Origin of the sequence: Synechococcus sp. PCC 7502 (assembly GCF_000317085.1) — a bacterium.
Taxonomy (GTDB): domain Bacteria; phylum Cyanobacteriota; class Cyanobacteriia; order Pseudanabaenales; family Pseudanabaenaceae; genus PCC-7502.
Genome location: NC_019702.1, coordinates 1,268,775 through 1,326,445 on the forward strand (window position 1 = coordinate 1,268,775; position 57,671 = coordinate 1,326,445).

The window sequence follows — 57,671 nt, forward strand, 5'->3', positions numbered from 1 at the left end:
AAGCGCTGCAGAAAACCCACCATATCCACCAAAAAAGAGTGGGTTGGTGAAACCTGAATCAGAGTAAAAGGCACTAGCGAAGGTAACATTACCCCCTGCATCTACGGTAAAACCAGATCCTGCATTAAAATTATTAAAAACAGTACCTTCAAGCAGACCAGTGGGTGTATTAGTCACCGTAGCCGTAATACCTGGACCTGGGTTACTCCCAATTACTAGTCCACTAATCGTCCCTTTTACCACGTATGGATTGGCACCCGCTGGTCCAAATGTAGGTGTAAACGACCAATTAAACGCCAGAGCATGGACAGGGGCAGCAACAAAAACAGTACCAACGGTTAAAGCAGAAGCAGTCAAAAAAGATTTGAGCATAGAGTTTAATCCAAAGTCTAACTAACTCTACTCCTCCCCATTTATTCCTGTCAAGTGCTTACTACATCTGAGTTTTAGATGTTTTTAAGGTCAAATTTTATGATTTCAAAACCGTTTTGGATTTAGCAGAAATAGAAAGATAGCCTTAATTAATACCGAGCTTTAATTCCATAAGGCTTACAATCATCTACAGTGGAGAGTTAATAAATCTACAAACTATGGACTTCGCATATCAATACGCTTGGCTAGTACCTGTACTGCCTCTGACCGCCGCTTTTATTATTGGCACTGGGCTAATTACCTTCAACAAAAAAACCAACAAACTCCGTCAGTCTTCATCAATTCTGAGTGTTTCAGCGATCGGTGCAGCGATGGTGATTGCCTTTGGCATTTTGTGGAGTCAAATTCAGGGACATGAACCTTATCTGTGGACATTTGAATGGGCAAGTGCTGGCAGTTTTCACCTGAGTATGGGCATCATTATCGACCAGTTAACCGCCCTAATGCTGGTAATCGTGACTACGGTATCTTTTCTGGTACAAATTTATACCGATGGCTACATGGCACATGATCCAAGCTATCCCAGATTTTATGCCTACCTGAGCTTGTTTAGTTTTTCCATGCTAGGGCTAGTGATCAGTCCAAACATAGTCCAAATTTATATCTTCTGGGAATTAGTGGGGATGTGTTCCTACCTGCTAATTGGCTTTTGGTACGATCGCAAAGGGGCAGCCGATGCTTGTCAAAAGGCATTTGTCGTTAACCGTGTCGGTGACTTTGGCTTGCTTTTAGGAATTTTAGGTTTATATTGGGCAACAGGTTCCTTTGGCTTTGAAGAAATTGGGGCGCAATTAAAGGCTTTAGTAGAATCAGGTGCTATTAGTAGCTTCTTGGCAGGACTATTGGCAATTTTAGTATTTCTTGGACCTGCGGCAAAATCAGCCCAGTTTCCTCTGCATGTGTGGCTACCCGATGCGATGGAAGGACCGACCCCAATATCCGCTCTGATTCATGCGGCGACGATGGTGGCTGCTGGGGTATTTTTAGTAGCACGGATGTTCCCTGTATTTGAGCATTTACCCTTTGTCATGAATGCGATCGCATGGACTGGAGCATTTACGGCATTTTTAGGGGCAACGATCGCTATTACCCAAAACGATATTAAAAAGGGATTAGCTTACTCAACTATTTCCCAACTGGGCTACATGGTAATGGCAATGGGCGTAGGAGCATACAGTGCAGGGATTTTTCACCTCATGACCCATGCTTACTTTAAGGCAATGATGTTCTTAGGCTCTGGCTCCGTAATTCATGGCATGGAAGAAGTGGTAGGACATAACCCCTTTGTTGCCCAAGATATGCGGTTGATGGGTGGTTTACGCAAGTATATGCCGATTACCTCTGTCACTTTTTTAATTGGGACTTTAGCGATTTCGGGTGTACCTCCGTTTGCAGGGTTTTGGTCAAAGGATGAAATTCTCGCTTCAGCGTTCACTGCGAATCCAGCTCTATGGTTCATTGGTTGGCTCACGGCGGGGATCACTGCATTTTATATGTTTCGGATGTATTTCAGTACCTTTGAAGGGGAATTTAAAGGCACAAATGCTGCCCTAATTGCTCAAGTTAAAGCTGAGAATACGCCTAAGGGAATTGTGGTGGAGGGAGACTTTGGACACCATGCCCATAAACCCCATGAATCTCCTCTATCAATGACTTTTCCGTTGATGGCATTGGCAGTGCCTTCAATTTTAGTCGGGCTTGTTGGTACTCCCTTTGCCAATTACTTTGAAGCTTTTATCCATGCACCGGGTGAAGTTGTGAAAGCGGTAGAAGGTTTTGAGGCTTTACCTAAAGAGGAAATGACAGAGTTTTTGATTATGGGTGGTTCTAGCGTTGGTATTGGCTTAATCGGCATTAGTTTGGCAATCTTGATGTACTTACAAGGTAAAATTTCGGCGGCGGCGATCGCTAAGTCAATTCAGCCTTTATACCTGTTTTCTAAAAATAAATGGTACATCGATGAAATCTATGATGCGGTATTTGTGCAGGGTTCCCGCCGCCTTGCCCGTCAGGTCTTAGAAGTAGATTCCAAGGTTGTGGATGGGGCTGTAAACCTTGCTGGGTTTGTGACGCTATTAACAGGTGAATCTTTAAAATACTTTGAGAACGGTAAAACTCAGTTCTATGCTCTAGTTATTTTTATTGGCGTGCTGGGGCTGGTAATTGCCTCTAGTGTTTAGAATTAATTTCTAGGCTGGATGTGAAAAATAGAATCGGGAGGGCAATGCTCTCCTTTTTATTTTTTTACTTGTTTATTAATTTAAATCAAAAATCATGGCATTTACCATTGCTCAAATTACAGATACCCATCTTGTGCCGTATTCTGGTTCACATTTGTATGGATTTCCTACCGATCGCTCCTTAGCAGCAGTTTTAGCAGAGGTTAAACGGTTAGCTCCCGATTATTTATTATTTACAGGTGATCTGGCAGATGCGGGAGAATATTCGGCATACGAAAAGTTAGTTGAATTAGTCACTCCTCTAAATATTCCTAGTGTGTGGATCGGTGGCAACCATGACCTAATCGATCGCTTGGAAGTAACGCTTAGTCAACCACCTTTTGATCCCCGTAAATCATTAGAACTAGGAGGATGGCGGATCATTTTACTTAGTTCTGTAATTACTGATAAATGCACAGCCCAAGGAGAATTAGGCACCCAAGCCCTCGAATGGTTAAAATCTGAATTGCAAACCTATTCCGATCAACCCACATTAATTGCTTTGCATCATCATCCTGTTCCTTCTGGACTGGAAAAAATGGATGCTTTGGGATTACAGTCTCCCGAAAATTTCTTTAAGGCGATCGCCCCGTTTGATCAAGTTCGATTAGTTGTATTTGGGCATATTCACCACGATCTACATCACATTCAAGATCAAGTTAATTACTATGGTTGTCCTTCTACCTGTGTACAGTTTATAAACCCAAATTTAGAAACTGCTGAGAACCCAGAACTTAAATTGCCCGGCTTTCGTTTACTTTCACTATTCCTAGATGGAACTTTTGAAACCCAGATTCATCGGATAAAATTCACAAGTTAAACTGCTCTTAAATTAATCAGGAAACTTGACAGGTATGATGATGTTGCAACAAAAAGGATAAATTACAGCTTAAACAGCAATGACTAAATCTATCCAACGACATTACTGGATTATTGGCTTAAGTTTTTTACTGGCGTTGCTTGTATTTTTGGGCATTCAATTTTTCCAGCCCCGATCCACTCTCACTAATGCTACTGGGATTCCGCCTTTACCCCAACATCCCTATATCAAAGCTTACTTTAACCATAATCAATCTAATAGTTATACCGATCCCTATCGCAAAATTACCCGCCCTGGTGATGATATTGAGCAACTGATTATCGATAATATTAACGCCGCAAAATCGACTATTGACATGGCGGTACAGGAGTTAAGGCTGCCTAAAATTGTGGAGGCTCTGAGCGATCGCCAAAAAGCAGGGGTTAAAGTCCGACTAGTCATAGAAAATACCTACAATCGGGGTTATAGCGAATTCACAGAAGCAGAACGGGAAAAATTTAACGAACGGGAAAAAGGTAAATATGCTGATTTTCTTGCCTTTGCTGATTTAAATAAAGATGGCAAATTATCTCAGGATGAAATAAACCAAAGGGATACAATTCCCATGCTCAAAAATGCCAAAATTCGTTACATTGACGATACTGCTGATGGTTCTACGGGATCAGGCTTAATGCACCATAAATTTTTTGTGGTTGATCAGAAAGCGGTATTTACAACTTCAGCTAACTTTACGATGAGTGATGTTCATGGTGATTTTATTGCGCCATTGACTACGGGTAATAAAAATAATGCCCTGCGAATTGAGGATCCCGAAGTTGCTCGATTGTTTACTGAAGAATTTGAATTAATGTGGAACGATAAGCTCTTTGGCAGTAAAAAACCCCATCGTCCCGTGCGATCGCTCATGGTTGGAGATACACAAGTTGAAGTTAAATTTTCTCCCGATAAAAGCGATATTGAATGGGAAGAGACCAGTAATGGGCTAATAGGTAAAAGCTTAAGCAAATCGCAAAAATCGGCAAATATGGCACTATTTGTCTTTGCTGAGCCTAAACTAGGAAACCTGCTTGAAGAAGTCCATGATCATAATGTCGAGGTAAAAGTTTTAATCGATCCTGGCTTTGCCTACAGAGACTATTCCGCCGCCCTAGATATGTGGGGGTATGTCTCTACCCAAGATTGTCGGGATGGTAATGCTCGTCCTTGGGCAAAACCGATTGATACTGTGGGCGTTCCCAATTTAGTCAAGGGTGATTTACTCCATCATAAATTTGGTGTTGTTGATTCTAATGTGGTTATAACTGGCTCCCATAACTGGTCAAATACCGCTAACCGCACTAATGATGAGACTCTCATGGTCATTCATACTCCCATTGTCGGTGCCCACTATCAACGAGAATTTGATCGTCTTTTTGATGATGCCCGACTAGGACCTACGGAAAAAGTTAAACTCAAAGCTAAAACTACTTGTCCCACCAAAACTGCTAAGGCTCCTAAGAAAAGAAGAGTGCGGAAAAAGCGTAAATCAGAAACCACAACTGAGTTAACTCCAACCATAACAAACCCACCTGCTATTTCCACTGAAGAAGAACCTAATACAACACAGCCTATTGAGGAATAGGATAGTACAAGATAAGATAGGAGACTAGATTAGAAAAAGAGGGTAAAAATGGCACCCTATTCATTAGACCTAAGAGAAAAGATTGTATCCACATACAACGCAGGAAACACATCTATCCGCAAAGTGGCAAAGCAATTTCAAGTAGCAACAAGAACAGTACAACAGTTACTAAACCAATACCGAGCAACAGGAGATTTAAGTCATAAGCCCTTGGGAAGCAAAGCTCAAAGTCCATTAGAAGCACATAAAGAAACAATCTTAGAGATAGTATCAAAACATCCAGATTGGACACTGTGGCAGTATTGTGAAGAAGTGGCAGAGAAAACAGGGGTATCGGTGACCACAGGCAGTATGTGCCGATTCTTGCAAAGACATAAGATCACTCAAAAAAAAGACCTATCGCAGTGAACAGGTAAAGAGTGAAGTAAGGAAGTACAGCAGGAGAGACAAGAGTTTTGGCAGTTGTTAAAATTTGTTGTTAGAAAAATCTTCCTTCAAAAATTGGTTTACTAAATGTTGCTACCGTGCTATTTAATCCCTCATCAGAGTGTAATACGCCAAAATTTAGGGGCATTGTTTCCATAGGGCTGTCTTCTATAAATACCTACCTTTATTTTCGAGCTTATAATCTTAATTTGGAAGTGCTGCCTGCTTAAAAGCAAAAATCAAAGGGGCTTGATATATTATTTAGTATGATGTCGATCGCTCTAATTCAAAGTCCCGAACAACTACAGTCAAGATTAAAAGAAATCCCCCAAGAAGCGGGAGTATATTTATTGCGCGATCGCCAAGATCAGATTTTGTACATTGGCAAGTCTAAAAGCCTCAGAAATAGAGTTAGATCATATTTTCGGAATAGCAAAGACCTATCGCCACGCATTGCCATGATGGTGCAGTTGGTCTATGAAATTGAGTTTATTGTCACCGATACCGAGTCGGAAGCATTGGCATTAGAGGCAAATTTAATCAAAAGGCATCAGCCCTACTATAACGTTTTGCTTAAGGATGATAAGAAGTATCCCTACGTCTGTATTACATGGTCGGAGCAGTACCCACGGATTTTTATTACAAGGCGGCGGCGCAGTGGTGAACTAAAGGATAAATATTATGGTCCCTATGTGGATAGTCATAATCTCAACCGCACCCTGTGGATTGTAAAACGCTTGTTTCCGTTAAGGCAACGACCTAAACCTTTATTTAAAGATCGTCCTTGCCTAAATTACAATATGGGGCTTTGTCCGGGGGTATGTCAGCAGTTAATTACGCCAGAGGAATATCACAAAACCATGCAAAAGGTGGCAATGATCTTCCAAGGACGCAGCCGAGAGCTAATTGAGTCCCTGACAGAAAAAATGAATAGGTTGGCTGAATCTTTAGAATTTGAAAAAGCGGGCTATATTCGGGATCAAATTAATACGATTAAAAACCTCGGAGCCGATCAAAAAGTCTCGTTACCCGATGATACAGTCTCCCGTGATGCGATCGCCTTGGCACAGGATCAAAATCATACCTGCATTCAACTATTTCAAATTCGGGCGGGGCGGCTTGTGGGCAGATTAGCATTTACGGCTGATAGTCAAAGTGAATCTCCAGAGATGATTCTCCAACGCACCCTAGAGGCACATTATCAAAGTTGTGATCCCATTGAAATTCCCGCAGAAATCCATACCCAGCTAGAGTTACCCGAAGTGGATATTTTGGCAGCATGGCTAAGTCAAAAGCGCAACCGTAAAGTCACGATTTCTACTCCACAACGTCAGCAAAAAGCTGAACTAATTGAAATGGTGGAACGCAATGCCCAGTATGAACTAAATCGGATTCAACAACAGAGCGATCGCAACAATCACGCACTAGAAGCATTAGCCGAAATTCTCAACTTACCCCATCCGCCCCATCGCATTGAAGGCTATGATATTTCCCATATTCAAGGTTCAGACCCTGTTGCTAGTCAAGTGGTTTTTATGGATGGACTGCCCGCGAAACAGCACTATCGCCATTACAACATTAAAAATCCAGAGGTCAAAACTGGGCATTCCGATGACTTTGCCAGCCTTGCGGAGGTAATTGGCAGAAGATTTAGAAAAGGCAAAACGGGCGAGAATTTCCCCGATCTAGTCATGATTGATGGCGGAAAGGGACAACTCTCAGCTGTAATGGCAGTGATTACGGAACTAGGCTTAGCCAATGACTTAAATGTGATTAGTCTTGCTAAAAAGCGAGAAGAAATCTTTTTACCCAATGAATCTGAACCGATCGACGCTGACGCTGAGCATCCTGGCGTACAGTTATTGCGAAGATTACGAGATGAAGCACACCGCTTTGCCATCACTTTCCATCGCCAAAAACGCAGCCAAAGAATGCAGCGATCGCACCTTGATCAAATCCCAGGATTAGGACATTATCGCCAAAAGCAGTTAATCGCTAAGTTTCACTCTGTGGAATATGTGCGCCAAGCCACGGCGGAGCAAATTGCCGCTACTCCGGGCATCGGTGCTAAACTGGCTGAACAAATTTATCAACACTTTCACCCTTCCTATTAAATTCAACTTAAATTCAATCACTTAAATTCAATAAGATTAAACTTAATTTTGAAACTTAGGACTGCAAGTATATTGAACAACTATATTTAAACTGTATCTAAACTGTTTTAAACTAGATCAACTTATGTTCAGCATGATTTCATGATCGTAGTATTTGTTAATCCTGTGGGGACATTGGGCGGCTCGGAAAAAATGTTGCTGACTATGATGTCGGCACTCCAGTATGAAGACCCAGATATAGATATTCATTTAATTGTAGGCAATGAGGGGAATTTAGTTGATGCAGCCCAGAAATTGGGAGTAAAAGTTAGTATTCTGCCAATTCCCGATCAAGTTTATGAGTTGGGCGATCGCTGTACTAGAGAAAATTTAAGTGGATTAAAGCTATTATTTGCCCTATTCGGTGCTTGGGGAGCGATCGGGAAATATTTAAACCAATTTCGGGCATTAGTTAGGGAGATTAAGCCCGATATTCTGCACTGTAATGGTATCCATTCCCATGTGCTTACGGCGATGGCAAATCTGAACCTTCCGATCATTTGGCATATACAAAATTTTTATAGCCGCAGTGGATTTATTGCCTCAGCTTTAAGGTGGTACAGTCCCCGTGTCAAAATTGCGATCGCCTGTTCCGAAGCAGTTGGTAATGATGCCCGCCGCATTTTTCCTAAACTCACTACTAAGGTGATTTTTAACTCTGTGGATACGGATTATTTTTACCCTAGAGCCTATCGACCTCTGGCACTAGCAGGTATTGATACTTCCGTTAAATCCATTAAAGTGGGATTGGTGGCAAATTTTGCCCGAGGGAAGGGACATGATATTTTCCTAGAATCTGCGGCAATTATTGCCCGCGATCGCCCTAGTTTAGATATTCACTTTTATATTATTGGTACAAGTGTTAGTGGTGGGTATTCTCTACAGGAATTGCAAAATCTGGCGGCGGACTTAGGCATTACCAGTAAGGTGAGTTTTATCGGATTTCAACCCAATATGGCAGATATTTATCTATGGTTGGATATAGTAGTTAATGCCAGTACCAAGCCCGAACCCTTTGGTTATGCGATCGCTGAAGCTATGGCATGTGGTAAACCTGTAATCGTTGCTAGGGCAGGGGGAGCCGCCGAACTATTTATGAATGATCTAGAGGCTGTAGCCTTCAATCCCGGAGATGCTGCTACCTTAGCCGCCACTATTCAGTATTTAATCTGTAATCCCCACCAATGCAAAGTTTTAGGTGAAAATGCCCGCAAAAAGATACTGAGGTTATATAGTCAAAACCAACTGGGTGGGCAGATTATTTCTCTTTACAAAATCTTGACACAAACTTATTAAATAAAGCTATAAAGCTATGGCGATTATTTCCTCTAGGCAGAACAACTCTGGTACCCCTGAAAAGCCTCCTAAGATTAAAAAGACAGAAGCTAATCCTAGTCCCAAAGCCAGTGAACTACCATCTTTACTTACTGCCGAGGCAACTACAGCTGAAAAAATTAGCGAATCTAGTGAATCGACGGCATCTCCCGAAGCAAAAGTGGAGCAGACCATTCGTCCCCAAACTTTAGCTGATTACATTGGGCAAAAGGCACTAAAAGAATTATTGAATATTGCGATCGCCGCCGCAAAATCTCGCAACGCTCCCTTAGATCATCTCCTATTTTATGGTTCGGCGGGTTTAGGGAAAACATCCCTCGCTTTAATTGTGGCAGCAGAAATGGGGGTGCAATGTAAGATTACCTCTGCTCCAGCCTTAGAACGTCCAAGGGATGTGGCGGGCTTATTAGTAGCTTTGCAACCGGGCGACATTCTATTTATAGATGAAATTCATCGTTTGCCCAAGGTGACAGAAGAAATTCTCTATTCTGCCATGGAGGATTTTAGACTAGATGTCACGATTGGGAAGGGAACTTCAGCTCGGATTCGGAGTGTGAGCTTAAATAAATTTACTTTGATTGGGGCAACTACGAGGATTGGTGCATTATCGGCTCCCCTGCGCGATCGCTTTGGTTTTATTCAGCATCTTAGATTTTATGAAGTCGATGAACTCACGGAAATTGTGACCCGCACTGCCAAATTACTAGAAACCGTAATCGATCCTGAAGGTGCCACGGAAATTGCCCGCCGCTCTAGGGGAACTCCCAGAATTGCTAATCGACTGCTCAAGCGAGTCCGAGACTATACCCAAGTTAAAGCCACTGGTGAAATTACTGGTGCGATCGCCAATGATGCCCTAGAACTATTTAATGTCGATCCCCGTGGACTAGACTGGATTGACCGCAAGCTTTTAACTATGATCATTGAAAACTTTAACGGTGGACCCGTAGGATTAGAAACTATGGCAGCATCAACGGGGGAAGATACTCAAACCATCGAAGAAGTTTATGAACCCTATCTTTTACAAATTGGCTATCTCAACCGTACCAACCGAGGGAGGATGGTCACGCCTGCTGCCTATCGTCATTTGGGCTTCCCCGCTCAAACCGAACTGCTTTAAGAATACTTACTCCCTTCCCACTCTAGGAATCAACCTAATTAAATGGGTCAAGGGGCGTAGCCTCAACGCTGAAAGTCTTATTTGATCCAAATATTTTAATCGCATAGCATTTGCAAGTAATACAGAAGGATTGTTTGGTAATCGCATAGTATTTGCAAGCACTACAGAAGGATTGTTTGACAATCATTAAGCATTTACGAATTATCCAAAAACATTATTTGCTAATCTAGTATTACTGTTATTAAAAATAATACCAATATGCCTGTACCAGATACTTCTCGTCGCATTTTACCTAACACAATTAAGCAAGACATCGACTCATTCAATGGACTCAAAACCGTTGTAGGCTATGTTACTACTCGTCCCGAAGCCACACCTGAAGCTTTGCAAAAGGCATATAATGAAATGCTGGCAAGCCAAAGTGAAGAAACCGAAAAACAAGCATTATTCAAAGCTGCCGCCGATAAGAGTAAGCAAGCCGAATGGAACTTTCACAATGCCGTTTTAGCTATGAAAGAATCGGTAAAAGGACAATTTGGTTCGGATAGTGATGCTGCTCAAGCGATCGGTTTTAAGAAGAAATCGGAACGCAAACGCCCCAGCAAGAAGAAAGTGGAAGGTGCGCCGAACTAGTTGCAGATTATTTATGATTCCGATCGGGGGCGTAGCCCTCAAGCACCCCTCTGTCAATATTTTGTAAATTTGAGGGCAGAATTTCTAACTTTGATGAAAACTAAATTTTACTAAACCTTAAAGGCACCTTAATTTATGGGCAAGATTGTTCATTTACAATTCTTTTTGTCATTCAATATAAAGCTCTTAATAATTACGTCAATTTTAAGCAGATTTTATAGTACTTGCGTTCTGCTCTTGACAGAAAACCTACCAACGGACACTTACAAATCTACCCATGGCAACTACTCTCTCTTCTGGCGATATTGCGTTTCTCAGTCTCATTGCAGATAACCCCGACACCTTCTCCTTCGTTCTCCTTAAAGATATTGACGCTGGAACTATTATTAATGTCACAGACAATGGCTTTCTGTCTTCTGGCTCTTTGCGGACAGGCGAAGGGGTTTTGCAATATGTAGCAGCTTCAGCCTTAACTGTTGGAACGGTTATTACATATATTGACGGAACCTCAAACACTAACTGGACGAATGTTAGTGGTGGTACAAGCTTTGCATTATCAACATCTGGGGACTCGCTGATTGCATTTCAGGGTACCTTAACTGGTTCGGGCAGTTCAACAACCAGTACTAACCCCACTTTTTTAGCTGCTGTTACTATCAATCGTTCAACCTTTGATGCCAACGCAGCAGATTCTAATACCACTGCTTTACCAACGGGTTTGACAGATGGAGTTAATGCAGTAGCAGTAGGTAATACGTCGGCTGAGTTTGACAATGCCCGTTACACGGGACCAACATCCTTTGCATCAGTGGCAGAAGCTAGAACTGCAATTAATACCACAAGTAACTGGACTAAGAGCAATTCTGACACCACCAATTTCAGTGGTACTTTCACTATTGGGGCAGTAACTCCCACTGTTAACCTATCGGTAAGTTCTAACGCTGGTACTGAAGCAGGTACAACTCAAATCACGGTCACCGCCACTGCCTCTGGTGCAGTTACAGGCGCTCAAACTGTTAACTTAGGTGTTACTGGAACTGGGATCAGTACGGGCGATTACAACCTCAGCAATACCACAATTACCATTCCCGATGGTCAAACCCAAGGCTCTGTAACCTTTACCATTGTTGATGACGCAGCGATCGAAGGCACGGAAACTGCCATATTAACGATCAGCAATCCTTCTGGTGGCATCACTTTAGGCAATACAACTACTCAGAATATTGCGATCGCCGATAACGAGTCTGCCATTCAAATCACTGAGTATATGTACAACCCATCCAGTACTGGCGGGGAATTTGTCGAATTTACGAACCTTGGCACTAGCACCGTAGACTTTGCAGGTTGGAGCTTTGATGATAACTCACGCACAGCTGGTTCCTTTTCGCTGAGCGCTTTTGGGATTGTGCAAGCTGGAGAGTCTGTAATCCTGACTGAGAGCGATGCCGCCGCTTTTCGTACCGCTTGGAATTTACCCAATACCGTGAAGGTGATTGGCGGACTTAACCAAAACTTAGGGCGTGCAGACGAGATCAACGTTTACGATGCTAGCAACAACCTTGTTGATCGCCTCACCTACGGCGATCAGACCTATGCAGGTACGATCCGCACCCAAGGTTTCAGTGGTTGGACACCCATCACAAATCTTGAACCCACAACCATTAATACCAGTTGGCAACTTTCGGCTGTCAATGATGCTCAAAATTCTCAAACCTCAGCCAATGGGGATGTTGGCAACCCCGGTGTTTATAACCTGAGTGCTGGTGTCAATATCTTCCAATCTGGCGGAATCACGAACATTACTGAGGGCGGGGCTACAGATACTTACAATGTCGTTTTAAGAACCCAGCCTGCCAGTAATGTCACCATCGCTATTAATGGTGGGACGCAAACAACTAACAATCCAAGTACTCTGACATTTACTTCTGCCAATTGGTTTACACCCCAAACCGTCACCGTATCTGCTGTGGATGACAGCGTATTTGAAGGAAACCACACTGGCACAATTACTTTCAGTACTACCAGTAGCGATGCTAATTACAACAACATCACCATCAACTCGGTTACGGCGAATATTACGGATAACGATCAACCTGGTGCCGCCCCAACCATTCAGGTAAACACGACAACAACGACTAACTTCCTTGATGGTGGTAGTTTGAACTCATTACCAGTTTCTGGCTCAGGGTTAGTTAGCGGTGTCATTAACGATCCCACTGATCCAGCTAAAAACTTCGGCATTGATTTTGCGATCGCCGATACCGATACTCCCGTTGGCAACCTCACCGTTACTGTAACTAGCAATAATCAAAGTGTTGTCACCGATGCAAGCTTGACTTCAAACTTGACTGGCACTGGCGCAACTCGCAACCTTAAAATTAATCCCGTTGGTGTAGGACTTGCTAATATTACTGTCACCGTAAGCGATGGAGCCCAAACCAGCACCTACATTATTAACTACGCTGCATCGGCTGCCTCTGTTAATCCATCCACAACCCGCTTTTTAACTGGTGCTGCAAATGCTTCGACGGCGATCGCCATTGATGCTAACTATATGTTGGTTGCAGACGATGAAAATCAAGGACTACGCCTCTACGATCGCCAGAATTCTGGATTGCCCCTCAATAGTTTTGACTTTACTTCTTCCTTGGGCTTAACTGACCTTTCTGGTGGAATTCCCCGTGAAGTAGATATTGAAGCATCGGCTAAATTAGGTAATCGCATTTTCTGGCTCGGTTCTGAAAGTAATAGTGACTCTGGCAACTCCCGCCCCAATCGCGATCGCATTTTTGGCACGGATATATCAGGTTCAGGAGCGAACACGACCCTTAGCTTTGCTGGTAGGTACGACTATCTCCGCGAAGACATCATCAATTGGGATAAAAACAACGTTCATGGTTTAGGGGCAAACTTCTTCGGTCTTGATGCAAGTGCCGCCTCTGGCGTAGGTTCTAAGCAGTCTGATGGTTACAATATCGAAGGATTGGTCTTTGCTCCAGACAATATCACAGCCTACGTTTCCTTCCGCGCTCCGCAAGAACCAACCTCTGGACGCACCAAAGCCTTAATTGTTCCTGTAACCAACTTTACCTCTCTTTTAAGTTCTAATAATGGCGGTACCCTAGGTTCTGCCACCTTTGGCGCACCCATCCAACTGGATTTAGGCGGACGGGGTATTCGCGAAATTGCTAAAAATGCTAACAACCAATATGTAATCATTGCTGGACCAGCAGGTGATGCTACGGGAGTCCCACCCTTCGACTTCCGCCTCTATACTTGGACAGGTAATGCTGCCGATACTCCTGTTTTGAGAAGTGCAAACCTAACTGCCCTTAATTCTGGTGGAAGCTTTGAATCCATTGTTTCCGTTCCAGATAACCTAGACAGTAATTCTCAAATTCAACTGTTGGTTGATAACGGTACTACTGATTTTTACAATACTGGATTAGCTGGCAGCGATATACCCGATAAGCCTAACTTCCAAAAGTCTCGCAGCGAAATCGTTACTATCGGGGCTCCTCAGGTTGCCATTCACGATATCCAAGGTGCTGCTCACATCTCTCCCCTGGTCGGTCAAAACGTTACAGGCGTGGCGGGAATTGTTACGGCACTTAGAAGTAATGGCTTCTACTTCCAAGACCCCAACCCTGACAATAACGATGCTACCTCTGAAGCTATTTTTGTCTTCACTTCCTCTGCTCCTACAGTAGCAATAGGTGACTCTATATTAGTAAACGGTAAAGTATCCGAGTTTCGTCCCGGTAACAATGCCAATAACCTCACAACCACAGAAATTACTAGCCCATCCATAACCAAACTCTCTAGCGGCAATGCCTTACCCACGGCAACAATTTTAGGCAATGGCGGTCGCACAATTCCCACATCGGTAATTGAAAACGATGCCACCAATGTCGAAACCTCTGGCATATTCGATCCCGCCCAAGACGGTATCGACTTCTATGAGAGTCTTGAAGGTATGCGGGTACAGATCAATAATGCCGTATCCGTTAGCCCAACTAATAATTTTGGGGAAATCTGGGTATTGTCTGACAATGGAGCAAATGCGACAGGAAAAACCGCTCGAGGAGGTATAGGTTTAAGTGCCAATGACTTTAATCCCGAGCGCATTCAAATTGATCCTGCTCTTTTAACCTCTGGTAGCACGGCAAATCTTAACCTAGGAACCACCTTCAATACGATTACGGGAGTAGTTGACTATAGCTTTAGTAACTTTGAGGTATTGCCAACATCCCTATCTGTGGCTACCCCCAGCACATTACAAAAGGAAGTAACCAACCTCGCTCCCACTGCCAATCAACTGACAGTAGCTACATTCAACGTCGAGAATCTCGACATAGGCGACGGTGCAGCTAAATTCAATGCTTTGGCATCTCAGATTGTTAACAATCTCAAATCCCCTGACATTATTAATTTGCAGGAGATTCAAGATAATAATGGGGCTACCAACAACGGCGTTGTCGATGCGAGTACAACTCTACAAACTCTAATCAATGCGATCGCTGCTGCTGGCGGACCTACTTACCAATTCAGACAAGTCAATCCAGTTGATGGTACCAATGGCGGCGAACCAGGTGGAAATATTCGCCCAGCTTTCCTGTTTAATCCCAATCGAGTCTCTTTCGTGGATATTGCTGGCGGTACATCAACCTCTAACACCACTGTAACCAACGTATCTGGAGTTCCCACCCTCTCTGCATCCTCTGGATTGATCGATCCTACCAACTCTGCTTTTGATTCCAGTCGCAAACCTCTAGTCGGTCAATTCACCTTTAATGGTCAAAGTGTTTATGTCATTGACAACCACTTTAATTCCAAAGGTGGTGACCAACCTTTATACGGACCCAATCAGCCGCCAGTACTAAGCAGCGAAGTCCAGCGCAATCAACAGGCAACTATCGTCAAAAACTTTGTCAGAGATATTTTGAATGTCAATCCCAATGCCAATGTCATAGTTGCAGGAGACTTGAATGATTTCAGTTTCTCCAACCCCTTAAACATACTTAAGAGTGCTGGACTGACCGATCTAGTTTCAACTCTACCCGCTAACGAACAGTACGATTACGTTTTTGAAGGTAATTCTCAAGATTTGGATCACATTCTTGCAAGCGGCAATCTTGTCAATAACTTAGATGGAGTTGATGTGGTTCACGTCAATTCTGAATTTGCCAGTCAGACTAGCGACCACGACCCCATCTTGGCTCGGTTTAACATAGCCTCAAACCTAATTAACGGAACGCCAGGACGTGACACCCTTATCGGTACTTCTGGCAACGATATTATTACGGGCTATCAAGGGGCAGATACGCTTACGGGTGGTCTTGGCAGCGATAAGTTTGTGTTTACAAGTACTAAAGATGGTAAAGATACGATTACCGACTTTACTTCTGGAGCCGATCAGATTGTTCTCACTTCACTATTCCAAAGTGCAGGATTAAGCGGATTGAACTATACAAATGCTATAAGCCAAGGCTATTTAAGCTTTGGAACTTCAGGTAATGATACTAATGTATTGATTGACCTAGATGGTTTTGCAGGTTCAGCGTTCCGCTCTGCCCCACTGGTTACCGTTCAAAAAGTTAACTCGACTACATTAGCCAGTTCCAGCAATTTTGTATTCTAGTTCGCCACCAGTAATTTAACTTTATTTTTAACTATCCATGAAAACTTCAACAATGCCGAAAACCTCAGTCTTGATGTCTGCTGCCCTGGGTTTTATAAACTTAGCGATCGCTGCTAATCCTTCCTATGCTGTGGGAATTAACTTTTCAACTTGGTCGTCATCTGGCGATGTAACTACGCCAAGCGTAGGAAGTGCTAACCTATCCACGGATGGTTTAAATTCTGACGACTTTCCCGCTAATAATGGCACATTTAGCTTTACTGGAACCGTCCCAGCCACCGATGCCTTTTTTAGCACAACTTTGCAAGATTTTTTAGGTCTTAGTGCTACATCCCTAGATACATCTGATTTTGCCTATGAAGGTTCGGCACTAAAATTCACCTTTAATGCCAATGGTGGGGATAAATTAACCTTTGACTATAACTTCCTCACCAATGATTTATTGAACATCGACTATTCTTTCTTACTTGTCAATGGCTCGGTAATCACATTGGCTGATGTGTCTAATGCGCTTAATTCCTCTAGTTTCTTTGCCAATGAAACGGGGACTACCCCCTTCAGCTATACCTTTACTAAATCTGGTACCTATACCGTGGGACTAGGAGTAGTCGATATTGGTGATAATAACGTTACTTCTGCACTTAAGATCAGCAACGCCGAATTGGTAACTACAACGGCTGTCCCTTTTGAGTTTGATCCTGCTTTAGGTTTAGGTGCTATGGGAGCAGTTTGGGCATTTAAGCAAGCTAAGAAAAAAATGGCAAAAAGATAGTTCTTATTAAAGAAAGAAAATTTGGGAGGTAGGTTTCAACTTACCTCCGTTTTATGGCAGTTGATATAATACATCTGGCTATACGCCCAGCGAACTGGCTAAATTTAGGTTTCACCACTCAAACCAAGTTTTTACTTTAGATTCCCGCCCCATCTAGAAAACTTTGAATCTGGGTATTAGAGATGGCTCTTTCCTTCTGATCTTCTGCTATTCTGCCATCACCATGAATATCATTAAGAACTAGGGTCACAGGAACTCTAGCAGCCTCTCCTTCTAAAACTTTGATCCGCTCGAAGAGAATTTTAATAATTTCCGCTTCAGGATCAGGCATCTTATTAATATTCACATCATCCAACTTGCGATCGCGCACAATCCTCCCTGGTACCCCCACCACCGTGCAGTCGGGAGGAATGCTTTGCAACACCACAGAACCTGCCCCAATACAAGAGCGATCGCCAATTTCAATATTTCCTAATATCTTTGCCCCTGCTCCTAATATGACATTTTCGCCAATACTAGGATGCCGCTTACCCACCTCTTTACCTGTGCCACCCAAGGTTACACCCTGATAAATTAAGGCATAGCCGCCAATTATGGCAGTTTCACCAATTACCACCCCAACCCCATGATCGATAAATACACCCTTGCCAATTTTTGCCCCCGGATGAATTTCTACTCCCGTGAAAAAACGCACAATGTAGGCGATAAATCTTGGTAGTACAGGAATATTAATCAGGTAAAGCCAATGACAAAGACGATGAACCGCAAGGACATGAAAGCCGGGGTAACATAGCAATACTTCTAAGCTAGATCGAGCCGCAGGATCACGCTCAAATATCACCCGAAAATCCGCAATAAGGTTATCTAGCATGGGTTATTGGGATGAATTAAGAGTGAGTGGAAACGGCAATATATCTGGGGTCTTCAAATAAGGCAGTACTTAAATATCTTTCGCCAAAGCTAGGTTGCACTACAACTATTAACTTGCCAGCATTTTGTGGACGTTTCCCTACTTTAATTGCTGCTGCTAACGCTGCCCCCGAAGAAATCCCTGACAGTAAACCTTCCTCACTTACCAATCTGCGTCCATAGACGATCGCCTCATCATCGGAAATCGCAATAACCTCATCAATTAAATTCTGCTGCAATACTTCAGGCACAAATCCCGCCCCGATGCCTTGAATCTTATGACTACCGGGATTACCACCTACTAAGACTTGACTATTGACTGGTTCCACAGCGATCGCTTGAAAACTCGGCTTAAGGGGTTTGATACCCTGTGCTACTCCAGTAATTGTGCCACCAGTACCAACTCCAGCAATTAAAATGTCAACATTACCATCTGTCATCATCCCAGATTTCGACCGCCGTAGTCAGACGATGAATTTCAGGATTGGCAGGATTACGAAACTGTTGCAACATATAGGCATTGGGAAAGGTGCGGGCTATTTCTTCAGCACGGGCGATCGCTCCTCTCATTCCTTCTATACCCGGAGTTAGTTCCAGCTTTGCCCCATAACCTCGTAACATTGCCCTCCGTTCAAGGCTCATAGTCTCAGGCATAGTCAATATTAGTTCATAACCCTTAGCGGCGGCTGCCATAGCTAAAGCGATTCCCGTATTACCTGAGGTGGGTTCAACTAAAGTTGTTCTTGTGGGGATAATTAAGCCCTTTTCTTCGGCGGCATTAATCATGGCTACACCAATCCGATCTTTCACAGAGGCAGAGGGATTCATACTTTCCAACTTCAACACGATTTGGGCAACACATCCTTCCGATTGGGGTATGCGATTTAGCTGCACAAGGGGCGTATGTCCTACCAATTCGGTAATGTTGTGGGCTATGGGCATAGTTAAATTACGGGCTAAATATATAAATCATTATAGTACTTAAATAACTAGTGTTTATCGTAGTTTTATTTAAACTCTGGGACTGGAATTGTAATTTGAATTTCTGGCAATGGAGCAAGTTATACACTAGGGAGTTTTACAGAGTTATTGATACAGTAAACTGGACTTGACCAAAACCAAACTTCGTTCATACCAGACTTGACAATTTTTATGCCACAAACAATATGCTAAAAACAAAACTAGGTGGACGGTATAGCATCATTAGCCGCCTTGGCTCAGGTGGATTTGGAGAAACATATTTAGCAGAAGATTTACAGTTACCCGATCACCACTGCTGTGTGGTCAAGCATCTTAAACCTCAATCAACCGATCCTGAAATTTTAGACATAGCCCGTCGCCTATTTGACAGCGAGGCAAAGGTTCTTCATCGCCTAGGTAATAACGACCAAATTCCTCGCCTACTCGCCAATTTTGAAGAAGATCAACAGTTTTACTTAGTTCAAGAATTTATTGAAGGGCATGGACTGGATCAAGAGCTAGTTAATGGTAAGCCGTGGAGCCAAGCACAGGTGATTAATTTACTCCAAGATATATTGGGTATCCTTGAATTTGTGCATGAGCAAAAGGTAATTCACCGAGACCTCAAACCTGAGAACTTAATTCGGCGTAATCAAGATGGAAAAATTGTTTTAATTGATTTTGGCGCAGTTAAGCAAATTTACACCCAAGTCATTACTAATTCTAAACGGGCTAAATCCACGATTACGATTGGGACATCTGGCTATATGCCCAGTGAGCAAGCTAATGGACACCCTCAGGTTAATAGCGATATTTATGCCGTTGGGGTAATTGCCATTCAAGCTCTGACTGGTTTAGACCCAGAGTTTATCCCAAAAAATCCCCAAACCCTAGAACTGGAGTGGTCTAACTTGGTGGAAATTTCCCCCGATTTAGCTAACATTTTAGATAAGATGGTGCGCTATGATTTTCGGCAACGTTATCCCTCTGCTACAGCAGTATTAAAGGATTTAGAATCTGTAGCGATCGCTTCTCAAAACAATTCCAGTAACTATTCCGCCAACCATGAGAAAGCTTTAAGCAATCAATCCACAGCCATACTGTTAAATAATCAAAATCAAAACTTAACCACTGATATAGAAATATCTGCTTCAACTCAACCTACGCAACTAGAAATATCTAACTCTTCACAGCCAACTATAGCTGAATCTAGTTCCACAACTGCGCTCACAGAAACATTGACAACCACAAAAGCCCAGACATTTATTAATCAAGTTACTAATAGGAGATTAATTGGGGGAGCGATCACTATACTCGCAATAATTAGTGGGATTGCCGTGCATAAGTTATATCAGGTTAATGATAGTGTGTCGGCTCCCTCTCCATCTGGACTTTCTGAATATAAATCTGAGAATAAAGCTAAGGATCAACAGGCAGAGGCATTACTCCAACAGGTACAGGTTTTAGATCAAGTCCAAGCAAAAATTGCCAGTGGCGAAGACCCCAATGATATTGCCACCTTAGCCACCCAAATACCTGAAAGTAGCCCTCTGCGGAACAAAGTTAATACAGTATTGGTCAAGTATCAAAAGCAATGGGAGCAGGATAAACTAGCTTTTAATGAGGCAAACTCTGCTTACAAATCTAAAAACTGGAAAAATGCCCTCAATGCTTCTAAAAAAATTGCCACTCCCTATTGGCAAAGAAAAACTCAGTGGATCGCTGATAAAGCCAATACTGAAATTGCTTCTGCTACTGCACCAAAACCCATAGTGCCACCAAAAGCGATTGTGGATAGTGAATATACTGCCCCACCCACCAATTCCTATACACCTGCTCCTCAGCCTGTTAGAGAGCCTACTCCCCCCTCTAAGTTTTCAATCCCTGAAGCTCAATAAGTCAATTCAATAAATTAATGAACTCCAAACTATTCAAACTAGCGATCGCAGGAATTTTATTAACAGTTTCTGAACTATACATACCTCCAATTGCACATAGTCAATCGGTTATTGCGTGTAACATTGGCTCTTTACCACCCCAAGCTGCCAATTATAAGCTCAGAGGGAGTCGGCTACTGCGTTTGAATAATAATGAAGAGGCTCTTGATTGCTTTAGACAAGCTCTTAGGGATGACCGTGCAACAAAAGACCCACAGGTATGGAATGGATTGGGAGTAGCATTGGCAAGATTGAGAAGGTTTGATGATGCGATCGCTGCCTATGACCGAGCTATTGGAATCCGAGATGGCGTGGTAGTTGATCGGATTAATCGTTTAGGCAATAGTAATCGCTTACAACCACAGGATTATTATATTTTTTGGTTCAATAAAGGTACCGCTTTAGGCGACTTGGGTAAAACTGAGGATGCCCTAGTGAGTATTAATAAAGCTATTAGCCTCAATGGTAGCTATGGACCAGCGTGGTTTTATCGTGGCGTATATCTCCGTCGTTTAGGTCGTAATAGTGAAGCGTCCAATGCCTATACCAAAGCTACAGCCTTTGCCCCTCAGCTATCCTATAACTTGCTATACAGAGAACAAATCGCCCAAGATGATTTTCTGTTTTGGCAGGGGCAGGGTATCGGCTATACTCGCATCGGCAGATATAAAGACGCTAGAGTCGCATTTAATCGTTCTAACCAGATTATTCAAGCTAATCCCAATATTGCCGTAGCTAATCAAGAAAGTTATGCCTTTTATTATGAAGGGGTGAGGTTTTTGGATGAGGGGAATCCTGAGATGGCTCTGAATGCCTTTGATAAATCCATACAGGTTAAGCCCGATTTTGCTGAAGGTTGGCATGCTAAGGGAAATGTCTATTCTAGTTTAGGTAAGTATAGAGAGGCGATCGCTGCCTACGATCAAGCATTAAAGTATGACTCTAATCTGCATAACTCATGGTTTGAACGAGGCATTGCCTATACTCGACTAAAGCAGCCGCAAATGGCTTTAAGTTCCTATCGAAAAGCTACAGATATTGCTAGTGATTTTGCCGAAGCTTGGCACAACTCAGGTAGAATTCTCTATGATTTGAATCGTTATCCCGAAGCACTCGAGGCATTTAATATGGCGATCGCTGGAGAAGCATTGCGGGGTGGAGTCGAACCCTATGAATCTTTATTTGGTAAAAGTGTGACTCTATACGCCATGAAGCGTTACCCTGAAGCTCGTACTGCAGTTAATGAAACCCTAAAACTTAATCCTAATTTCAAAAGTGCGATCGCTCTCCGTAATCAACTAAGATAATCAACTGCCGATAAAGTTTACAATACAATTTACTAGGCACTCTCATAATTATCTAAAGTAATAGCAGAACTAAATGCTGACAAAGCTCTTGCAACTGATTAGTAGCGATCGCAGTTTTCTTCAAGCTATTAAATTTGTTGAGAACCTAGTTTCTAAGATATTAGCAATTGCAATGGTAATTGTTACCCTAGTTGCAGTAATTGAATTGTGCGTAGTTTTATCCACACAAATACTAAGTCCACCTTTTGGATTCTTGAATGTCAGTCTAATTCAGGTTTTTGGGTTGTTCTTAAATATTCTTGTTGCCTTAGAAATTTTAGAGAACATTACTGCCTACCTTCGCAATCACTCCATTCAACTAGAGCTAGTAATTATTACTTCTTTAACAGCCGTTGCCCGTAAGATTATTATTTTTGATACTAAAACCCAAGGTGCTGATTTAACCTCCTTAGCCTTAGCCATATTTGCCCTATCGATTAGCTACTGGATTGTGAAACAAGTTAACTCCAAAAAAGAATCATAGATAACAGAGAATTTAATAGGGCAGTCCCTAGGAATTACCATAGCCAAGATTAGCAATTACTTCTTCCAAAGCGATCGCCAGATGAGTCCAATGGGTACCACCTTGAATAAATATAGTATAGGGTTCTCTTAGCGGAGCATCGGCTGAAAGCTCAGAGGTGCTACCGTCAATGAATGTCCCACCCGCCATTACTAATTCACTTACATAGCCGGGCATATTACCAGGGACTGGATCGACATAGGAATCTATGGGTGAATATCTTTGAATTGCCCGACATACTTGAATAATTTTTTCAGCACTACCTAATTGAATCGCTTGAATTACATCACGGCGGGGCGTAAAAGGCGAAGGATTAACCTTATATCCCAAAGCATCAAAAATATATGAGGCTAAATGGGAAGATTTGATTGCTTCACCAACCATTTGCGGAGCGAGGAAAAGCCCTTGCAAAAATAGGCGATTTTGATCTAGGGTTGCTCCCCCTGAAGTGCCAATTCCTGGTGCTGTGAGTCGACAACTAGCAGCTTCCACATACTCATGCCTGCCTGCAATATATCCACCTGCAGTGGCAATAGTACCACCAAGATTTTTAATTAATGATCCAGCTATTAAATCTGCGCCGACTTGGGTTGGTTCAAAATCAGCCACAAATTCACCATAGCAGTTATCTACAAAGCAGACAACATTGGGATTTTGCTGTTTTACTAATTTGATAATGCGCTCAATTTCAGGAATCGATAAACTTGATCGCCAAGCATAACCACACGATCGCTGAATTAATACCATTTTAGTTTCTGGCTTAACGGCGATCGCCACTGCATCCCAATCAACTTCTCCCGATTCTGTGAGATCGACTTGTCTATAGCTAATCCCAAATTCCCGCAGAGAACCCTGTCCAGAGCCATGCTGTCCGATTACTTCTTCAAGGGTATCGTAGGGCGCCCCGACAAGGGAAAGTAATTCATCCCCAGGGCGAAGAATTCCGAATAAACAGCAGGCGATCGCATGGGTTCCTGATACAAACTGGACTCTTATCGCAGCAGATTCCGCCCCTAGCACTTGAGCAAAGACAGCATCAATTACTTCACGACCTAAATCATGATGTCCATAGCCAGAAACACTAGAAAAATGATGCGTGCCGACTTTATGATCCCGAAATACTTGCAAAACCTTACGGAGATTATGTTTGATTTGCAGGTCAATTTGGGTAAATATCGGATTTAAATCGGCGATCGCCCGATCAATAATTTCCACTTTTAATAATACCTACCCTAGTCTTTCCATCAGCAGTTGCACATAGTTTGTAAATACCTTGCCCTTTTGAAAGGCATCATCATCCAGAATTTTTTGGTGGAAACTAATCGTAGTTGGTACCCCCGTAATGGCACATTCCATTAATGCCCGTTTCATTCTTCTGATGGCGGCGGGGCGATCGCTTCCCCAGACAATTAACTTGCCAATTAAAGAATCATAATAGGGAGGAATGTCATAGTCAGTATAAACATGGGAATCCATTCTCACCCCAGGCCCCCCCGGCGGTAAATAGCCACTAATTCTCCCAGGATGGGGACGGAAATTATGATCGGGGTCTTCGGCATTAATCCGACATTCGATCGCATGACCAGTTAAAATTACATCTTTTTGCGTTAATCTGAGCTTTTCTCCCATCGCCACCCGTAACTGCTCTGCAATTAGATCAATGCCTGTAATCATCTCTGTGACAGGATGTTCCACCTGAATGCGGGTATTCATTTCCATAAAGTAAAACTTGCCGTACTTATCCAGCAAAAATTCCACAGTACCCACACCGACATAATTAATAACCTGAGCCGCTTTAACCGCCGCATGACCCATCTGCGCCCGCAATTTGGGATTCAAGGCAAAACTCGGAGCTTCTTCTAATAGCTTTTGGTGACGACGTTGAATTGAGCAATCTCTTTCCCCAAGGTGAATCACATTACCATAGCTGTCTGCCAATATTTGAAACTCAATATGACGGGGTTCTTCAATGATTTTTTCAATATAGACTCCCGCATTACCAAAGGCTGCTTCTGCTTCACCCTGAGCCGCTTTTAATAGTCTCAGCAATTCACTGGGGCTGGAACAATAGCGCATCCCTCGACCACCTCCACCCGCAGTTGCCTTAACCATCACGGGATAGCCTACCCTTTCGGCAACTTTTAATGCTTGGTCTTCAGACTCAATCAACCCATCACTGCCAGGAATTGTGGGGACACCTGCCCGTTGCATAGTTTTTTTAGCTGTGGATTTATCCCCCATTGCCCTAATTGAAGCGGGGCTAGGTCCAATAAAAATTAATTTATGGTCAGCACAAATCTCGGCGAATTTAGCACTTTCAGACAAAAACCCATAGCCGGGGTGAATGGCGGTGGCATTATGGGAGAGGGCAGCAGCAATAATATTAGGAATATTGAGATAGCTTCTATTACTGGGTGGATCACCAATACATACAGATTCGGTAGCAAGTTGCACATGGAGGGATTTAAGGTCAGCAGTAGAATGTACGGCAACTGTAGCAATACCTAGTTCTTCGCAGGTTCTAATTATGCGCAGGGCAATCTCGCCGCGGTTGGCAATCAATAATTTGGGGATGGGAGCCATAGTCAAATATCAGTTATCAATTTAATTATTAATCCAACAGCGATCGCCCATTGTAACCTATTGACAATTATTCATTATGGCTTCAGACAATTATTAAGATTATTTGCAAAATGCAGGGAATAAAAATATTAGTAGTGCGTCAGATATGTGTAGTATATCCATTTGCCAAGGCTTTTGGGCTTTATCCTTTATGGTGTAAAAATGACTGCCTGTAAAAACTTCAGCAAATGTTACAGATTTTTCCACACTTTTGTATAGAGCCTGTTTCATATCTCATGAGTAGCAATTCTTTTTAGCATCAAACGAATAAAGCAAAGATTGAGTTTAGCTGTAGCATTAACGAGAGTTCTCTCAAAGTTCTTAACTAAGATTTTGCATCTTTCAACCCAAGCATTTGACCTTTCAATTACCCACCTTGTCGGCACAACTACAAACCCAGACAGACCTTTTTCTGCCTTCTGTTGCTTTGATACCTTAGGAGAAATTTCAAACCTAATCTTAGTCATAATCTCAGGATATATCTTCTCTAGTTCTTGGATCAGTTTCTCGATATGATAACCACTATCCAGCAATATCGTAGTTAGCGTAATGTCATCTGGTTCGATTTGAAGTAATCAATGTTAATCGTTAACATCTCAATCAGTCCTTGGTCATCTGATACATTTGCTCTTGTTAAATAGGTGAAAAAGGAAATCCCAGTATGTCAACGGCTAAATGTCTTTTGATCCCGTTAGTTGCTTTGTAGGAGCAGAAGCCCTTGGATTCTATACTTGCATTACAAGTATTTTTCACTGCTTGTGAGTCAATGATGATTAAAGTTGTCCATTTTGATTTTTTTTGACTGTTCACGGGCTGTTGAATGCAAGGTTTCCATAATCGCAGTAAATGTACCTGTATCTTTCCACTCCTTGTAGTATCGATAGACTGTAGAGAATGGTGGTAAGTCTCGGGGCATATCTCGCCAATTACAACCGTTTTTGAGTTGGTAGAGTATGCCGTCTAAAATTTGTCTTTTTGTCCAAGTTGGCGGTCTAGTTTGCTTTTTCTTTGGGAGCAATGGTTCTATAATTTCCCATTCTTTATCTGTTAGGCTACTTGAGTATGGATTTAGCATTTTCTAAGCATCATACATCTTGCTCATAATAGATATGAAACAGGCTCTATATGTTGAGTGTTGCCCGATGAGTAGATGAACCTAATCTATGTTATCACGACAACTAGTGACCAAAAGCACACCTGAAATTGTTGCATTCTTCAAGTGTGCTATGCCCCATAACAATCCAAAATACGGACAAATAGAAAGTATATGGAAGTTTGAGAAATTAAGGAGCCACTACTTGGGTTAAGTATGATTGCAGCAAATCCCCTTCAATAACTTCCGATTCCAAAAGTTTTTCGGAAATGCTTTCTAGGAGCGATCGGTTGTGATTTAGGATTGCCAATGCGCGATCGTGTGCCTTTTCCACAATATCTTTAATCTCTTGATCGATTAGTTCTGAGGTATTTGCACTAAGGCTACGTCCTCCATTCATACCTCCACCTAAAAAGTCATTATTCTTCTTCTGGTATGCCAAAGGACCTAAGACACTGCTCATGCCATAGCTAGTTACCATTTGCTCTGCTAGTTCTGTTGCTCTTTGCAGGTCGTTAGCTGCCCCAGTGGTAATGCTACCAAAAATCACTTCTTCAGCCGATCGCCCACCTAATAAAGTGGCAATTTGCGCTTGAATCTCTTCTTTACTGAGCAGAAACCGATCTTCAGTTGGAACTTGCAGGGTATAACCCAAAGCTGCCATGCCACGGGGAATAATTGATATTTTTTCAACTTTTCCGCTACCTGGCGTTAAGGCTCCAACTAGGGCATGTCCGACTTCATGATAGGCAACAATTTTTTTCTCATGATCATTTAGAACTCGGCTTTTCTTTTCTAGACCCGCTACAACTCTTTCTACTGCTTCCGCAAAGTCTTTAGTTTTAACGGCATTGCGTCCTTCACGGGCTGCTAATAATGCGGCTTCATTGACTAAGTTTGCTAAATCTGCCCCAGCAAACCCCGAAGTTCTCGTGGCAATTAGCTTTAAATCCACTTCAGGATCAAGAACTACTTTTTTGGCGTGAATTTGCAGGATCGCTTCCCGCCCAATTTTGTCTGGACGATCAACTAAGACTTGGCGATCAAATCTACCCGGACGTAATAAAGCTGGATCAAGGGTTTCAGGGCGGTTAGTTGCTGCCAATACGATCACAGTGGTACCGTCATCGGTAAATCCGTCCATTTCGGTGAGTAATTGGTTAAGGGTTTGTTCCCTTTCATCGTTACCACCAAACATGGAATTATTAGAGCGAGATTTACCGATCGCATCCAACTCATCAATAAATACAATACAAGGGGACTGCTTTTTAGCCTGCTCAAATAGGTCTCTCACCCGAGATGAACCTACCCCAACAAATAACTCTACAAATTCTGAACCAGAAATACTAAAGAAAGGTACCCCAGCTTCCCCTGCTACCGCCTTTGCTAAGAGGGTTTTACCAGTTCCAGGTGGTCCAACTAGCAATACGCCTTTGGGGATTTTGGCACCAATGCGGGTAAACTTCTCTGGGGTTTTGAGGAACTCAACCACCTCAACCAGTTCGGTTTTAGCTTCATCTACTCCAGCTACATCATTAAAAAGTACCTTAGAAGAATTTCCAGGGACGTATGCCTTAGCTTTACTCTTACCAATTTGTAGTCCCGCCCCACCAGCACCGCCACCAAACCTACCAAATAGCTGAAAAATTCCGACAAAAATTAAGGGAGGAATCACCCAACTGATCAAAGTTCCAAACCAACTATTATTATTTTTAACTGGAGCCGCCGCAAACTCTACACCATTTTCCTGTAAAACTTTCGGTAGTTCTAAGTCAAAAATTGGAGTGGTTGTCAGGATAGAGCTAGGATTTGCGGGGTCATTCTCTTTTAATTGGTAGGTAATTTGGTTTTGCCCAATGGATGCCCTTGCCACCTGATGAGCCTGTACTTGGTGAATAAATAGACTGTAAGGAACTTGGGCAACCTGAGGGGCAACAAACAGGGGAAACAGGAAATTAAGTAAAAGTAAACCGCCGCCCACTAGTAATAGCACATTACCAATGATGCGAGATCGGGTGCTTTTAGGGTCTTCATTTTTTATAGCCATAGTTTAAAGATTCAGAGTTTTGTAAAGTTTTGTATAGTTGAGTTGTACATATACTATAGTAGCGATCGCTGACTCAGGCATACCAATAATCTAGGATATAGAAGTAGTGATACCCGTAATATCAGTACCATTACTGACCCCACAGGCACTGCGCGCACGTCCTTGTTCTGCCCAAGCTTTCATGTAATTGATTTGCTCACGAGCGGTACTAGCTAGGGGAAATGTATTTTTTACTGCTAATACTATATCCTGTGTGGTGAGGTCGCGACTTTGGTTAAAGGCAGAGTACATTCCTTCGATAATTGCCTGCTCAATTTCCGCCCCACTAAAGTCCTCGGTAATCTGGGCTATGGCATCCAAATCAAAGGCTACTGAGTCTGGACGAAATCGCTGTAAATGCACCTTCAGGATTTGCTTACGTTCTTCATAATTGGGAAGATTAATAAAAAAAATCTCATCAAACCTCCCCTTCCGTAATAGCTCTGGCGGTAAGACATGAATGTTATTCGCAGTTGCCACAATAAAGACAGAACTGGTCTTTTCCTGCATCCAAGTCAGAAGTGTGGCAAATACCCTTTGACTGGTACCCGAATCCATAGAAATGCCAGAAATACCACCAAATGCTTTATCTATTTCATCAATCCAGAGGATGCAAGGGGAAATTGCCTCTGCCTGTTGAATAGTTTGGCGGGTGCGACTTTCTGACTGTCCCAATAAGCTGCCAAATAACTTGCCCACATCTAAACGTAATAGGGGTAAATTCCACAGATGGGCGATCGCCTTAGCACAAAGACTTTTACCTGTTCCTTGAATACCCATTAATAAAACCCCTTTAGGATGGGGTAAGCCAAAATCTCGCGCAGCATCGGAAAAAGCCAGTTGTCTCTGCACTAGCCAATATTTGAAATTATCCAAGCCGCCTATATGATCGAGGGTTTCTTGGGGTGTAAAAAATTCTAAGAATTCCGTTTGACGGATACGTTGTTGTTTTTCTGCTAAGACCAGATCAATGTCTGCGGCAGTAATATACTGTTTTTGGACTATGGATTTAGCAAGGGTATTTATAATGCGATCGCGAGTTAAACCCAAAGCCGCTTTAATCAGCTGATTCATCTCCTGATCATGCAAACGAATTTGGACATCGGGAATTGCTTGCTTAATTGCCAATCTAATCTCGCTAGAGTCGGGCAATGGCATATTAATAACCGTAATTTGTTCCTGCAGTTCGGCGGGTAGTTCTAAAACTGGACTTAATAGTACTAAAGTTTTACGGGTACCGCGAAGATGTTTATAAAGATTACGAAGTTGACGGACAATCTGCTCATCAAATTTTTTCTCCCCAAGGCGATGATGTAAATCTCGAATTACATAAATGGCTGTGGAGGAATCTTGTTCGACTTTTTCTAATGCCTGCAAAAAGTTGCTTTTAGCCTTACCATCATGCTCAAAACCTTTAATGAGGTCGTACCAAAAGACTTCTCTAATTGGGTTACATTCCTTAGCAACTTGGATAATAACTTTTTCTGCTCGCTCTTCTTCTTCGGTTAGAACATAAATAATTGGATATTTTGCTCGTACCAACAGGCTAAATTCTTCAGCAAATTTAAGTTTGAGTGTTGAGACTGAAGAATTATTCATAAATTATTTATTCTTGAATCCTGGGTATTGGAATTGAACCAACATATCAACGATTATGAGTCGTTTGCTTTACCAGTCAGCCAACCCAGGTAATAAAACTAAAACTTAATTTCTCAGCTTTTTATCAGTCTTTTATTATATTGTAAGTGTGTGATCATACCTAAATTTTAATGACTGACAAGAGTTCAGATATTAATTCTAAGTCTAAGGAAAAAAAATCCTTAGGATATATACCAATTTTACTAATTTTAATGATAATTTCTAGTTTAATTGGTGGCATATTTGGTTTTAATTTTGGTAAAAAGTCTTTAGAAGGTGTTAACCCTGTTCCCCTTGGTAGTAAAAACCTTACCCTAAGCCCTAAACCTAAGCTAACTCCTCCTATCCCCTAGCCTATTTAAAGATTATCAGCAGTTAAATTCACTTCGCCTAAGAACAACTAATCCACGACTAATGGATGATCTTCCCCGTTTGCTTATGACCCCAATTGTGACTTCTTCTATGCAAGTTGATTCACAGGTTGATTTAGTGGGCTATGTGGGCATGATGCTAACCCTAGTTGCCGTAAATGCCTATTTTGTTGCTGCCGAGTTTGCGATTGTGTCGGTGCGGCGATCGCGTATTCATCAGTTGGTAGAATCTGGTTCAGGTAATGCGTTGGTTGTGCAGAGACTGCAAAGACATATTGACAGGTTCTTATCTTCGACCCAGTTAGGGATTACTTTATCTAGTATTGGTTTGGGCTGGTTGGGGAAGGATGTGATGGCGATCGCTACCCAAGGATGGCTGAATCAACTTTTACCTACCAATTTATCTAATTCCTTAGCAGCACCGATCGCTTTTTTGTTAGTAGTGTATTTACAAATAGTTCTGGGTGAATTAGTCCCTAAGTCAGTTACCTTAATGAACTCAGAAAGAATGGCATTGTGGTTAGCTAAACCCAGTGAGGCGATCGCTAACATTTTTAGTCCCTTTCTATGGGTGCTGAATCAATCCACGAGATTACTACTCAAAATTGCTCGAATTGAATATACCTCTAAGTCTTGGTACAGTGCTGTCAGTGCCGAAGAACTCCAAATGATTATTACTACTTCTAGCGAATCTGTGGGCTTAGAAGCTGAAGAACGGGAGTTGCTAAAAAATGTATTTGAATTTGGAGAAGTCACCGCAGGGGAGATCATGGTACCTCGTACAAGTATGCAGTGGGTGGAGTTTAACAGTACAGTTAAAGACCTATTGGCAGTAGTTAATGCTTGTAATCACTCGCGTTACCCCGTCGCAGGAGAATCCTTAGATGATATTCGGGGGATTGTGCAAATTAAGGAAATCATTGGCAAACTTGGTAATGGCGAATTAAAGCTAGATCAAGACCTCACCGAGTTTATTCGTCCAGTGCGGTTTGTATCTCAAGAGATTTATTTAGGTGAACTTTTACCCCAAATGCAGCGATCGCAACAGTCTATTGTCATTGTGGTTGATGAATTTGGTGGCACGGCTGGACTTGTGACCCTTGAGGATATTGTGGCAGAAATTGTGGGGAGTTTCAATGAACCACCTGCTAGTGCAATTCCCGACATTAAAATTTTGGATGATCGCACTTCCCTAGTTCAAGCTCAAGTAAGCGTCGAAGAACTTAATGATGTCTTGGATTTGAATTTACCTCTCATTGACGAATATCAAACCTTAGGTGGATTTATAACCTATCACTTTCAAAAAATTCCCCATCTTGAGGAAACCTTTGTTTATAAAAATCTCCAAATTACGATCGCTGCTATGGATGGACCTCGCCTTGATCGGATTAAGATTCATCGCCTAGAGCCTGAATAATATATGATGAACTAGTATAAATCCGAGGTCAGGGTCATGAAGTTTGGCGTAGTTGTATTTCCTGGTTCCAATTGCGATCGCGATATTGTCATGGCAACTAATCAAATTTTACGTCAACCAACTCGGATGATTTGGTGCCAAGAAACTGATATTAGCGACATAGATGTAATCGTGATCCCAGGGGGATTTAGCTATGGTGACTATCTACGTTGTGGGGCGATCGCTAGGTTTGCACCAGTAATGCAGGCGGTCAAAAATCATTCGGAGCAAGGTAAATATGTTTTAGGTATTTGTAATGGATTTCAAGTCTTAACTGAGGCGGGCTTATTACCGGGAGCATTGGTCAGAAATAAGGGTTTAAGCTTTGTATGCGATCGCATTCCTCTAAAACTAGAACGTAATGATCTAGTCTGGACACATCAGTATCAACATCAAGAGATTATTAATTTACCGATCGCCCACGGAGAAGGCTGCTACTATGCCGATCCAGAAACCTTAGCGGAGTTAGAGGCACATAATCAAGTTGTTTGGCGATATTGTGATGCTTTTGGCAAGATGACAACGGACTCTAATCCCAATGGCTCAGTCAATAATATTGCTGGTATTTGTAACCGTGCGGGTAATGTTCTCGGCATGATGCCCCATCCTGAGCGTGCCACAGACTTACAGCTAGGTTCGACCGAAGGCAGGACTCTATTTGAATCATTAATTAATTCAATTGCTTTTCAAAAACCAGATTGCGGTTAGTTTGAGTATTTTTGCTAAGATTAAACCAAAAGCTTAATTTACATACTGTAGAACCGTGGAAATTATTACATCACTACTCGAATCTGGATTTCTAGTTTACGGAGCGATCGCGGGCGCATACCTTGTCGTCATACCCTTCATTTTGCTTTATTACTTCAAAGCTCGTTGGTATTTAACTGGGTCGTGGGAAAGGGTATTTATCTGCTTTACCGTCTTCTTTTTCTTTCCCGGTTTATTGCTGTTATCGCCATTGGTCAATTTTCGCCCTGAACTCAGAAAACTAGGTTAATCATGCGGCGAATTGATGCGATCGCTATTACTATTGCTTTTTTTGCCCTCGGTGGTCTAGCTTTTTGGGGTTTACAGGTCTATGGACTCAGTAGCGAAAATGCAGGCATCTGGAGCCAAGTGGTTTTAGTGGCGGGCATAATCCTATGGGTTGCTACCTACATCTATAGAGCAGTGACCCAAACTATGACCTATAACCAGCAATTAAGTGACTACAAAACCGCAGTTCTAAAAAAACAGCTAGCAGAAATGTCTCCCGAAGAACTCGCTAAACTCCAGGCTGAAGTCGATGCTGAATCTAGCTCTTAATTTTTGATCTGAAGATTTTAGTTGGAAATTTAGCAAAACTCTAATACAGCTTTAATCCGCTCATCTAGGTTTGTGATCTGGCGATCTAGGCATACAGTTTTAGATTGCAAACGGCGATCGCTACATAAGCCCATGACTAGAATATTAATATGTTCAATGTATGCCTGATTCAAAGCAGCCTTGCCAACTTCATACACCAAAGGAATTCCCGGTTGAATGATTACTAGTTTCCCAAAAAATTTATTGGTCGCATCAAAGCAGAGATTTAGATAATCCTCTAATTCTCCAAAATTCACCTCGGTTTTGCCCTGAATATCGCCAATGGTATAAGCCATCATGTCTATGGGTGTGCGATCGCTAATAAAAAAGTTTTCTTCCTGCTCCCAAATGGCGATCGCTGCTTCTAAAACCCGATGCTGAATATTTAAGCGGGTACCAAAATCCATCGGTAAAGCTGGGTCTAAGCCATATTTTCTGAATACACCACTGGTATCAGTTTTAACAAAGGGAATATTTTTGTGTTGGGCGATCGCCTGTGCCAAAGTCGTCTTTCCGGTGCGATGTCCTCCACATAGTCCAAGGTTCATGTTTATATTTTATATAGAGATGGGCATTAGTTACCTACAAGTATCTACCCGTTGTTTTTTGTTCTTCAATATCAGGATCATTTAACCAAGACTCTAATAAACTTACAGCTTTCTTTTGCTTTTCTCTCTGGGTAAAGGCAAGGGTCAGGATTTAAATCGTAAATTCTTCAAGGGTAAGACTTTGCTGATTAGCAGCTTGAAATAAAGAGCTTTCTAAATCTGATGGAAGGTTAAGAGTGAGAGTTATAGTTACTTCCTCATCTATTTATAATTACTAAATATATTACGATCGCAGCTCAAATAATGGGACATTCTATTGCGATTCATACGCAAACCTATCACCGTTGGATCAGTCGCCGTGATCAACAACAGGCAGTAGATGCAGTTTTGAGCCATTAACTCCACAACTCTCGCCGAACCTCGTAATCAATAACCTATTCCTTAAACTTTTTTTCTATGATTGCTTGGTTTAATATATCTATATTGAGTTTTTCGCACGCTCATAGGAACCCTAATATGCAAATACAAATACAAGATAGAGCCAAAGTGTCCTTGCGATCGCTCCGCAAGCCAGAACAAACAAAAATTACTCGCACGCTGAATGAATTAGCTGCTACTCTCCACACAAATGCAAAGTTACGAAGACTTGCCTCGAAATTCCCCTTTAAGAAAATGTATACCTATGAAGTCGACCAAAACCTAAGTTTAATTATTTCAGCAGAAGGAGATACCTATACTCTTGAAGACATTATAGATAGAGACCGATTGAACTATCTCATTCCTACGTTTCAAGAATGAAAAATCTGCAAAAGCACGTTATCGATCCCCAAAAATGTCGTACTGAATGGGATGACTTTTCAAATCTCCTTACCTCTAAGCCAATACTCTCAGAGCAAAAAGATGTGCTTCCCTTTTTCAAGCAGCGCCAAAATCTCTCCTTACTTATTTGCAACTACTTTCCAAAGATTAAAGTCCCTGACCAATACGCTCATGAATACGAAATTTATGGTGACTTTATTGCGGATTTAGTGATCGGAGATTCATCCGTTCATCATTACTTACTCGTTGAATTTGAGAATGGGGCAGCAGATAGTGTATTTAGACAGAAAGGGAAAAAGGCAACTCCAGACTGGGCACCACGATTTGAAGGTGCATATTCCCAGTTGGTAGATTGGCTTTGGAAGCTTGAAGACATGAGAAGTACACAGGACTTCCTTAACACCTTTGGCTCCCGCCGTGCAACCTTTCAAGGGCTTATAGTTATTGGCAAAGATATGAACCTAGCAGTACAAGAACAGGATCGTCTAAAATGGCGATTAGATAAAACAATGATTGACTCAAATGCAATATCAAGCGTCTCTTTCAATCAATTGAGTAACGATCTTAATCACTGGCTAAAATTCTATTATGGGGTCTAGCTCGTTGTCGCCAATAAAATTACCAGCTTGAATTTGTTCAAACACATCTTGAGTATCTGCGTCCCATAGCAGGATCGACGTTAAATTTTGTACCCGAAAATAAGCTAGTGGTTGGCTTTAATTGTGCTTTTACCTCCCCTAAAATCGGAGCGATCAAAAACTCAGACCTAACTTTTTCCGTATTTACCAACGTTACAAAAGCCTGCGATTGCTTCAAACTTTCCTTTAGATGGAGAGATGGCGGTACTGGTAACACATGGTCAAATAAACTCTCCTCCTCCTTGACAATTAAACCAAGTTCTTCTTTCAGGCGCATTAAGGTAAAGTCACTGTAAGCCATTGTTCTTTCTCAATTTACCTACCGGTTAATATTATCTTGATTAGGCTAATTCCAATTAATGTAGATAGAACTGCGGATAACTCATAGATTAAAACCTTATTACCGCATAATCTATTTGAATCTTAAAGCCCATCAATTTTTTTTGCTAACTCAACATCTAGATTGCTAATTCCCCCAGCATCGTGGGTAGTTAAATCAATCACCACATTGTTATAAACATTAAATAATTCGGGATGATGATCCATTTTTTCAGAAATGATCGCCACCTTAGTCATAAATCCAAAAGCTTCAACAAAGTCTTTAAATTTGAACTTTTTATTGAGCTTATCGTTAACTATTTTCCAGCCTGAGAGTTGAACGATCGAAGCTTCTAATTCCGTTTGTGTGAGCTTTTTCATGGTTGGTACCTTGTTAAATTAAATGTTAAATTAAACTTTTAAACTTGCGATTAAACCTTTTGTGCTTGCCTAGAAATTTCTTTAGTTAATTCTAAATGTACTAATAAAGCATTAATATCCGCAGGATTCACGCCCCCAATCCGACTTGCCTGCCCAATGGTGAGAGGTTGAATCTTAGAGAGTTTTTCTCTGGATTCCTTAGATAGAGTTTCAATCTGATTGTAGTTAAGATCAGTCGGTAACTTCCGATTGGCTTGACGGGCAACCGAGTCGATTTGATGTTCTTGGCGTTGAATATAGCCCGAATATTTAATTTCCGTTTCTACCACTTGGCGTTCCGCTTTATTTAAGTTGGGATTATCTAATTTATACATGCCCAAATCCGCATAGGTAACTGGGGGACGCAAAAGTAAATCCGCCAAGGAAATCGAGCCTTTGATGGCACTACCTGCCTTAATTGCAAGGGCTTTAGCGGCTTCATTCTGTTCCTTGAGTCGAGTCGTTTTGAGTCGAGTGGTTTCTGCTTGAATATTTGCTTGCTTGGTGGTGTATAGTTCCCATCGGCGATCGTCAATCAGTCCGATTTCTCTGCCTAAGGGTGTGAGGCGGCGATCGGCATTATCAGAGCGGAGAATTAAGCGATATTCAGAACGACTGGTGAGCATGCGATAGGGTTCGCGTAAATCCTTAGTACATAGATCGTCAATTAAGGTGCCAATATAACTAGACTCACGGGATAGAGTGATCATCGGTTTACCCTGCGCCCACAAAGCCGCATTAATTCCTGCGACAATACCTTGGGCTGCTGCCTCTTCATAACCCGTAGTGCCATTAATTTGTCCCGCACAGAATAAGCCCTCAATTTTTTTAGTCATTAAGGTGGGATAGCACTGGGTGGCGGGAATATAGTCGTACTCCACTGCGTATGCGGGTCTAAGCATTTGACAATTTTCTAAACCAGGGAGCGATCGCAACATTTGTAACTGAATTGGTTCGGGTAATCCCGTAGAAAATCCTTGGATATAGAGTTCGGGAATTTCTCTGCCTTCTGGTTCAATGAAAATCTGATGGCTCTCTTTATCAGCAAAGCGCACAATTTTATCTTCAATGCTAGGACAATAGCGAGGACCCTTAGCATCAATGAAGCCCCCATACACTGGCGATAGATGCAAATTATCTCGAATAATCTGATGGGTAATTGCCGTGGTGCGAGTGAGATAACAATTCATCTGTTCCCTTTCTATCCATGCCGTTGGATCAAAACTAAACCAGTTCATCTCCTCATCGGGAGGCTGGGGTTCCATTTGGCTATAGTCAACGGAACGCTTATCAACTCTGGCGGGGGTTCCTGTTTTTAGGCGATCTGTAATAAAACCGAATTTATTTAAGGTTTCTGTTAATCCAGCTACGGCAAATTCTCCTGCTCGACCTGCACTCATGGAGCGATCGCCAATCCAAATTACGCCATTGAGAAATGTTCCTGTGGTTAAAATGACGGACTTACAACCATAGCCCACCCCAAATTGAGTTTCTGCGCCAATTACCGCTTGCTGATTATCCAAGAGCAGATTAACTACGGTTCCTTCCTTAACATGAAGATTAGGTTGGTTTTCAATTACCTTCTTCATCTCGATCGCATATTCTCTTTTATCAGTTTGTGCCCTCAATGCCCACACGGCAGGACCACGGGAACTATTTAAGATTCTTTTTTGCAAATAGGTGCGATCGGTAATTTTGCCAATTTCTCCGCCCAAGGCATCAACTTCATGTACTAACTGGGACTTAGCAGGTCCTCCCACCGCAGGATTACAAGGTTGCCAAGCAATGCGATCTAGGTTTAAGGTTAGTAATAAGGTTTTTCGTCCCATGCGTGCCGATGCTAAGGCTGCTTCACATCCTGCATGACCTGCACCCACTACTATGACTTCGTATTCATCTAAAAACTGCATTTTATTATCCTGCCAATCCTAGCTCCAGACTAGCACAGGTTGAAGTTTGATATTTTTAAGTTCCCATCAAGGTCAAAGTCGTCTCTCCGTGGTTCAGGTTTGGAGAATGGTAATACTCTCCTGTAAACTACTTACACCAGTATCAAACAGGGAGTTTAAACCTATGCCTCGTAGTCGTGCTACCAGCCTAATCAAAGAATTTAAAGACTTTGCCCTTAAAGGTAATGTAATTGACCTTGCCGTAGCTGTAATTATTGGCGGGGCATTTGGCAAGATTGTTGAGTCTTTTATTGCTGATATTATTACGCCACTTTTATTAAAACCTGCCCTAGAAGCTGCAAAAGTTCAGGATTTAGCCAGTCTATCCCTCGGTGGTGTTCTCTACGGTAAATTTTTAGCTGCAACCTTAAATTTCATTGTCATTGCCTTTGTGATCTTTATTCTGATTAAAGCGATCGCCGCTACAAAACGCAAAGCACTAAGGGAAGAGGCTCAAGCTGCCGCCGAAGTTATCCCCGAACCTACCGAACAGGAACGGTTGATTGCTAGTCTAGATCGCTTAGTTAATGTGTTGGAACGTCAAGCTGTAAATCATGAAACTCAAGCTGTCAGTCAATCTATAGATGTTCTAAATAATGAGCCAGAAGATGAATAATTCTATTAACCCAAATATTCAAGACCTCCAACTATATTTAGATATTGCTACGGAGGCGGTATGTTCCGCAGGGGCGATATTAAAGTCCTACTGGGGAAAAATTAAAGAAAGCGATCGCAACGAAAAACGCCCTGGAGATTTAGTCACCATTGCCGACAAAGAGGCAGAAGCTCAAGTCTTAGCTGTAATAAAACGTCACTTCCCTGACCATAGCATCTTAGCAGAGGAGTCCGGTGCAGGTGGCAAAACTGAGAGTAAATTTCTCTGGGCGATCGATCCCCTTGATGGAACAACCAACTTTAGTCATAGTTATCCTTTTTCGGCGGTATCAGTGGGGCTATTAATTGATGGTATTCCCAGTGTGGGTGCCATTTACGATCCATTCCATGATGAACTATTTTGTGGAGCAATTGGTCTAGGTGCTACTTGCGATCGCAAACCAATTCAAGTTTCTACGGAAAATGAGCTTAAACATAGTCTTTTAGTTACAGGCTTTGCTTACGATCGCACCCAAACTCCTGATAATAATTATGCTGAATTTTGCCACTTTACCCATATTACCCACGGGGTCAGAAGAGGTGGAGCCGCATCCGTAGATTTAGCCTATGTTGCCTGTGGTCGAGTTGATGGCTATTGGGAACGGGGTTTATCGATTTGGGATATAGCCGCAGGTGTGGTAATCGTCAGAGAAGCAGGAGGAACAGTAACCGCCTACGATGGTGGTGAATTAGACCTTAAAAGCGGCAGAATTTTAGCGACAAATACTCACATTCACAGCGAGATGATTACGGAATTAGCTAAGGTTAAACCCTTACAACAAACCTTTCCGATGTCATCTTAAAATATTAAGCTCGCAGATTATAGATTTAACCTAAGTAGTTTTAATCCTAAGTTATGTTTACCAATCTCCACATCCAAAATTTCAAGTCTTGGGCAGATACAGGAGAGATGCGGATGGCTCCTATAACTGGATTTTTTGGTACAAATAGCTCTGGGAAAACAGCAATCTTGCAGTTTATTCTCATGCTTAAGCAAACTATAGAATCCAGAGATCGCAATACAATTTTGAATTTAGGGAACGATCCTTATAGCTATGTAAAATTAGGTACGACTTACGATATTGTTCACAATCATAAATTTCCTGCTCAAATTGAATTTTCTCTAACTTGGAAACCACAAAGGATACATAAGAAAGAACTTATGCTTCTGTTTGTAAGAGAGTCTCAGGAAGAACGTTCCCTATATCAGATTCCTCATAGTCCATTCTTAAAGTTTACATCTAGATTTAATATCAATACTGATGAAGTAAGCTTGCAACTTTTTAAGTATTCATTTCAGTATAGTAATCATAAATGGAGTTATTTTGGAAGAAGATTTCTTAAGATTAATAATGAAATTCGAGGTGAAACATTTATTTCTGGTGAGCTAGAAAATGATTTATTGAGCTTTAATGAGGTCTATGAAACCTTAGAAAATCCATTTAAGCCATATAATGCAACTTCTCAATTTGACTTATATAATGACCTTCATGCAACTTTTGAAGACCTTTTTGTTAATACTTACTATCTCGCACCTCTAAGAGCATATCCTGAGCGAACATATTTGTGGTCTGGGGAACGTCCTCACGATGTGGGTAAGTTAGGCGAGTTGACAGTTGCGGCAATTTTAGCTTCTCGAAAAACTGATCCAAGTGTAGAAATCTCTGTAGCTAAAGCACTCAAGGATTTGGGATTAATACATACCTTTAAGTTAAAAGCGATCGCCGAGAACCGAAGAGATTACGAGATATTAGTACAGCGATCGCCGAATTCCCCTGAAGTTTTAATTACTGATGTGGGGTTTGGAGTCTCGCAAATCTTGCCTGTTCTGGTTTTGTGCTATTACGTTCCCAAGGGTTCTACCGTGATTTTGGAGCAGCCAGAAATTCATCTTCATCCCTCAGTTCAAGCAAAACTCGCAGATGTATTTATTGATGCGATTAAAACTCGTAATATTCAAATCATTATCGAAAGTCATAGTGAGCATCTATTAAGGCGATTACAGCGCAGAGTTGCCGAAGCAAAAGATGGATTCACCAATGAAGATGCTGCCCTCTATTTTTGTGATATGACCGATGATGGTACTTCTCAATTAGTTCCCCTAGAGCTAGATACCTACGGCAATATTAATAACTATCTCCAAGACTTTTTTGGTGACGAAATGGGCGATCTTGTTGCTATGACCGAAGCTGCCATGCACCGACAAATGAGTTCCTAAGACTTGAAAAACTTAAAGATGTGCCGAGTTATAGATACAAATGTTTTGATCGTGGCAAATAATCGAGAATCTGAACATGCTTCTCCTAAATGTATTATCTCTTGCATTAGATGGTTGCAAAACTTTGAAAAATCAGGAATTTTGGTGATTGATAGTAAATGGCTAATTATCAATGAGTATAAAAAGAAAGTTAATCAATCAGGGCAACCTGGTGTTGGGGATGCCTTCTTAAAGTGGATTTTAATTAATCGCAATAATCCTCAGCGTTGCCAACAAGTTCAAATCACCCAAATTGACGAAAATAATTTTGCTGAATTTCCTCGATCGTCTAATCTAGAAAAATTTGATCCAAATGATCGCAAATTTGTCGCTGTTTCTTTAACCCATCCTGCAAAACCTGCGATCGCAATAGCAATAGATCGTGGTTGGAATAGACATCAAAAACCTTTATATGAACATGGAATTGAGGTTGAATTTCTCTGTCTCCAGAATTAGTACCCCAGATTTACAGCCTGTTACCAACAAAATTGCCACGTTTATCTATTCAGACCTATTGATTTTAATTTTTAATTTAGGTTTTGATCCGTAAAAATACCACTATGACAAAATTCTTGCTATGATAGCGCACGATATTAGGCGTGTCTGAGGAGATTAAATGCTAAGTCCAATTGATTTAAGCGGTAAACCGTTTCACTTTATTGGTATTGGCGGAATTGGGATGTCGGCGATCGCCCATATTTTAGTTAGACAAGGCTATAAAGTATCTGGTTCAGATTTAGCCCAAAATCAACTGATTGCACAACTTCAAGGTTTTGGTGCCAAAATTTATCAAGGTCACAGTGCCGATAATATTGATCTAAGTAATCCGCCCCAAATAGTTTGTTCGACGGCAATTAGTGACCAAAATCCAGAATTTCAATTAGCGAAATCCCAAGACCTTGCTATTTTGCATCGTTCCGATGTTTTAGCAGCTTTAATTACGCAATTTCAAAGTGTGGCGATCGCTGGTACCCACGGTAAAACTACCACTAGCAGCTTGGTTGCCTACTTATTTTTACAGGCAGGACTCGATCCAACGATTGTGGTTGGCGGTGAAGTTAGGGCATGGCAAGGTAACGCCCGTCTAGGTAAGGGAAAATATTTAATCGCCGAGGCTGATGAATCGGACGGTTCTTTAACCAAATTTGCACCTGCTGTGGGCATCATTACGAATATTGAGTTAGATCATACCGATCACTACCATAGTCTGGCGCAGGTTATTTCCACATTTCAAACCTTTGCCCAGCGTTGCCAAGTGGTTATTACCTGTATCGATTGCGAAACCACTGCCCAGCATATTAAAGCCGATATTACCTACAGTTTATCTAATCCTGATGCCGATTATTATGCAGTAAACATTGAGTATGGATGTTACAGCACTAAAGCTACGGTTATAGAACGAGGACAGGTTTTAGGCGAAGTAAGTTTAAGTATTTTAGGAAAGCATAATTTGAGTAATGCCTTAGCCGCGATCGCTGTCGCCCGCTGGGCAGAGATCAGTTGGTTAGATATCCAAACAGCCTTACCCGATTTTATGGGAGCCAGTCGCAGATTTGAACTAAAGGGGAAACAAAATGGTGTAGTTTTTATTGATGACTATGCTCACCATCCCAGTGAAATTCGCGCCACCTTAGCCTCCGCCAAACTTCAATCTAGCCATCAGGCTCAACATCGAGTGGTGGCAATCTTTCAACCCCATCGTTATAGTCGTACTGCTAAGTTTCTAACAGAATTTAGCCAAGCCTTTGGGGATGCAGATTTGGTCGTAGTTACGGATATTTATGCGGCAGGAGAAAAGAATAGCGAAAATATTAGTGGGGAACAAATGGCACAGGAGATTGCGTCCCAACACCCAAGCGTTCATTTTCAGGGTGATCTAGACTCTGTGCAAACTTTCTTAACCCATAATCTGCGATCAGGAGATTTAGCTGTATTTTTAGGGGCAGGAAATCTTAATCGAGTAATTGCTCCTACAATTCAAGCCTTGAGGAATATAAGCCCATGATGACAACTAGCAAAACCACGGTCGAAATTCATAATGCCTATCCTTTAGCCCCTTTAACTTCATGGAAAGTCGGAGGTCTGGCACAGTGGTATGCTGCCCCTAAATCCCTAGCTGCCTTGGAAGAATGTTTGACTTGGGCAGAGCGATCAGGGGAGCCAGTGACTTTAATTGGGGCGGGTAGTAATTTATTAATTAGCGATCGGGGTTTAACGGGTTTAGTCATCTGTACCAGACATTTGCGCGGCATTGAGTTTGATCTAGCTAAGGGACAAGTTACTGTGGCGGCGGGAGAGCCTGTGGCTAGATTGGCATTGCAGGTAGCTACTAAAGGCTGGTCTGGTTTAGAGTGGGCGGTGGGGATTCCTGGCACTCTAGGTGGCTTAGTGGTAATGAATGGGGGGGCGCAGGGTGGTTGTGCTAGCGATCGCATAATTAATGTCCAAACTATATCCTTGGGAGGAATAGCCGAAACCCTACTACCTGAAGAATTGGGATTTGCCTATCGGACTTCGATCCTACAGGCGGGCGATCGCATTGTTACAGCAGCAACCCTACAGTTAAATACTGGCTTTGATCCCCAAGTAATTACGGCTACCACCAATGATTTTTTAAGATTCAGACATAGAATGCAGCCCTATCATCTTCCTAGCTGTGGAAGCGTATTTCGTAATCCCCATCCCCATGCCGCCGCTAGACTCATCGAAGATACTGGATTGAAGGGTTATCGGATCGGTGATGCCCAAGTTTCCGAACTCCATGCCAATTTTATTGTCAACTGCGGTCATGCCAGTAGCACCGATATTATCAAATTGATTCGCCATGTCCAAACCCAAGTTGCCCAAAAGTGGGCGATCAACCTCGAAACGGAAGTAAAAATGCTAGGTGAGTTTTAAGCGAGATAATAGTGAAATACCATAGCAAAATAGCCAATAAATGCCACCGATAAATAAATAGACTTCCGCATAGCTACCCACAAAGTCTGGTTGTGCCAAAATTGATCGCCCAATTCCCATCAAATCCACTAAGCCTACAATGGAGACTAAGGAAGTATCTTTAAATAAACCAATAAACTGTCCTGCGATCGCTGGGGTCACTGCGCGTAAAGCTTGGGGTAAAACAATAAACCACAAAATTGTCGGGGTACTAAGTCCTAAGGCTTTTCCTGCTTGCATTTGTCCTTGAGAAACCGCCTGTAAACCTCCCCTAACATTTTCAGCTAAGTAGGCAGCACTAAAAAGTGTAAATCCCGCGATCGCCCGCACAACTCGATCAATTTTGATTTCTGGGGGTAAGCATAGGGGGAGCAGCACCTGCGCCATAAATAAAATGCCAATTAGGGGTAGTCCTCTCATTATTTCAATGTAGCTGGTACTGAGGATAGAGATTATGGGCATAGAACTCTGTCTGCCAAGGGCTAGTAACACTCCCAAGGGAAAAGACAGAATAATGCCTGCGATCGCCATTAATAGAGTTAATAGCAAGCCATTCCATAAATTCACATTTACTGGAGTTAACCCAAACCCACCGCCAATTAGCCACAGAATCACAGGTGCAGAGCCGAGCCACAGCCATTTAATTCTATGAATTTGTAGTACTTGTAGCTCATGGAAAAGTTCCAGTAACCCTAGAGTTGAGAAAATGCCAAGCACAAGCCATATCCGCCAGTACTGTGCCGCAGGGTAACGCCCCACCAAAAACAAAGGTAAATTTGCTGATACCACCTGCCATTGGGCTGAGAAGAATATCCACGCTCCCAACCTCCATGCTATTTGATAGATAACTACAGCACAAATTAAAGTGAGTATACTATTCCCAATGTTGCTAAAAAGATTCGATCGCAGCCACTGTAATTTCGGTATCAACAATCTAGGTATCAACTCGCCAGTTATCATTCTGTCCACCTACGATCACTTGCTCAACCCCCACATAGTCTTGGCTAAACTGCTGTAAGGCGTTGATTAAAATATCTAGGGCGATCGCATCGGCAGTACCTAAATCTACCCAACACCTTGCCCAAGCGTCTTCATACTCAACATCACTCATATTGTGCATTACCGACATCATGCCATCGTCAGCAGCGTCTTGATCGTAGTCCAGATTACTAATATCTAAGCCTGTATCTTGAACTTGCAAATTCCCCGCATTAAATCCCCCCAGTTTGCCCAAGAGAAACCAGGAATTAAATAATTCATCCAAGAGTTGTTTTTCTCGTTCTGAGGGGAAATCGCTAAACTCAATCCAAATCCAGAGATCAAACCAGTCGCATTCTCTAAATCTAATTTGCATTTATAGCCCTAGTTCTGCCAAAATATCCGCCGCATGGGTTTCGGTTTTGACCGTAGTATAAACATGGCTAATTGTGCCAGTGCCATCAATCACATAGGTTACCCGCTTGGCATAACCACCGCCATCGACATCGTAAGCCTTGACTATGGTGCGATCGCTATCTGCTAAAAGCGGAAACGGTAGATTAAATTTGGCAGTAAATTCACGGTGGGAGGTTTCATCATCAGTACTCACCCCAAATACGACAATATTTTTATTTTGATATTCAGCGTAGGAGTCCCTAAAACTGCAAGCTTCTTTGGTGCAGCCGGGGGTATCGTCCTTGGGATAAAAATATAAAACTACGGGCTTGCCTAAATAACTGGAAAGGGAGACTACATTACCGTTGGTGTCTTTTACCGTAAAGTCTGGTGCCTTATCGCCTACAGAAAGTGCCATATTTTTTTCTCAGTTTTTACTTAATAATTAACAATGCAAAGCCATACTAACATTTCGCTATATTTATTTTTACTGGCTTACTGGTTTTACTGCCCACCAATTGATTCAACTTCAGCATTAAAACCTGCTTGGGCTAATATCTTAACCTGTTCATCGGCTGCGGTGCGATCGCTAAAAGCCCCAACTTGAATTACTTCCTGCCCATTCATCCGAGCAGTAAAGGCTGTAGGAACTATACGCCGAATTTCCAACTTACTCGATTCAGAATTAGCGGAAACCACAACTCGATAGCGTAAGGTCACAGGTGCAGTGGGTTTAGCCCTAGTAATAATAATCGTGCGGCTATTTGTTCCTGATGAGGATGATGGCGGAGGTAGGATGGTTGGGTTAGGATTATTTAGTCCTGTGGGCTTATCTGGACTTTTAATTGGTACTCCCGTCGGTGGTGTTAGGGCGATCGGGGGTAGGGTTGGATCAATCTTGGTATTAAGGGGCAGTGGTTGAGTAGATTCTATGGGCAGGGTGCGGACAATTACGGAATTGGGAATAATAGTTCTAGTTACGCCATTGGGAAGGTTAGGAGAGACATTAGGGGCTGAGGAAATATTAGGAACACTAAGAGGTTGAGACTGCAAGGTTCCAGAGAGTTGAATGTTGCCACTTAAGCGAGAAATTTCATTACCCACGGCAGCGATCGCCTCAGTTCCCGTATATTGAACATCCCTAAGCAGATTATTCCGAATCCTATTATTCCCCAAGCTATCAGCATTGCCTAAATCTGGAGAACTATTACCAAGAATTGTAATTCCAGTTTGGCGATTGCCCTCAATTAAATTATTCCTAATTATTGGCGTAGAACTAGGCTGAATTAGGATTCCAGAGCGATTATTACGAAGGACATTACTAACAATCCGTGGTGCAGCATTTTGACGAATAATTAGACCATAGCCAGTATTCTCAAAGCGATTACTACTGATTTCTGGCTGTGCCTCCCCCTCAATTGACATGCCATTGGCACCATTGGTAATAAATACATTTTTAGAAATCACAGCCGCAGACTTACCTAAAATTAAAATGCCATCTTGGGTATTACCTGAAAAGGTATTAGATAAAATCCTAGGACTGGTACCCTCTAGCCATAGTCCGTAGCCACGAGGATTTTTATTGGTTATGGTTACTCCTCTTAATTCCGCAAAGTTTGCACCTAGTACTGTAATATTCTGGGCAGTGAGTGTGGGTGAAAGAAAATTGCCGCCACCTAAAATTACCGTATCCTGCCCTTGCTTGGACTCGTTACCCTCAACAATTACTCCTGCTTTGAGTTGCAGTGGAAAAATTTCCCCATTGGCGATCGTGTAGGTGCCAGCCCTTAATTTAATAATAGTGGCATATTTTGCTTCAGCTAAAGCATAGGTAATACTCCGAAATGGGGCAGCGATCGAGCCTTTACCCGTGCGATCATTACCTGTAACTGGATTCACATAGATTATGTTAAGTTTTGGAACCACAGGCTGATTCCTGATCAGAGTTTTTGTCTGGGCAGATACCCCATTAACTCCCCCCAGAAAAAGACTAATTAATACACCTGTACTTATATGCTTTAACATAATCTTTAGAATTCCAACACAAGACAGCAAAGTTATAGCACAACTCTAAAAAGTTTGATCATTCTTAAGGAATAAACTACTTCTTCGCCACTATGAAAATAGACCTACTTAAAGGGGGTAAAGCCAATACCTTAATCCTTCAGTATAGGGAGTACACTAAATTTCTAAAAGATCTTGGTTTGTAAAAGTTGCCAAATTTTGTAGAACTGATTATTGGGTTTTTTATTTAGGTTTATGTAATTGTGATCGCTCAAGTTTACAGAATTAGAATTATGATTATTAACAGAGAGGTCTGGCAGTATATCTACAATTTCATATAGACAATAGGTTCCAGTCTTTCCTCTAATTTTTGCTTCCTTGGGAGTTGAGGAAATCGTAACTTGATTACGGACTAGCTGATAAATATCTGTCGAAACCAAAATTGTCGTCCCAAATTCCTTATTGGCAGATTCAATCCGACTAGCAAAGTTCACCGCATCCCCGATCGCCGTAATATTTTTTTGCTGACGGGTTCCCACTGCGCCCAAAATTACCGTTCCGTAGTGAATGCCAATACCGACTTTTAAAGGATTTGCAAACAGTAGCTCAATCCTAGAATTTAATTGCTCCAGTGCCTCGATCATGCCTAAAGCTGCCCGCACTGAGTTCTCTGCTGCCCGATCAGGATCATTAATCCCAAATAACGCCATAAAGCCATCACCCATAAAATTATTAATCATGCCATCGTGGAGATCGACCACTTCCCCCATCGCTTGAAAATAACGATTGAGTATGTAGATCACATCGTAGGGCAGCATAGTTTCCGATAGCTTAGTAAATCCCCGAATATCGCTAAATAGGATTGCAAAGAATTTCTCTTCGCCAATTTTACCGAATTTAACTTGATCACTGGCGAGATGTTCATCTTCTATATCTAAAACCAGCCGCCGCATGGCAATGTCTGCTGCCACTTTGGTTTGACAGGCAAGACGAATATCTTGGGGAAATCCTAATTTTTGCGCCAATGTTTCCTCTAGGGGGTTTCGCGGAGCGCAATACTCCAAACCTTCGGTAATTAAAATGCGACAGGTAGAACAGCGAGCTCGACCACCACAGGCATGAGTATGGGCAATCCCCGCATCTAAAGAAGCTTGAAGAACGGTTTGATTTCTCCCAATCTCAAATACTTCTTCATCAGGTTGAATCTTAATTAGCGGCATTTTTCTAATCATTTTCTGATTTTGCGCACAGCATCACTTTCATCATAGATTTCCCCTACCAACTCTTCGAGCACATCTTCAAGAGCTACTAAACCCACAGTGCCACCATATTCATCGACAACGATCGCCAGATGCAATTGCTGTTTTAACATTTCCTTGAGCAAATCAGCCACCCGCTTAGTTTCAGGGATATAAACCGGTGCCACCATTGCTTCCGTAACCGAGACATTGCCGTGGGTTTTTAAGTGTTGCAAAGCCATTTTTAGGGTAATAATCCCCACAATTTGATCCTTGGAGTCTTCTTGCACAGGAATTCGAGAAAATCCAGTATTCAGACATAAACTAATTACATCCTCTAGGCTGGCATTATGGGCGATCGTCTGCATATCTAGGCGAGATTTAACCACACTTCTAACACTGAGGCGATCAAGAGCTAGGGCTTTATTTAAAATTTGTCCCTTATCTGAATCCAACTGTCCTTTACGGCTTAAAACTTCGATCAGTAGCTGTAAGTCCTGCATGGATTCGCCCCGATTTTGACTATTTACCCGCAGCACTTTGATTGCCCACTGGGAAATGCTATCAAAAAACACTAAAGCGGGAGTCATAAGGATTGAAAGCCCATATATAGGCTTAACCACTAGCTTAAAAATCGGGAAGGCATTATTAACGGCAATCAATTTTGGCGTAATTTCACCAAACACTAAAACTAGAATTGTCATTACCACAGTGGCAATGCCTAAGCCAGATTCTCCTAACCAAGCTAAAAATACATTTGTGGTTAAAACCGTGGCACCAATATTGACGATGTTATTGGAAATCAGCAAAGTTGTAATAAATCGGCTGCGATTCTCGATCACCATCATGAAAATGCCGCCTTTGTCACCCCGTTCTTGAATAAGCGATCGCAACTTGAAGTTATCTAAAGAAGTTATCGCAGTTTCTGAGGCTGAACACAATGCCGATGCGCCCAGTAAAATAATCAACCAAAATACGTCCCTAAATACGGTTGGTTCTGGGAAGGACAGTTGGGCAAAGGTGACGACAGATGAAATCACAATCGGTTAACGTAAAACTTCTTGCAGTTTATGCTGATTCCATAGTTTATTGTATAAATCTGAAGATTGCAGTAATTCCTGATGGGTTCCCGTAGCTGCTACTTTACCTTTATCCATCAAAATAACGCGATCGCAATTAGCCGCCGCCGCTAGTTGATGGGAAATAAAGATCACAGTTTTATGCTTCGGTAAATTTTCTAAAATTGTAGTTGCAGTTTGATTGTCCACACTGGAAAGGGCATCATCCAAGAGCAAAATCGGTGAATCTACTAATAAAGCTCTAGCCAAAGCCGTCCGTTGGCGTTGCCCTCCTGAAAGGGTGATCCCCCTTTCACCGACTAGGGTTTCATACTTCTGTGGAAAATTCAGAATTTCATTTTCAATCCCTGCTTGGCTGGCAAAATATTCCACCTCTGACATGGGGGCATCAGGTTTGCCGTAGCGAATATTATTGGACATGGTAGCACTAAAGAGAAAACTATCCTGCGGCACATAGTTGATAATTGCTCGCAGATCATCAAGTTTAATTGCCGTAATATCAATGCCATCAATGAATAACTGCCCCGATTCAATATCCAAAAGTCTAGGCAGAGCATTAGCTAAGGTTGACTTGCCCGATCCTACAGCCCCAATAATTGCCACGGTTTCGCCTGCAGCAATCTCAAAATTAATGTGATCCAAAGCGGGACTAGAAGCTTCAGGATAGGTAAAAGTAAGATTTTTGGCAGTCACCCTACCTTTAACTTGATCTATGGGTAGATTCATAGCAGTGGGTAAATCAGTAATTGTGGGCGGAGTTTGCAAAATCGTTTCAATTCTGGCAATACTAACCCGTCCCCTTTGGTAAGTAGTGATTGTAAACCCTAATAATGCCGTGGGGAAAATTAACCGTTCCACATAAATAAACAGGGCAATTAGGCTACCAATCTTAAAATTTCCGTTGGGATTCGTAGCGATCGCCTCGCCACCAAACCATAACAGAATCAACAAGCTTATACTTGCAATTCCACCTAAAACTGGAAATAAGAGGTTTCGAGTCAATGCCATCTGTAAATTTGCATCTAGGAGCCTCTGATTCACCTTATTAAAAGCCTGCCGTTCATTTTCTTCCTGGGCATAGGTTTTAATTAATGCCATGCCATTCAGGTCTTCTTGTAATAGCGAACTGGCATTAGATAATTCTTCTTGAATTTTCAACTGTTGATCCCGCAGCTGCCCGCCAAACATCTGCACTAAAATCAACATTAAGGAATAGGGGGCGATCGCCAATAAACTCAATTGTGGATTCAATGCCAGCATTGCTGGTAAGGTCATAGCGTAGGCAAATACGGTATTAATCAAACTCAAAACCGCAAATCCCAATAACCTCCGAATATTCTCCACATCGCTGGTGGCAATACTAATCAAATTTCCCGCCGAATTATGGGAAAAATAACTGGGAGGCAGCTTGAGTAAATGCTCAAATATTTTTTGGCGTAAATCAAACTCCACCGATCGCCCAATTCCAAATAGCCACATGCGGGAAGCCATGCGAATTACCCACATAATCGAAGCCAGTACCGAGATAATGACGACAAAGTGCATCACCTGATCGGTGGTAAATACTACTGAAAGCTGGTCAATGGCAGTACGAATTAACCAAGGGATGTAAGTACCTAAAGCATTAACCAAAAATAAAGCCACAGTACCTAGAATCAGGTCACGATAGTGTGGACGAAGATAGGAATTGATTTGATGTAGTTGCGATCGCGCCATAAACCTAATTTTAGCTTTGATTGGCTGCTTTCAGTGAAGGGGAGCTTGATCACTCTAAAATCCAACGCTCCAGAGCTGATGGAAACAAGTAAAAAAGTGCTACAAGAAATTAAGACTAAGATATAGCGACTCAATCATGTGAGATTCTAAATTTAATATAAAAATTTTAAGTCTTATATCCTGCAATCTAAAAAATATAAAAATGGAAAGAAAATCAACAGTTATTATCACAGGAGCCTCTTCAGGAGTTGGTTTGCAAGGAGCGCGATCGCTTGCCCAAAAAGGATGGCATGTAATTATGGCTTGCCGAAATCTTCCTAAAACTGAACAGGCTGCTCAAGCCCTAGGCATGACCAAAGATACTTATACAATCCTCCCCCTAGACTTAGCTAACCTTCAAAGCGTGCGGGACTTTGTCGCAAAATTTCGCCTAACTGGTAAACGCCTAGATGCTTTAGTCTGTAATGCTGCGGTTTATCTACCTTTACTTAAGGAGCCTCAATACAGTGTTGATGGTTATGAAATTAGCGTTGCCACCAATCATTTGGGACATTTTCTGCTAGCCAACCTATTACTAGAAGATTTACAAAGGTCTGGTAATCCCGAACCAAGATTAGTAATTTTGGGGACTGTGACTGCCAATCCTAAGGAATTAGGCGGTAAAATCCCGATTCCTGCCCCGCCTGACTTGGGTAATCTCAAGGGACTAGAAGATGGCTTCAAAGCTCCGATCGCTATGATTGACGGCAAAAAATTTAATTCTGGTAAGGCATATAAAGATAGCAAACTCTGCAATGTTCTAACCATGCTTGAACTTCATCGCCGCTACCATGCTTCTACGGGGATTACCTTTAGCTCTTTCTATCCCGGTTGTGTGGCAACTACAGCCTTATTCCGTAATCACTATCCCCTATTTCAAAAAATATTTCCCCTATTTCAAAAAAATATCACCGGTGGTTATGTCTCTGAGGAGTTGGCAGGTGATCGCCTAGCTGAAGTTGTAAGTGAACCGCAGTACAGTAAATCTGGCAGCTATTGGAGTTGGGGAAACCGTCAAAAAGCAGGTCGAAAATCCTTTGAACAAGAGCTTTCTAACGAAGCATTAAACGAAGCTAAGGCAAAGAAACTCTGGGAACTTAGTGCCAAGTTAGTGGGTTTATAGGTTTCCTTAAAAATTCGTTAATATATCGAAGCCGAGACCCTAGGGGCTTTAACTAAATGCAGTTGCTGGCAATACTGCCACAGAGTTAATCCCCCTACATAGCCATAGCCAAGGGCATAGATTGTTAAAAAGGGAACCATACTATACCACCCAATGTTTACGGCAATATATATAGCCACACAACTATAGGCTGCTAGTCCTAGCTCTAATATGGCTCCTAGATCAAAGGGAAGTCTGTATGCCTTACTTACCCAGCGATCGCCACCACCAGTAATATTAAACTTGGGCGTGCGGCGAAAGTTTACCCCTTTATTAAATAAACCCGCAACCACCGCCTTCGAGTTGCTATAGGACATGCCACTGCAAAGTATTAACAATAAAAAAACTGATAGTAATTTATGTTTCCAAGCTTTCGGGTATAAATCTTTTTGGGCAGTGAGATAAATATAGGGGGCAATAAAACTAGCAATGATTACACAAATTTGCCAAAGATTAATGGAAATATTCTTAAATGCCTGAATATTTTCTGTGTGCATGGAAGATGACACCATGAGGGGAATAGATAATAAAACACTCATAAGCATAAAAGGATGCGCCCCATACCCCGTGAGATGTACCGTTGCTTGCCACTTTACGCCCAGACTATATTTACTTTGCCAAATCCTAGTTAACAGCTTTTTAGCGCATTGAATGCCCCCTTTTGCCCAGCGAAATTGTTGGAGCTTATATGCCACCATTGTTACTGGCAATTCAGCAAATGCCACAATGTTATTGTCATAGATCACCTGCCACCCTAATAATTGCGCTCGGTAACTCAAATCCATATCTTCAGCCAAGGTATCTGATGTCCAGCCGCCACTGTCAAGAATTGCTTGTTTTCGCCATATTCCGGCGGTGCCATTAAAATTCAGGAAATAATGATTACGCCATCGAGCCTGTTGATCAATGACAAAATGCCCATCTAAAGCTACTGCCTGTAAATCAGTGAGTCTTGAATAGTTAGGATTTATATGTCCCCATCGGGTTTGCACTACAGCAGTACGTTCGGTGTGGGGTTGAAGATAATGGGCGATCGCTTGTTTGAGCCAATGGGGATCGGGAATAAAGTCGGCATCGAAAATCGCAATATAATCTCCCTGAACCTTAGACATCGCTGCCTGTAATGCTCCTGCTTTGAATCCTGTGCGATCGCTACGATGAATATATTCAATCCATATTCCTAGCTGTTGGTGCTTATATACCGATGCTTGTAATATTTCTTGGGTATCATCAGTGGAGTCATCCAAAACCTGAATATACAAACGATCGTGAGGATAGTCTAATTTACAAATTGCCTCCACTAATCTTTGTGCCACATAGCGTTCATTAAAAATAGGCAACTGAATTGTGACTATGGGCAGGTCAGAATCTGTAATTATTTTAGGAGAGTCAATACAGGCAATTTTGGTTTGATGTACCAGAGCTAGCCAACCAGCATTAATTCCATAGGTAAGCAACAAGGTAGCTGCTATGCTGTTCAAAGACGACAAGATTGCAATCAGTATCAGAATAATTTTAGACTCCCTACCACTTCAAACCCAACTGCTCTCTTAATAATGCTTGGTAATGATTAGTTATAAAAACTAGCCTAATAATTATTAAGAGTAAATAGCTACAAAAATAACTCGAAGGCTATTGTATCGCTAGATTAGAAATATAAGAGAAATATAACTAGGTTTCTCGGCGTTAAATACTTAAGATTTGTTTTTTGCGGATGAGTTTAGGCTTTTGGTTAAAGCAGGCAGAGCTATAGCAGCTGCTTCCTGTTGAGCCGCTTTAATACTACTGCCCTTACCCACACCCCAACAGAAATTATTTACCCAGACCTCCACCATAAATATTTGAGGTTCAGAAGAGTCAATTGCTTTGTACTCAGGCAAAATATGCCAATTAGCTTGGGTTAACTCCTGTAAGGCTGCCTTGGAATTACCAAAAGCAGGTTGGGCTAGCACTGTGATCGAGATACGCTGTAAGTGCGGATATAGCCACTGATTAATTAACCTAAAATCATTTGTACTCAAATAAAGAGCAGCTAAGACAGCTTCAAAACTATTAGCCAGCCTAGATAAAGAGGTTTTGGGATCACGTTTTGCTGATTCCCCCATGACTAGAAATCGATCAAATCCATAGCCATCAGCGATCGCCGCCAATACCTTATCACTAACCAAATGCGACCTCAATGCCGCTAAATCTCCTACAGAGCGATCGCCATACTGCTCGCGCAGAAAAGTTACCACTACCATCCTCAGCACACTATCCCCAAAAAATTCTAAATAGTCGTTGTTATGAACTGTAGAAAAGGATGGATGAATTAAAGCTTGATCCAATAAATTCCAGTTAATACTTTCTTCTGGTATCTGGATACGATTTAGTAACTGTCTCAATTCCCTCTGGCGACTGGGGGCAATCATGTTGTTAAACTCATAAAATTATAAAAACCACTCTCTATTATAGAAAGTGGCTTACAGAGTAGATTATAACAATGTCAAACCAAAGCAAGATTTGAGAATATTAGTAGCTCATCTTCAGGAATAGTTTAAAATTTAACCTTCGCTAACGTATGGAGTTAATCCTGAAGAAAATTCTTCTCCATAGCCTTCTTCTCCATGCTCAGCAATATCAATACCTTGTTCCTCTGCACTTGGACTAACTCGTAAACTCATAAACAGGGAAAGAACCTTCAAAATCACAAATGTGCCTACTCCAGCGATTACATAGGTGATTCCAATTGCGATTAATTCTGTTATTAGCTCACTGAAATGTCCTTCAAGTACTCCTACAGGTAGAACTTTACCGCTAGCATCTTTTCCAAGAATTGGATTAACTGCACTAGAGGCAAAAACGGCAGTCAAGATGGAACCTACAGTTCCTCCAACACCATGTACTCCAAAAGTATCAAGAGAATCATCAAACTGTAATTTAGATTTTAGACTAAGGGCGAAAAAGCACGCAGTTGTGGTAATTGCTCCAATTAAAATAGCACTAACGGGACTAACAAATCCAGCAGCAGGGGTAATACCCACTAGACCAGCAACTGCTCCTGTTGCAACACCTACTGCTGTAGGTTTACCTCTCAATACCCACTCTAGAATTACCCACATTAATGCTGCTGCTGATGCTGAAGTTGTAGTAGTTACATAGGCAATGGTTGCTAAACTTCCAGATGCTAAGGCACTACCGCCATTAAAACCAAACCAACCGAACCATAGCAAGCCAGCACCTAAAAGTATAAATGGAACATTATGGGGAGCAGCAGGACGAGATGGATAAGTTACCCTTGGACCAATTACCCAAGCCGCAACCAGTGCCGATACCCCAGAACTAATATGAACGACAGTTCCACCCGCAAAGTCTAAGGAATTAAGACCGCCATATAGACCTAGGAAACCACCCTTAGCCCAAACCATGTGAGCAAAAATTGGGTAGAGAATAGCTGACCAAAGAAAAATAAACCAAAAATACGCTTTGAAGCTAATCCGTTCTACGATCGCACCTGAAATTAGAGCAGGAGTTATAATGGCGAACGTTGCTTGGAAGATCATGAAATTTTGGTGAGGAATTGTTGCAGCATAGGAAACAACCGCTTCAGGAAGACTACCTTTAAGATAATCAGTAGTTTCTAAGCCTACCCCATTCAAAAACGCCCACTGCAAGCCCCCAATAAATGGAGTACCAGGAGCAAAAGCTAAACTATACCCCCACAAAATCCAAGTCACGCCCACAATGCCCATTAGGATGAAACTCATCATCATGGTATTGAGAACGTTTCTAGACCGAACAAACCCACCATAGAAAAATGCTAGGGCTGGTGTCATTAGTAATACCAACGCCGTAGAAATCAACATGAATGCAGTATCACCAGCAACTTGAGCATTAGCGGCAGCATCTAAGGCTGGCTTCATGGGGTCTTCGGCTGCCCATGCCATACTGTTGCTACTAAAAAATGCACTAAGGGCAAATAGCGTGGCTATACTAACTTTTGGGAAAACTTTTTTTAACACTTCTCTTAACACCTCTAAAGATAATCTCAATTTGGAATGCTTTATTGAATAGCCTAAATATCTAGGAGTTGTGAAATTAAGATGCGATGTGGTATGCGCATCACACTTTATTACAATAAAACTTAGGTTTAGCTAAAGTTACAGACTACATTTCAACAATTTCAATCGATTCATTCTGTATAAGAAGACACTTTATTATGGGTTATAAGGCAAGTTAGTAATTTTTACTGCATTCTGCTGCTAAATATCAATTTTTGTAATAGTTTCAGAATTTGAATATATCAAAACAAGTCAAATTAACGCACTCTATTAGCTTTTTACTATTTCCTAAAATCTGAAGTTATTCTATTTGTAAATATTTAAGACGATTTGAATAGTTTAAATAGTGAAGAAATACCTAAAACATCAGATTATTGATTAGACTTCATATATCTTTAACTGAGAAAGATAAGCAGATATTATGAACAAACCAAGAATTATCTCAATTGTGGTTGGATTAGGCTTAATTATTATTGCCAGTCTTTGGTATGGTCAACATAATGGACTTCTACCCGAAGCCGCAGCAACTGAAGCCCTCCTCTATGACGATCTTTTTAATAGCCTATTAACGATCGCTGTTGCTATCTTCCTAGTAGTCCAAACAATTTTAATCTACTCCATTTTTAAGTTCCGCCGTCGCCAAGGAGATAATACCGATGGGATTCCGATCCATGACAACTTCTTGCTAGAAATAATTTGGACAGCAGTACCCACGGTTTTGGTAATTTGGGTAGGAATTTATAGTTTTGATGTTTACAATGTCATGCAGGATGGTCGCCCTATGTCTATGGGCATGGGAATGCCAGCAATGACTCATAATCATTTAGATCATTTAGGAATGGAGGCTGCTCAGGCTGAGCCTTTGACAACTGGTTCAACTGCTATTGCCCTTGATACGGATTCATCGGATAACCCTTCTAAGCCAGAGCCATTAAATATTGATGTGCAAGGTATGCAGTTTGCTTGGATTTTTAGCTATCCCGATACAGAAATTCAAACCTCCGAACTCCATGTTCCTCTCG

At 41.8% G+C, this 57,671-nt stretch carries 51 protein-coding genes, 1 tRNA gene and 2 pseudogenes (2 of these 54 cut by a window edge); 29 read left to right on the forward strand and 25 right to left on the reverse strand.

What is annotated here, in order from left to right:
• Nucleotides 1–372, reverse strand: partial view of a PFE-CTERM domain-containing protein gene (locus SYN7502_RS06135; protein ID WP_015168003.1) — the 5' portion only. The gene continues 168 nt to the left of window position 1, outside the view; 372 of the gene's 540 nt are visible here — the first part of the coding sequence; the start codon lies at nt 370–372; its stop codon lies off the left edge, out of view.
• A gap of 218 nt (nt 373–590) precedes the next feature.
• Between SYN7502_RS06135 and SYN7502_RS06140 the strand changes: the two genes are divergently transcribed.
• From SYN7502_RS06140 to SYN7502_RS06185, 10 genes are all read left to right on the forward strand, one after another.
• Entirely contained in the window at nt 591–2,612 is a 2,022-nt protein-coding gene (locus tag SYN7502_RS06140) for an NAD(P)H-quinone oxidoreductase subunit 5 (protein ID WP_015168004.1), read from the forward strand.
• A gap of 94 nt (nt 2,613–2,706) precedes the next feature.
• Entirely contained in the window at nt 2,707–3,471 is a 765-nt protein-coding gene (locus tag SYN7502_RS06145; RefSeq protein WP_015168005.1) for a phosphodiesterase, read from the forward strand.
• Nucleotides 3,472–3,550: 79 nt separating this feature from the next.
• Complete coding sequence (locus SYN7502_RS06150; protein ID WP_015168006.1) at nt 3,551–5,092, forward strand: phospholipase D-like domain-containing protein; 1,542 nt, start codon at nt 3,551–3,553, stop codon at nt 5,090–5,092.
• A gap of 48 nt (nt 5,093–5,140) precedes the next feature.
• Nucleotides 5,141–5,500, forward strand: coding sequence for a helix-turn-helix domain-containing protein (locus tag SYN7502_RS06155; protein WP_015168007.1), 360 nt, complete (start codon nt 5,141–5,143; stop codon nt 5,498–5,500).
• A 287-nt stretch (nt 5,501–5,787) separates the two neighbouring features.
• On the forward strand, nt 5,788–7,632 hold the full coding sequence (gene uvrC, locus SYN7502_RS06160) for an excinuclease ABC subunit UvrC (RefSeq protein WP_210391373.1): 1,845 nt from the start codon (nt 5,788–5,790) through the stop codon (nt 7,630–7,632).
• 141 nt (nt 7,633–7,773) lie between these two features.
• Entirely contained in the window at nt 7,774–8,967 is a 1,194-nt protein-coding gene (locus SYN7502_RS06165) for a glycosyltransferase family 4 protein (RefSeq protein ID WP_015168010.1), read from the forward strand.
• A gap of 16 nt (nt 8,968–8,983) precedes the next feature.
• Nucleotides 8,984–10,126 (forward strand): Holliday junction branch migration DNA helicase RuvB, encoded by a 1,143-nt coding sequence (gene ruvB, locus SYN7502_RS06170; RefSeq protein WP_015168011.1) that lies wholly within the window; start codon nt 8,984–8,986, stop codon nt 10,124–10,126.
• Between the two features lie 258 nt (nt 10,127–10,384).
• Complete coding sequence (locus SYN7502_RS06175; protein WP_015168012.1) at nt 10,385–10,759, forward strand: hypothetical protein; 375 nt, start codon at nt 10,385–10,387, stop codon at nt 10,757–10,759.
• A 277-nt stretch (nt 10,760–11,036) separates the two neighbouring features.
• Nucleotides 11,037–16,400, forward strand: coding sequence for a lamin tail domain-containing protein (locus tag SYN7502_RS19275; protein WP_015168013.1), 5,364 nt, complete (start codon nt 11,037–11,039; stop codon nt 16,398–16,400).
• 37 nt (nt 16,401–16,437) lie between these two features.
• Nucleotides 16,438–17,172 (forward strand): PFE-CTERM domain-containing protein, encoded by a 735-nt coding sequence (locus tag SYN7502_RS06185; protein WP_041429280.1) that lies wholly within the window; start codon nt 16,438–16,440, stop codon nt 17,170–17,172.
• A gap of 136 nt (nt 17,173–17,308) precedes the next feature.
• Here SYN7502_RS06185 and cysE read toward each other — a convergent pair whose 3' ends face one another.
• The gene (gene cysE / locus SYN7502_RS06190; RefSeq protein WP_015168015.1) at nt 17,309–18,043 is read right to left on the reverse strand and encodes a serine O-acetyltransferase; all 735 of its coding nucleotides are present in this window, start codon (nt 18,041–18,043) and stop codon (nt 17,309–17,311) included.
• A 16-nt stretch (nt 18,044–18,059) separates the two neighbouring features.
• A pseudogene (gene cysK, locus SYN7502_RS06195) lies at nt 18,060–19,023 on the reverse strand (cysteine synthase A).
• Nucleotides 19,024–19,247: 224 nt separating this feature from the next.
• On the opposite strand from cysK, the gene SYN7502_RS18195 reads away from it, so the two are divergent.
• The 3 genes from SYN7502_RS18195 to SYN7502_RS06210 all read left to right on the forward strand — a co-directional run bounded on the left by SYN7502_RS18195 (nt 19,248) and on the right by SYN7502_RS06210 (nt 22,808).
• Complete coding sequence (locus SYN7502_RS18195) at nt 19,248–20,939, forward strand: serine/threonine-protein kinase (RefSeq protein WP_015168016.1); 1,692 nt, start codon at nt 19,248–19,250, stop codon at nt 20,937–20,939.
• Between the two features lie 17 nt (nt 20,940–20,956).
• The gene (locus tag SYN7502_RS06205; protein ID WP_015168017.1) at nt 20,957–22,285 is read left to right on the forward strand and encodes a tetratricopeptide repeat protein; all 1,329 of its coding nucleotides are present in this window, start codon (nt 20,957–20,959) and stop codon (nt 22,283–22,285) included.
• Between the two features lie 73 nt (nt 22,286–22,358).
• Nucleotides 22,359–22,808, forward strand: a complete 450-nt coding sequence (locus SYN7502_RS06210; protein ID WP_015168018.1) for a phosphate-starvation-inducible PsiE family protein — start codon at nt 22,359–22,361, stop codon at nt 22,806–22,808.
• Between the two features lie 27 nt (nt 22,809–22,835).
• Here SYN7502_RS06210 and SYN7502_RS06215 read toward each other — a convergent pair whose 3' ends face one another.
• From SYN7502_RS06215 to SYN7502_RS06245, 8 genes are all read right to left on the reverse strand, one after another.
• A complete protein-coding gene (locus SYN7502_RS06215; protein WP_015168019.1) occupies nt 22,836–24,062 on the reverse strand; it encodes a methionine gamma-lyase family protein in 1,227 nt (408 codons plus the stop codon).
• A gap of 12 nt (nt 24,063–24,074) precedes the next feature.
• Nucleotides 24,075–25,430, reverse strand: a complete 1,356-nt coding sequence (gene accC, locus SYN7502_RS06220) for an acetyl-CoA carboxylase biotin carboxylase subunit (protein ID WP_015168020.1) — start codon at nt 25,428–25,430, stop codon at nt 24,075–24,077.
• Between the two features lie 266 nt (nt 25,431–25,696).
• Nucleotides 25,697–26,002, reverse strand: coding sequence for a hypothetical protein (locus SYN7502_RS21335; RefSeq protein ID WP_371257806.1), 306 nt, complete (start codon nt 26,000–26,002; stop codon nt 25,697–25,699).
• Between the two features lie 100 nt (nt 26,003–26,102).
• Nucleotides 26,103–26,279, reverse strand: a complete 177-nt coding sequence (locus tag SYN7502_RS21340; protein WP_371257807.1) for a hypothetical protein — start codon at nt 26,277–26,279, stop codon at nt 26,103–26,105.
• On the reverse strand, nt 26,233–26,544 hold the full coding sequence (locus SYN7502_RS06230; protein WP_041429164.1) for a transposase: 312 nt from the start codon (nt 26,542–26,544) through the stop codon (nt 26,233–26,235). The genes SYN7502_RS21340 and SYN7502_RS06230 overlap by 47 nt, the downstream gene beginning before the upstream one ends.
• Nucleotides 26,545–26,752: 208 nt before the next feature.
• Nucleotides 26,753–28,609 carry an ATP-dependent zinc metalloprotease FtsH gene (gene ftsH, locus SYN7502_RS06235; protein ID WP_015168022.1) on the reverse strand — a complete coding sequence of 619 codons (1,857 nt, stop codon included), beginning with the start codon at nt 28,607–28,609 and terminating at the stop codon, nt 26,753–26,755.
• A gap of 90 nt (nt 28,610–28,699) precedes the next feature.
• Nucleotides 28,700–30,247, reverse strand: coding sequence for an AAA family ATPase (locus SYN7502_RS06240; RefSeq protein ID WP_015168023.1), 1,548 nt, complete (start codon nt 30,245–30,247; stop codon nt 28,700–28,702).
• Nucleotides 30,248–30,265: 18 nt separating this feature from the next.
• Nucleotides 30,266–30,337, reverse strand: a tRNA-Ile gene (locus SYN7502_RS06245).
• Between the two features lie 80 nt (nt 30,338–30,417).
• On the opposite strand from SYN7502_RS06245, the gene SYN7502_RS06250 reads away from it, so the two are divergent.
• The 5 genes from SYN7502_RS06250 (at nt 30,418) to SYN7502_RS06265 (ending at nt 33,418) form a co-directional block, all read left to right on the forward strand.
• Nucleotides 30,418–30,639, forward strand: a complete 222-nt coding sequence (locus tag SYN7502_RS06250; RefSeq protein ID WP_015168024.1) for a hypothetical protein — start codon at nt 30,418–30,420, stop codon at nt 30,637–30,639.
• Between the two features lie 61 nt (nt 30,640–30,700).
• Nucleotides 30,701–32,074 carry a hemolysin family protein gene (locus SYN7502_RS06255; protein WP_015168025.1) on the forward strand — a complete coding sequence of 458 codons (1,374 nt, stop codon included), beginning with the start codon at nt 30,701–30,703 and terminating at the stop codon, nt 32,072–32,074.
• A 36-nt stretch (nt 32,075–32,110) separates the two neighbouring features.
• The gene (gene purQ / locus SYN7502_RS06260) at nt 32,111–32,821 is read left to right on the forward strand and encodes a phosphoribosylformylglycinamidine synthase subunit PurQ (RefSeq protein ID WP_015168026.1); all 711 of its coding nucleotides are present in this window, start codon (nt 32,111–32,113) and stop codon (nt 32,819–32,821) included.
• Between the two features lie 55 nt (nt 32,822–32,876).
• Nucleotides 32,877–33,110: an NAD(P)H-quinone oxidoreductase subunit L gene (gene ndhL / locus SYN7502_RS18755; RefSeq protein ID WP_015168027.1), complete on the forward strand. Its 234-nt coding sequence runs from the start codon at nt 32,877–32,879 to the stop codon at nt 33,108–33,110.
• Between the two features lie 2 nt (nt 33,111–33,112).
• Entirely contained in the window at nt 33,113–33,418 is a 306-nt protein-coding gene (locus SYN7502_RS06265; RefSeq protein WP_015168028.1) for a DUF3007 family protein, read from the forward strand.
• A gap of 29 nt (nt 33,419–33,447) precedes the next feature.
• On the opposite strand, the gene SYN7502_RS06270 is transcribed toward SYN7502_RS06265, so the two are convergent.
• Entirely contained in the window at nt 33,448–34,005 is a 558-nt protein-coding gene (locus SYN7502_RS06270) for an AAA family ATPase (RefSeq protein ID WP_015168029.1), read from the reverse strand.
• Nucleotides 34,006–34,290: 285 nt separating this feature from the next.
• On the opposite strand from SYN7502_RS06270, the pseudogene SYN7502_RS21345 reads away from it, so the two are divergent.
• The 3 genes and pseudogenes from SYN7502_RS21345 to SYN7502_RS06280 all read left to right on the forward strand — a co-directional run.
• A pseudogene (locus SYN7502_RS21345) lies at nt 34,291–34,404 on the forward strand (site-specific integrase); the annotation flags it as partial.
• A gap of 117 nt (nt 34,405–34,521) precedes the next feature.
• Nucleotides 34,522–34,803, forward strand: a complete 282-nt coding sequence (locus tag SYN7502_RS06275) for a PH domain-containing protein (protein WP_015168030.1) — start codon at nt 34,522–34,524, stop codon at nt 34,801–34,803.
• Nucleotides 34,800–35,423 carry a Shedu immune nuclease family protein gene (locus SYN7502_RS06280; protein WP_015168031.1) on the forward strand — a complete coding sequence of 208 codons (624 nt, stop codon included), beginning with the start codon at nt 34,800–34,802 and terminating at the stop codon, nt 35,421–35,423. Before SYN7502_RS06275 ends, SYN7502_RS06280 begins: the two co-directional genes overlap by 4 nt.
• A gap of 37 nt (nt 35,424–35,460) precedes the next feature.
• Here the strand turns inward: SYN7502_RS06280 and SYN7502_RS06285 are convergent, their stop codons facing one another.
• From SYN7502_RS06285 to mnmG, 3 genes are all read right to left on the reverse strand, one after another.
• On the reverse strand, nt 35,461–35,763 hold the full coding sequence (locus SYN7502_RS06285) for a hypothetical protein (RefSeq protein WP_015168032.1): 303 nt from the start codon (nt 35,761–35,763) through the stop codon (nt 35,461–35,463).
• A gap of 122 nt (nt 35,764–35,885) precedes the next feature.
• On the reverse strand, nt 35,886–36,161 hold the full coding sequence (locus SYN7502_RS06290) for a 4a-hydroxytetrahydrobiopterin dehydratase (protein ID WP_015168033.1): 276 nt from the start codon (nt 36,159–36,161) through the stop codon (nt 35,886–35,888).
• A 50-nt stretch (nt 36,162–36,211) separates the two neighbouring features.
• Nucleotides 36,212–38,110, reverse strand: a complete 1,899-nt coding sequence (gene mnmG / locus SYN7502_RS06295) for a tRNA uridine-5-carboxymethylaminomethyl(34) synthesis enzyme MnmG (RefSeq protein ID WP_015168034.1) — start codon at nt 38,108–38,110, stop codon at nt 36,212–36,214.
• A 163-nt stretch (nt 38,111–38,273) separates the two neighbouring features.
• Here mnmG and mscL point away from each other — a divergent pair, with 163 nt between their 5' ends.
• The 6 genes from mscL to murB all read left to right on the forward strand — a co-directional run bounded on the left by mscL (nt 38,274) and on the right by murB (nt 43,958).
• Nucleotides 38,274–38,765 (forward strand): large conductance mechanosensitive channel protein MscL, encoded by a 492-nt coding sequence (mscL, locus tag SYN7502_RS06300; protein ID WP_015168035.1) that lies wholly within the window; start codon nt 38,274–38,276, stop codon nt 38,763–38,765.
• Nucleotides 38,758–39,606: an inositol monophosphatase family protein gene (locus tag SYN7502_RS06305; protein WP_015168036.1), complete on the forward strand. Its 849-nt coding sequence runs from the start codon at nt 38,758–38,760 to the stop codon at nt 39,604–39,606. The genes mscL and SYN7502_RS06305 overlap by 8 nt, the downstream gene beginning before the upstream one ends.
• A 53-nt stretch (nt 39,607–39,659) precedes the next feature.
• On the forward strand, nt 39,660–41,021 hold the full coding sequence (locus SYN7502_RS06310) for an AAA family ATPase (RefSeq protein WP_015168037.1): 1,362 nt from the start codon (nt 39,660–39,662) through the stop codon (nt 41,019–41,021).
• Nucleotides 41,022–41,024: 3 nt separating this feature from the next.
• On the forward strand, nt 41,025–41,516 hold the full coding sequence (locus tag SYN7502_RS06315; protein WP_210391324.1) for a hypothetical protein: 492 nt from the start codon (nt 41,025–41,027) through the stop codon (nt 41,514–41,516).
• 160 nt (nt 41,517–41,676) lie between these two features.
• A complete protein-coding gene (gene murC, locus SYN7502_RS06320) occupies nt 41,677–43,065 on the forward strand; it encodes a UDP-N-acetylmuramate--L-alanine ligase (RefSeq protein ID WP_015168039.1) in 1,389 nt (462 codons plus the stop codon).
• A complete protein-coding gene (murB, locus tag SYN7502_RS06325) occupies nt 43,065–43,958 on the forward strand; it encodes a UDP-N-acetylmuramate dehydrogenase (protein ID WP_144050273.1) in 894 nt (297 codons plus the stop codon). The genes murC and murB overlap by 1 nt, the downstream gene beginning before the upstream one ends.
• Here murB and SYN7502_RS06330 read toward each other — a convergent pair.
• The 7 genes from SYN7502_RS06330 to SYN7502_RS06360 all read right to left on the reverse strand — a co-directional run bounded on the left by SYN7502_RS06330 (nt 43,944) and on the right by SYN7502_RS06360 (nt 51,408).
• Nucleotides 43,944–44,822 carry an amino acid ABC transporter permease gene (locus SYN7502_RS06330; protein WP_246828972.1) on the reverse strand — a complete coding sequence of 293 codons (879 nt, stop codon included), beginning with the start codon at nt 44,820–44,822 and terminating at the stop codon, nt 43,944–43,946. The genes murB and SYN7502_RS06330 overlap by 15 nt on opposite strands.
• Before the next feature lie 109 nt (nt 44,823–44,931).
• A complete protein-coding gene (locus tag SYN7502_RS06335; RefSeq protein ID WP_015168042.1) occupies nt 44,932–45,351 on the reverse strand; it encodes a DUF3531 family protein in 420 nt (139 codons plus the stop codon).
• On the reverse strand, nt 45,352–45,789 hold the full coding sequence (locus tag SYN7502_RS06340; protein WP_015168043.1) for a peroxiredoxin: 438 nt from the start codon (nt 45,787–45,789) through the stop codon (nt 45,352–45,354).
• An 86-nt stretch (nt 45,790–45,875) separates the two neighbouring features.
• Nucleotides 45,876–47,396, reverse strand: a complete 1,521-nt coding sequence (locus SYN7502_RS06345; protein WP_015168044.1) for a DUF1565 domain-containing protein — start codon at nt 47,394–47,396, stop codon at nt 45,876–45,878.
• A gap of 164 nt (nt 47,397–47,560) precedes the next feature.
• Complete coding sequence (locus SYN7502_RS06350) at nt 47,561–48,595, reverse strand: adenylate/guanylate cyclase domain-containing protein (RefSeq protein WP_168130323.1); 1,035 nt, start codon at nt 48,593–48,595, stop codon at nt 47,561–47,563.
• Between the two features lie 8 nt (nt 48,596–48,603).
• Complete coding sequence (locus SYN7502_RS06355; protein WP_015168046.1) at nt 48,604–49,653, reverse strand: hemolysin family protein; 1,050 nt, start codon at nt 49,651–49,653, stop codon at nt 48,604–48,606.
• A gap of 6 nt (nt 49,654–49,659) precedes the next feature.
• On the reverse strand, nt 49,660–51,408 hold the full coding sequence (locus SYN7502_RS06360; protein WP_015168047.1) for an ABC transporter ATP-binding protein: 1,749 nt from the start codon (nt 51,406–51,408) through the stop codon (nt 49,660–49,662).
• Between the two features lie 202 nt (nt 51,409–51,610).
• Here SYN7502_RS06360 and SYN7502_RS06365 point away from each other — a divergent pair, with 202 nt between their 5' ends.
• Nucleotides 51,611–52,570: a protochlorophyllide reductase gene (locus SYN7502_RS06365; RefSeq protein ID WP_015168048.1), complete on the forward strand. Its 960-nt coding sequence runs from the start codon at nt 51,611–51,613 to the stop codon at nt 52,568–52,570.
• Nucleotides 52,571–52,587: 17 nt separating this feature from the next.
• On the opposite strand, the gene SYN7502_RS06370 is transcribed toward SYN7502_RS06365, so the two are convergent.
• From SYN7502_RS06370 to SYN7502_RS06380, 3 genes are all read right to left on the reverse strand, one after another.
• Nucleotides 52,588–54,090, reverse strand: coding sequence for a glycosyltransferase (locus SYN7502_RS06370; protein ID WP_015168049.1), 1,503 nt, complete (start codon nt 54,088–54,090; stop codon nt 52,588–52,590).
• Nucleotides 54,091–54,303: 213 nt separating this feature from the next.
• A complete protein-coding gene (locus SYN7502_RS06375; protein WP_015168050.1) occupies nt 54,304–55,020 on the reverse strand; it encodes a ribonuclease III family protein in 717 nt (238 codons plus the stop codon).
• 132 nt (nt 55,021–55,152) lie between these two features.
• Nucleotides 55,153–56,610 carry an ammonium transporter gene (locus SYN7502_RS06380; protein ID WP_071880384.1) on the reverse strand — a complete coding sequence of 486 codons (1,458 nt, stop codon included), beginning with the start codon at nt 56,608–56,610 and terminating at the stop codon, nt 55,153–55,155.
• 460 nt (nt 56,611–57,070) lie between these two features.
• On the opposite strand from SYN7502_RS06380, the gene SYN7502_RS06385 reads away from it, so the two are divergent.
• On the forward strand, nt 57,071–57,671 hold the 5' portion of the coding sequence (locus SYN7502_RS06385; protein WP_015168052.1) for a cytochrome c oxidase subunit II. 422 nt of this gene lie beyond the right edge of the window; the window shows 601 of its 1,023 coding nt (coding positions 1–601); its start codon is at nt 57,071–57,073; its stop codon lies beyond the right edge, outside the window.

Coding starts and splice junctions, on each gene's coding strand:
- SYN7502_RS06140 (WP_015168004.1), top strand. CDS start 591: ATGGACTTCGCATATCAATACGCTTGGCTAGTACCTGTACTGCCTCTG.
- SYN7502_RS06145 (WP_015168005.1), top strand. CDS start 2,707: ATGGCATTTACCATTGCTCAAATTACAGATACCCATCTTGTGCCGTAT.
- SYN7502_RS06150 (WP_015168006.1), top strand. CDS start 3,551: ATGACTAAATCTATCCAACGACATTACTGGATTATTGGCTTAAGTTTT.
- SYN7502_RS06155 (WP_015168007.1), top strand. CDS start 5,141: ATGGCACCCTATTCATTAGACCTAAGAGAAAAGATTGTATCCACATAC.
- uvrC (WP_210391373.1), top strand. CDS start 5,788: ATGTCGATCGCTCTAATTCAAAGTCCCGAACAACTACAGTCAAGATTA.
- SYN7502_RS06165 (WP_015168010.1), top strand. CDS start 7,774: ATGATCGTAGTATTTGTTAATCCTGTGGGGACATTGGGCGGCTCGGAA.
- ruvB (WP_015168011.1), top strand. CDS start 8,984: ATGGCGATTATTTCCTCTAGGCAGAACAACTCTGGTACCCCTGAAAAG.
- SYN7502_RS06175 (WP_015168012.1), top strand. CDS start 10,385: ATGCCTGTACCAGATACTTCTCGTCGCATTTTACCTAACACAATTAAG.
- SYN7502_RS19275 (WP_015168013.1), top strand. CDS start 11,037: ATGGCAACTACTCTCTCTTCTGGCGATATTGCGTTTCTCAGTCTCATT.
- SYN7502_RS06185 (WP_041429280.1), top strand. CDS start 16,438: ATGAAAACTTCAACAATGCCGAAAACCTCAGTCTTGATGTCTGCTGCC.
- cysE (WP_015168015.1), bottom strand. CDS start 18,043: ATGCTAGATAACCTTATTGCGGATTTTCGGGTGATATTTGAGCGTGAT.
- SYN7502_RS18195 (WP_015168016.1), top strand. CDS start 19,248: ATGCTAAAAACAAAACTAGGTGGACGGTATAGCATCATTAGCCGCCTT.
- SYN7502_RS06205 (WP_015168017.1), top strand. CDS start 20,957: ATGAACTCCAAACTATTCAAACTAGCGATCGCAGGAATTTTATTAACA.
- SYN7502_RS06210 (WP_015168018.1), top strand. CDS start 22,359: ATGCTGACAAAGCTCTTGCAACTGATTAGTAGCGATCGCAGTTTTCTT.
- accC (WP_015168020.1), bottom strand. CDS start 25,430: ATGGCTCCCATCCCCAAATTATTGATTGCCAACCGCGGCGAGATTGCC.
- SYN7502_RS06230 (WP_041429164.1), bottom strand. CDS start 26,544: ATGCTAAATCCATACTCAAGTAGCCTAACAGATAAAGAATGGGAAATT.
- ftsH (WP_015168022.1), bottom strand. CDS start 28,609: ATGGCTATAAAAAATGAAGACCCTAAAAGCACCCGATCTCGCATCATT.
- SYN7502_RS06240 (WP_015168023.1), bottom strand. CDS start 30,247: ATGAATAATTCTTCAGTCTCAACACTCAAACTTAAATTTGCTGAAGAA.
- SYN7502_RS06250 (WP_015168024.1), top strand. CDS start 30,418: ATGACTGACAAGAGTTCAGATATTAATTCTAAGTCTAAGGAAAAAAAA.
- SYN7502_RS06255 (WP_015168025.1), top strand. CDS start 30,701: ATGGATGATCTTCCCCGTTTGCTTATGACCCCAATTGTGACTTCTTCT.
- purQ (WP_015168026.1), top strand. CDS start 32,111: ATGAAGTTTGGCGTAGTTGTATTTCCTGGTTCCAATTGCGATCGCGAT.
- SYN7502_RS06265 (WP_015168028.1), top strand. CDS start 33,113: ATGCGGCGAATTGATGCGATCGCTATTACTATTGCTTTTTTTGCCCTC.
- SYN7502_RS06270 (WP_015168029.1), bottom strand. CDS start 34,005: ATGAACCTTGGACTATGTGGAGGACATCGCACCGGAAAGACGACTTTG.
- SYN7502_RS06275 (WP_015168030.1), top strand. CDS start 34,522: ATGCAAATACAAATACAAGATAGAGCCAAAGTGTCCTTGCGATCGCTC.
- SYN7502_RS06280 (WP_015168031.1), top strand. CDS start 34,800: ATGAAAAATCTGCAAAAGCACGTTATCGATCCCCAAAAATGTCGTACT.
- SYN7502_RS06285 (WP_015168032.1), bottom strand. CDS start 35,763: ATGGCTTACAGTGACTTTACCTTAATGCGCCTGAAAGAAGAACTTGGT.
- SYN7502_RS06290 (WP_015168033.1), bottom strand. CDS start 36,161: ATGAAAAAGCTCACACAAACGGAATTAGAAGCTTCGATCGTTCAACTC.
- mnmG (WP_015168034.1), bottom strand. CDS start 38,110: ATGCAGTTTTTAGATGAATACGAAGTCATAGTAGTGGGTGCAGGTCAT.
- mscL (WP_015168035.1), top strand. CDS start 38,274: ATGCCTCGTAGTCGTGCTACCAGCCTAATCAAAGAATTTAAAGACTTT.
- SYN7502_RS06305 (WP_015168036.1), top strand. CDS start 38,758: ATGAATAATTCTATTAACCCAAATATTCAAGACCTCCAACTATATTTA.
- SYN7502_RS06310 (WP_015168037.1), top strand. CDS start 39,660: ATGTTTACCAATCTCCACATCCAAAATTTCAAGTCTTGGGCAGATACA.
- murC (WP_015168039.1), top strand. CDS start 41,677: ATGCTAAGTCCAATTGATTTAAGCGGTAAACCGTTTCACTTTATTGGT.
- murB (WP_144050273.1), top strand. CDS start 43,065: ATGACAACTAGCAAAACCACGGTCGAAATTCATAATGCCTATCCTTTA.
- SYN7502_RS06335 (WP_015168042.1), bottom strand. CDS start 45,351: ATGCAAATTAGATTTAGAGAATGCGACTGGTTTGATCTCTGGATTTGG.
- SYN7502_RS06340 (WP_015168043.1), bottom strand. CDS start 45,789: ATGGCACTTTCTGTAGGCGATAAGGCACCAGACTTTACGGTAAAAGAC.
- SYN7502_RS06345 (WP_015168044.1), bottom strand. CDS start 47,396: ATGTTAAAGCATATAAGTACAGGTGTATTAATTAGTCTTTTTCTGGGG.
- SYN7502_RS06350 (WP_168130323.1), bottom strand. CDS start 48,595: ATGCCGCTAATTAAGATTCAACCTGATGAAGAAGTATTTGAGATTGGG.
- SYN7502_RS06360 (WP_015168047.1), bottom strand. CDS start 51,408: ATGGCGCGATCGCAACTACATCAAATCAATTCCTATCTTCGTCCACAC.
- SYN7502_RS06365 (WP_015168048.1), top strand. CDS start 51,611: ATGGAAAGAAAATCAACAGTTATTATCACAGGAGCCTCTTCAGGAGTT.
- SYN7502_RS06375 (WP_015168050.1), bottom strand. CDS start 55,020: ATGATTGCCCCCAGTCGCCAGAGGGAATTGAGACAGTTACTAAATCGT.